Origin of the sequence: Polaribacter sargassicola, from assembly GCF_021991835.1 — a bacterium.
Lineage (GTDB): Bacteria > Bacteroidota > Bacteroidia > Flavobacteriales > Flavobacteriaceae > Polaribacter > Polaribacter sargassicola.
The window spans coordinates 461374-519044 of sequence record NZ_JAHDAU010000002.1; the positions used below are offsets into that span (position 1 = coordinate 461374).

The window sequence follows — 57671 nt, forward strand, 5'->3', positions numbered from 1 at the left end:
AACTCGCGGCTTTTTTAAGCATTTCAATTACTTCTTCTTTATTTTTATGTTTTCCATCTTGTGCTTTCATATATCCCCAACCTTTACGCTGTAAATGGTCGCAAATTTCTAAAGGTGTATCTGTACTCCCTTTTTTAAATTTACGTTCTGGAGCTAAAAAATCTTCTGTACCAATCATTCCTTGTTTATATGAAACCAAAGTTTGTGGTTGTTTTGAGTGTATTAAATCGTATAATTCTTGTAATTTAAATTTACTTCTATCTCCAGAGGCTGGTGTTGAAAATCCATCTAACCAAATTCCAGCAATTTGAGAGTAATTGGTTAATAGCTCATCAACTTGATTAGTCATAAATTCTAAATATTTTTCTAAATGATGCTCTTTTCCATACTTATAATATGGCTCCTTAGTTTCATATTTAGGTCTTGCTGCTCCTCCCCATTTATCGTTATTTGGCGCATGAGGGTGTTGCCAATCTCTTCCGTGAGAATAATATAAGAAAAAAGCCAATCCTTTTTTATTACATTGCTCAGAAAGCTCTGCTACTAAATCTCTTTTTGCAGGAGAATTTGTACTCTTAAAATCGCTATATTTTGTATCCCATAAGCAAAAACTATCATGATGACGGGTGGTTAAATTTATGTATTTCATACCAGCTTCTAACGCTAAATCTGTAATAAAATCTGCATCAAATTTTTCTGCTGTAAACTTATCTTTCAATTTTGCATACTCAGCTACATGTATTTTCTCATTATACATAACCCACTCATGTCTTCCTAAAATTGAGTATAAGCCATAGTGAATAAACATACCGTATTTAGCACTCTTAAACCAATCTATAGACGCTTTTCGTGGATTATTTGAATAACTATTTTTATAATCTGTTAAATAATTTGGCACATCTGTTCCGGTAGTATTTATTAAACCTTTACAACTTGTCATTAAAAGTGCTCCTGCGGTTCCTAAAGCAGAAAGTTGCATAAATTTTCTTCTATCTATCATAAAAATATTTTTTATTTTTTAGTGATTTGTTTTTTTAACATTACTTAAATCAACACCTTTAAAATATTTATCTAAAATATATTTTGGTTGTTTATTATCTGGTCTTTGCTTTAATTTTTTATAATCATATTCCATTGGCAAAATTTTATCAGGATTCATGTTTGCGGTATCATCTGTAGACTTATACCAACCTGCCATTAAACTAGATAACTCTTTAACTTTATCTTTATATTCTGGCTTATATGCTAAATTATTTATCTCTATAGAATCTTTTACCAAATTAAATAATTGTTGATAATTTTGTTTTGGGTATTTAATTAATTTCCACTCATTTGTTCTAACGGCTCTTACAGTGTTTCTATACACAGTATATAAAGATTTACGAGTTTCCATGTTTTTACCTTTTAATAAAGGTGTAAAAGATTTACCATCTATTGCTGTTGGTTTTGGTAACTCACATAAATCTGTAAGTGTGGGAAAAATATCGAATAAATAAAGTAAAGCATCACTTTTTTGATTTTTAGTAATACCTGGACCACTTATTATTAAAGGAACTTTTGTACTGTGTTCATACAAGTTTTGTTTACCTAATAAACCATGACTCCCTATTCCTAATCCATTATCTGAAGCAAAAACAATAATTGTATTATCAAATAAATTTTTATTTTTTAAAGTTTGAATAATGTCTCCTATACGCTTATCCATATGGCTTATTAATGCATAATAATCAGCCAGAGAAGCTCTTATCATTTCTGGTGTTCTAGGCCAAGGACCTAATGTTTCATCTCTTATATTCATATTATCAAACTTAAAAGGATGCCATCCTTTAAAATTGCCAGGTAGCGGCATTGCTTCGTCTTTATACATACCTATATAATCTTCTCGTGGAGATCTTGGATCATGAGGGGCATTAAAAGCTACATAGCAAAAAAAGGGTTTTTCTGTTCCTTCTTTTGCATAATTATTTAAATAATCAATGGCAGAATCTGCAAATATATCTGTAGAAAATCCTTTTTTAACTGGTTTTGTTAATTTTCCATTTTTGTCTAAATCTCTAACAGGCGCATTAAAATAATCTGTCATTCCCATTGTCATCACATTTTTTCCTTTATCAAAACTAGCTTCAAAAGCAGAAGGCTCGTTATGCCACTTACCTGTACCAAAAGACTCGTAACCAAATTGATTAAAATACATAGGCATAGTGGTAACTCCGTCTAATTTTTCGTACACATGAAAAAGACTTTTACCACTCATTAACATAGCTCTACTAGGTGCACATATTGCTCCTTGGTTCCCCCCCATAACATATGTATTCTTAAAACTAACACCTGTCTGTGCTAGTTTGTCTACATTAGGTGTACTTATATAACCATTGCCATTAGCCCCTAAAGCATCTGCTCTCTGATCATCAGAAAAAATAAATAATATATTGGGTTTTTTTTTATTTATTTTCTGATTTTGACTTATTACACTATAATTAAAACTAAAAATAAAGACTAGGAGTAGTGATTTTACAATATTTATTTTCATTATTTTAATGAGAGTTAAAATTTATAATTATTTATTTTTTAATATCTACTTTTCTCTTTATTAGAAAAAATATAAAACCAGAAGTAATTAATTTCATAATAATGAAATTATTACACAACTAGCATTTCCTACAAATATATATCTTACAAAAACTTGTATAGTATTTACCAATATCAATAAGGGGTAACAAATGTTGCAATTCTTTAAAAAAGAATAATCATCTGCTTTTTCTTTTTTTTATACTTTGTTGTTTAAAATATTTCACTAAAAAAAATCGTCTAAAACAAAATTAGTTTAGACGATTTCTTACTAAGAAAAAACAAATTTTCTTTAATAAATTACCACTCTTCGAATCTTAAATCATACTCAACAGCTTGTCTTAGTATTAATGTATCACTTACTTGATAATTGGTACCTCCGGCAGTGTAAGAATAATCTAGTGTAATAGATCTATCATCATTTACAATACCTGATCCTGCTAAATTTGTAATACCAGAACTTGAATTATCAATAGTAACTATATTATCTTCTTCGTTTATATTAATCACAAAGTTTTGATTATTTAAAGCACCTATTCCTGGTGTGCGAATAGAATTTCTATCTACAGTAGTCATTTCCCAAGTTTGGTTATTAATTAAATCTGATTCATTATATTCGATCTCATCTACAACTGCTCCCGAATCATCTAACTCTTTTTGAGTTCCTTTATGATAATAAACACCCGAATATTCGCTTATATATTTTACAACTAATACAGTATAATCTTTGGTATCTAAAATAGAATCTAAAGACGACTCTGTAATTCTAATTGGCAATGCATAAGTATTTTGAGTTGCTAAAGGATCACTTGTAAATAAATCTCTATTTAAAGATACAGTAACATCTCCTATAAACTCTCCTTTAGGAATATTCATTTGAGAATCATTACTTAACTGATAATATGCTTCTGGTAACAAAGTAAAACCACTAGCACCGCTTACTGTGTTTAAAAGATCTTCATCAATCTGAAAACTGGCATACTCTTCTACATCGTTTGTTCTTTTTCCACCTAAACTTACACCTACTTTAAATTCCATATTATCATAAGACACAATGGTTCTTAGAGGTTTTTGTGTAGCAAAATAGACTGTTGTGTAATCAAAATCTTCTATATAATCATCGTACTTCTCGCATGAACTAAACATAATAGTTAATGCTAATAATATTAAACTTATATTTTTTATTTTCATTTGTACTGTTTTATAAATTATTAAATATTACCAACCTAGGTTATTAATTAAATTTGGACTCTTAGACATTTCATCATAAGGAATTGGTGCGTAATAATATTTAACATCGTTAAATACTCTTTCTTCAACAACAACTTCTTGATAATCTAAAGTATCGTCAGAGTTTTTTGTTATTTCTATACCTTTAACCGTTTCGTTTAAAGGCAACAAGCATCTTCTTAAATCAAAATATCTATGATTTTCGAATGCTAATTCTAACCTTCTTTCTCTTTGAATTAATTTTCTAAATTCATCTTTTCCTAAAGCAGCAACCTCATCTACATAAGTATTATCGGTTATTCCTGCTTTTGTTCTAATTGATTTAATGATTTGTACCGCTGTCTGAGTTAGATTATCGCCTAAACCTTGAGGTCCATAAGCTTCATTAGCTGCTTCTGCTAAATTTAAAAACAATTCTGTTCTTCTAAAATAAGGGTTATAATGACGTTGACTACTTGAGTTATCTACACTTATAATACCTGGTACTAAAGATAACCATTTTCTAACATAATATCCTGTGCGTGTGTTTCTAGTATATTTTTCTCTAGAATCTAGACCACCAACATAAGTTTCTAAAGTTCTGTTATTAAAACTTCTACCATTGTATAAAACATTTAAATAAAGTCTTGGATCTCTATTTTCATAAGGGTTATCGGCATCGTATCCAGAACGAGAGTCTTCAATAGGATATCCATTTTTAGTATAAAATGCGTTCACTAAATTTTGAGAAGGTCCAGTTCTTGCCCCACCACGTTCTCCTATTGGGTAATTATTATTTTCTAAAGCAGAACTTGTAAAGAAACTTCTCCAAATAAATTCAGCAGGACTAGTATTTGAACTAAAATGCCCTTCTGTTAAACTTATAAAATCTCCTATTTCATTAATAGCTTCTTGTGCTTGAGTTGCAGCAATTTTCCATTTATTAATATAAGCTGTTTCATCTACTACATTAAATTGCCCCATACCTGTTAACTTTACTACATCATCAGATTGGTAAGCAGGGCTTGCTGCATATAATGTTACTCTAGATTTTAATGCTAATGCTACATGTTGGTCTGCTCTACCTAAATTATTGATTCCTGTTGTTGGATTAGAACCAGAATAAGTACTTGGTAAGTACACCATAGCACTATCTAAGTCTTTTATAATTTGCGCAACGCAATCACTATAACTATCTCTTTTAACAGCTTCTAAATCTAATGCTTCTTCATCTGATAGAGATCGTAAAACAATAGGGTATCCTAAAACATCTCCATCATTTGTTTTCCCTCCAAATGCTTGTAAAAGATGAAAACTCCACCATGCTCTTAAATAAAAAGCTTCTCCTTTTAAATTATTTCTTTTTAATTGATCTGCTTCTTCAGAAGTAATATCATAATAAATATTGTCTCCTAATCCGTTTTCCATGAACAAATGTACATTTCTAATTTGATTATATGCATTGTCCCATTGACCAACAATAATGTTACTTGGAGTTAACCCCCCAGATCCTAAACGATAAACACCATTTGAAAAATTATTGGTAACAGCGTTATCGGTTGCACTATCTAAAAAATCACCTCCATAACCATCTACCACTGTATTAGGTATGTTTGCATAGGCATTTAATAAGATTCCTTCTGCATAGTCTGGCTGGCTATAAACCCATTCTTCACTATAAGAATTTTCTAATTCTGCATCGAATGAACATGAAATTTGCAACAATGCAAATACCATGAATATATATTTAAATAAATTGTATTTCATAATCTAAGTTTTTTAAAATGCTAATGATAAACCTGCTGTAACAGTTCTAAACAAAGGGTAGTTTGTAACACCTGAATTTGGAACTTCTGGATCTAAATCTTTTACTCCTGACAGTACAAATAAATTTGTACCTCTAACATAAAATCTTGTGTTTTTTACAATCCATGAATCGTTAGAGAACGTATAACTTAGCTCTACATTTTTTAATCGGAAAAATGCTGCATTATCTAACCAAAAAGTAGAAGTTACATTATCATTTAAAGGAGTTAAAGTTGTTAATTTTGGTTGAGTACCATTAGGATTGTTTACTGGATGAAATCTATCTGAAGCCAAGACAGAGTATTTACCTTGACCAAAGTTTCTATAATAAACATTATTCTTTATCATATCTACTCCTGTATCTGCTACACCTAAAACAGATAAGCCAAAACCTTTATATTCTGTGTTTAAATTAATTCCAAAACTTGCTCTTGGAAAACTGTTTCCTATTACTTTTCTATCCTGCTCATTAATAATACCATCATCATTTAAATCTTGGTAAGACAGGTTACCTACCCCATAGTCTCCTAAGGCTTGAAACGGGGCTGCATCTACTTCTTCTTGAGTTTTAAAAATTCCGTTAGAAACATAACCAAAAATAACATCAGATGCTTGTCCTGTAGCATTTAAATAAGTATCCATATTATCAATAACATCTGCACTTATTACTTTGTTTTTTGATATTAGAAAATTTCCACCTATGTTAAATTTAAAATCTCCATAGTTCTTTAACCAATTTATACTTCCATCAAAACCTTGGTTTTTTAATTCTCCTAAGTTTTCTGGTATTTTTACATATCCTATAGTACCTGATGTATTAGAGCTTGGACTAGAATAAATAATATCTGTTCTTCTTTGATTAAAATAATTAAACTCAAACTGTACAGATTTGTTAAATGCTAACCCTTCTATACCTATATTATATTCTTTTGATTTTTCCCATTTTAAATCTGGATTTCCAAAATTATCAAACCCTATACGTGCAGAAGATGTACTATTTCTTTCTCCAAAAGACATAGAACCATTGTTAGAATAACGTGTTTCATATAAATAAAAATCTGTATTAGCATCATATCCTAAAACACCATAACTTGATTTTAGTTTTAAATAATCTAGATTGTTATTTTTAAAGAAATCTTCTTCACTTAAAACCCATGCAGCTCCAATAGAATGTGCTAAAAATGAACGATTTCCTTCTGCAAACTTATTACTTGTCATTAAAGCGTAACTACCCTCAACAAAAAGTTTGTTATCAAAAGCATAATTTGCTTTAAATACTGTATTAGAATTTTTAATATGCTGTGTTCTAGCATTATTCTCATTTAAGTAATAGAAATGCGATAAATCTAAAGTAACTTTATTTTTTTCTGCAAAGCTAGTTTTGTATGTAATGTTAGAAGTAGAACCTAAAGACCTTGTTGAACTACTACCACGTTCTGTTCTATTGGTTTCAATAGTACGATTGTTTAATTTTACATAGTTTATTTCTCCAGTATCACTATCTTCAACTAACTCATAACGAATAGGGTTATTAATTTGGTCTGCAGCGTGATATTGATAATTATCAAAGTTCAATTGTGTTTTAACCGTTAAACCAGGTAGAACACTATTTAAATCCCAATCTAAACCAAAGTTTGTTTGTCCATAAAAAAACATATATTCTTGAAAACCTCCATAAACTAAATCTCCATACAGACTAGTTCTATTTTGTTGAGATCCACCAAGTGGCGGAATTAATTCTTCTCCAATAGTTGCTTCTTCTCCTTCAAAATTAGGATCTTGAATTACAAGAGGAAACTCATTTGGTCTTTCTGTATTAATTTTACCAAATACTTGATCTTGACCTAATTTACCCCATTTTCTATATTCAATAATACCGTTTCCTTCAATATGTCCAACTAAGTTATCTGTAATCTTAAAATCTAAATTACTTCTTACATTTATTCTGTCTTGTGTAACATCTTCTCCAATTTTCTCAATCCCTTCTGTACCAATATAACCTAGATAAACTCCATATTGCGATTCTTCTGTTCCTCCAGAATATTCGAAATTTACTTTTTTAAGTGGTGCGCTATTATTTAGAAAATATGAATTATGATCAATATTAGGATATAATAAATCAAAAGGACCAGAACTTGCTCTATACCCAGCAATATCTTCTTCAGAATACATAGGCATTAAGCCATCATTAGCCAAAGCTTCGTTATACAAAGTTGCATAGTTAGCACTATTTAAATATTCTGCCATACGTGTGTTCATGTTTACACCATATTCTACAGAAGCTTTTACAACTTGTGTATTTTTACGTCCCTTTTTGGTAGTAACTAAAATAACTCCGTTAGCCGCTCTTGATCCGTAAAGAATTTTTGCAGACGCATCTTTTAAAACTTCTATACTTTCAATTTCTTCGGCAGTCATAAACTCTAAAGAACGTTCTATTCCATCAACAACAGTTAATGCTGTACTATTTGTTAATCTACCTAAACCTCTAACGTAAATATTAGGTTGATTATTACCTAAACCATTTGTTGTCATTTGAGTAGAAACTCCTGCTAAACGACCTTGTAAAGCATTGTGAAAAACTACATCTGGTTGAGATTCAAATTCTTTACCAGAAACCTTAGCAACAGCTCCAACAATTTCTCTTTGCGTTGTTGTTACATTTGCAGGTAATTTTAAAACATGCTCTGCGCCTGTAAATAATGGAGCTTCTTCTAGTATTATTTTACCTGATACATTTTCTTTTTCTAAAAATATGGTTTTACTTTTATAACCATTGGCACTTATTAACATTATATTGTCAATTAAAGCTGTTATAATAAAGCTTCCGTCTGACGCTGATTGCGTTTCTACCATTCCATCTCCTAATGCTATTGTTGCATTAGCAATAGGTTTATCGTTTTTATCTACTAATGTAGATTTAATATTTAAAACTACTTTTTCTTGTGCATATGTTTTGCTAAACAAAACAGTAAATAACAAAACAAAAAGTATTGGTAATATTTTAGTTTTAGATTTTTTCATTAGTCTAGTTTCTATTTGTATTTTCATATTTACCATCCTGGATTCTGTTGAAAGTTATACAAGTCTTGTACATCATCTTGATGTAAAGGATACCAATAGTTTCTTAGTTCAAATCCTCGTTGTTCCGATGTTAAATCGATATATTCATAAGTAAAGTCTAGAGTACTTTTATCTGCGATACTACTATGCCCAGCTGGTGGTATAGCTCTTACTCCTCTAATTGGCTCTTTAAAAACATCCTCTGCAATCATCCATCTTCTTAAATCATGCCATCTATGATTTTCCCACATAAGCTCTACTGCTCTTTCTTTTCTAATTCTATCTCTAAAAATACTTGCAGAAGTAGTATATTCTGACAGTACATTTGGCATACCTACTCTATTTCTAATAATATTAATAGCTTGTACCGCTGTTAAACCGTATCCTTTAGGATCTGCATTAGGTCCGTATGCCTCATTCATAGCTTCTGCATAATCTAAATACACTTGAGCTACTCTAATATAAATTGAGTTTAAAGCATAAATATCATACAACCTAGTAAAGTTATTTGCTTCTGGCCAAATGTATTTTTTACACATGTAACCAGATAACATTCTATTTCTAGTATAATTACTTGTGGTTTGTATTCTATAATCTCTTCCATCTACATATAACTCTTGATATATAGGTGATCCACTAGCATTAACACCCCACTCTTCACCTGGAACAATAACATTGTTATAAAAACGTGGATCTCTATTTGCATAAGGGTTTTGAGGGTCGTAACCAGATCTTGAATCATCAATATCATAAGCTTCATCTCCATTAATTACCTCGTACATATCTACAATGTTTTGAGTAGGATTAGAATATGCAGTGGCATCATTACCTGTTCCTCCAGAAAAATATTGTGGTAGATAATTACATCTTAACCCTCTTGATTGACTAGACCTTTTACCTGCGTCTAAACGAAACCATAAAGATTCTGGAGAAGCTTGAATACCATCAGTATAAAAAATGTTTTTATATTCATCTTTATTCATCAATCTAAAACCTGCTCCACCAGACCCTGCATCAATATATGCTATTAAATCATGAGCATATTCTGCTGCTCTTTCGCTCCACTCTTTACTATAATCTAAATATTGTGTTACTTGAATATTATTTTGCATTAAAGGACTTGCGGCATATAATGTAGCCATAGATTTTACAGCCATTGCTGCCCCTTTAGTTACTCTACCAAACTCTGCATTATCCCATCTGTCTGGTAAAATAGCAATTGCTTTGTCTAAATCTGTTAACAACCATTCTGTACTTTCTGAATAAGATACACGATAAAGATCTGTATCATCATCAGACGAATAAGCTTTATCTAAAATTGGCATTCCTCCACCTCTTTGAATCATTTGAAAATAATACCATGCTCTAAAAAAGTAAGCTTGACCTAATAATTGATTTTTTTGTTCTTCTGTTAAATTTGGAACCAAATCATTTTCTACTCTTTCTAAAACTTTATTAGTAACTCTTATTGAATATTGCGCATTAGCCAAGGCAGTACCTTGATCGTAATTAACTCCAGCTCCCCAACCGATTTCAGAAACACCTTCCCATCTATTATACCAAGATCCAGGGTTTAGAATAGTAGCAATATTACCATTAAAAGGACTTCCTCCTTCATCTGAAAGTGCATTAATAGAAGTTCTATTTAACCTTTGTGAACGCCAGTGATGTATATCTAATAATAACTCGTAGCAATTATCTAAGTAACCTCTTGTAGACTCGAACCCTGAAAAAATATCTTCTTCTGAAACTCCAAAATCAGGATTAATATCTAAATAATCTTCACATGATGAAATTGCCCCTATAAGAACAAACACCATTACTATTTTATAAAATTTTGTTTTCATATCTTAATCTGTATTAAAATGAGACTCTTAACCCTAAACTATATCTTTTTACAATCGGATAATTTCCTGTTCCACTACTTTCTGGATCCATTTGATCGCCTAGCTTAGACCATGTGAATAAGTTGTTTCCATTTGCATAAAGCTGAGCCGATTTTAACCCTAGTTGTTTAATAATTCCTTTTGTAAACCTGTAACTTATTTCTGCACTTTTTAATCTAACATAAGAACCATCTGTATATGTTAAAGTACTAGATTGCGTATTATGTGTATTGGTAGTGTGTAATGCTGGCTTGGTAGCTGTTGCCGCTGTTTCTGGTGTCCACCTATTAACTACATCTTCATTAGCTTGAATAAAACCTCCAAAATCAAAATAATAAGCATTTGGTATAATATATCCTACATTGGTAACACCATAAAAGTTAGCTGATGCAGAGAAGTTTTTATATCCTATATTTATCCCTAATGAATAAGTATTTAAAGGGAAACGAATATTTTGATCCATAGCTACCAGATCTGCATTGGTAATCTCTCCATCTCCATTATAATCAATAAACATAGCATCACCTGGTGTAATCTGAGATTGTACTGTTCCTAAATTTGGTGTTGCCCCATTGTATACATCATCTAAACTTTGGTACAATCCTCCTTCTAAATATCTACTAGTCCAACCAATAGGTTTACCTGCTTCATTTAAATAATCTAGTTGTAATCTAGGGTCATTTCTATCTAAAACTCTGTTTTCGGAAAATGCTGTATTAAAATTAATACCATAAGTTAAATCTTCTGTAATATTATCTTTCCAACCTACTTGAAACTCATAACCATGTTTTTTAACCTTTCCTAAATTACCCTGAGCGGTTCCTGTTACCCCTACGTAAGCAGGAATTCTAACGCTCATAAGAATACCTGTTCTTAATTCTCTATAAAAGTCTAAACCTAAAGTCAATTTTTTAAAGGCTTCAAATTTAAAGCTTAAATTATGTACTTCACTTTCTTCCCATGTTGAATTAGCATTGGCTAGCTGCCCTTCTGTATATCTAGGTCCGTAACCTGTAACACCATCATAACCAAAATTTACATTACTACCTGTACCAAAAGTTTGTACATATTGGAAACGATCTGTATTATCATCACCGGTAATACCATAAGAATAGTTAACTTTTAATAAGTCTAACCAACTTCCGGCAAAAGATTTAATAAAAGGCTCTTCAGAAGCTACCCAACCTACACCTAAAGAAGGAAAGAATCCAAAACGTTGACCAGGTGCAAATTTTTCTGAACCAGAATACGAACCGTTAACTTCTAATAAATATCGTTGTTTATAATAGTAATTTAATCTACCAATCCACTCTTCTCTTACAGATTTATAACCTGTTCTTCCCGTATCAGACTGTCTCCACATAATAGCATTTGCACTTACTTTATGATCTCCTAATAGTCTTTTGTAATCCATTTGAAACTTATAGTTTAATCTTCTACTATAAGAGTATAAGTTAGGTGTTGTTGCTGTTACCGTTGTTCCTTGAGACACATCTGTTGGGTAACGAATTTCGTTAATTATCGGATATGTAACACTACCGTCTGCTGCTACAATTGGATTTGAATAATCATACTCTCTATAATATCTAATAATACCAACGTTTGCAGAACCTAGATTACCTCTTAATATTCTACTCTCATAACTAGAACTAGAGGTGTAGTTTATACTTCCTTTTAAACTTAATCCCTTTGTTAAAAAATCTAATCCCTGTGTAACTTGTGCATCATAAAAACCTTGATAATATCTATACTTTCTTACCCCTCCTTCATTTAAAGCCATAATTAGGTTAGATTCTCCATTAGAACTATCACCATAACCATCTTCATATTCTATTGGAAAAACATTTCTAGGTGCTGAGTAAAGAAGGTTAAAAAATTGTGATTGTCCAAAACCATCTTCTCCATTACCATCAATACGATAACCTGGTTGTTGTCTTAATCTGTAGTTTCCAGAAAAATTTACACTTAATTTAGTAGTAGGTGTTACATCAAAATCAAAATTAGATCTCCAATTGTACTTTTTTAGATTAAAAGCTGGATCATATTCTTCTTGTGGTGTTGTTTTAAATATATCACCATCGTTTCTATATCCAAGTGAAACGAAATAACGAATAAGCTTAGAACCACCACTCATATTTAAGTTATAAGTTTGCTCTGTTCCTATTCCTAATACTTCATCTGTCCAATTAATCTCTGGAAAATAAATATTATTTGGTCCTCTTTGATCGTAATTTTGTGTCCATGCATCAATTGTTGATTGTGGAATTAATTGCTCCCACGCTCCTGTATTTATAGCTGCTTCATTATATAATTTTTGAGCAGTTATATAATCTATATAATTTGGCTCTGCTGTAGATTTTTTAAACCCAATATTAGTTGTAAAGTTAAATTTTGGTTTACCAATCTCACCTCTTTTTGTAGTAACTAGAATAACACCATTTGCCCCTCTTACACCATAAACGGCTGTTGCAGACGCATCTTTAAGTACAGAAATAGATTCAATTTCATTAGGGTCTAAATTGTTAATATCACGCTCTATACCATCTACTAATGTTAACGGCCCTCCACTTCCTTGCCAAGAAGATCTACCTCTTAAATATATACTAGCTGCATCTGAACCAGGTTTACCATTAGAGTTTATGACTGTTAAACCAGGTAATGCTCCTTGTAATGATTCTGATACTGTACTTACTGACCCTACTTGCTCTAATGCTTTACCTTTTACAGATTCTACAGCCCCAATTAATGTTTGTTTTGTTTGTTTGGCAAAACCCACAATTACAATTTCATTTAAGTTTGTTGTATCTGGATTAAGCGTAATCTTTAAATCTGCTGGAGCTGTTATGTTTGAAATAACTTTAGTTTGATAACCTATATAACTTATTTCTATATTAGAGTTATACTTTACCCTTAGACTAAACTCACCAGAGAATCCGGCTGTGGTTCCTCTAGATGTTCCTTGTTGCACAATAGAGGCTCCTATTAATGGGTTACCTAATTCATCATAAACCTCACCTTTTATAACAACATCTTCTTGTAATTCTACTTTATCTGACAAATTGTTATTTTCTGCCATTAATAAATAAGGTGCACTTATAATTACTATATATAAAAACAATTTATGTAACCTTATTGGTATTTTCATTATTTTTAATATAAAGCAATTAAATTTCATTTTATAATTCAGTTTCATATTCATTAAATGATTTAGTTTTTATTGGTGTTAATTAAATAAAATTACTGTTAATTTTTTGTAAATTTAACAAATCACATAGTTCAACACTTCTCAAATAAGGGGTAATAATGTTGCTTAAACAGTTATTTTACTGTTTTTACAGCTATCTTTAGTTACTGATGTTCGACTTTAAAAAAAATGACAACAAACTCTTTCACCCAAACAAAACAACCTAAATACCAACACTTTATATTTACAACAAATAGACTTAAAGAATTCTTAATCTACTAAAAACAGAAAATTAAATAGGTAAAATAATTCTCAAAATGAGGGTAATAATGTTACTTTAATCATTATTCTCAGCAAAATCTCATGTTTTATATATTTTTTCAAATTTTAACAGTCCAAGTCTAAAAAAATTTATAAGAGACCTATAAAAAACATCATATCCTTATAAGTTTTAATGTTTTTTTATAGTTTTTAAATCTTAGAATTAAATAATAAACTCCTTTAGAAAAATTATTTACATTTATTTGTTTATCCTTTTCTAAAAACCCTTCTTTAACAATTCTACCCCTTGAATCTGCAATTGAAAAAACTACATCTTCTTCATATAGATAAGTATCATTTATATCTATGTTTAGATAATTATTTTTTGATGGGTTTGGAAAAATATTTATTGTTTCATTCTCATTAATTTGCTTAGATGAACTTAAAGTACTTTCATCAATAGTATAAATACTAATACTTTTGGATTTTATATCTGTTTTAAATGAATTTAAATTTTCTTTAACTATACTAGTTTGCTCTCCTTCATCAGCTAAATCATTTGTCCAAGTTATTTTATTAATATTAGCATTTAACTGAAAATTATTAAGATTTATAGTTACATCACTTACATCTTGCTCTGCATCATTAACAACTACTAATGTAAATTTATCATTTAAAACAAATGCCATAGTGTATACATCTGTAAGTGATAAATGTGTTGTTTCTACATAATTTTTATTAATAGTTGCATTTGCAAAATCCTTCATAATATAATAACTACGTAAACGTTTAGCTTCTGTATTATTTTTAAAGTAAATAGTTCTTGTTTCTGAATTGACACCTCTAGAGTTTACTTCAAAAAAACACTCTCCAAACAAACCGCCTTTGTATAGCTCTGTTTTTTCTTTGTAAGCAGCTAATGCTAAACTAATATCTGGATTAACACCAGAAGTTCTAGAACCGCCTCCTGCAGAAGATTCATCATCCCAAGCTTTTTTACCAACTGAATTTGCTGCATTAAAAAAATCATCAAATAAATCGTCTTGACTGTTTAAATTATGAGAAGAAAAAGAATGATATTCATCTTTAAATCCTAAAGTTGATACATTATTAACATAACTAATGCCCTGAGATAATGACCACGATGCGGGCCCTATAATTTGAGGAAGAGGAATGTTTCTATTAGCACACTCACTCACTAATTTTTGATAAGTATCATGTGATCTTTGTGCTGTCACAACACTTGTCCATTCTTTTGCAGTAGCTAAATAAGAAATAGTTACACCATTATTATGCATCAATTCTAAATAATCTGCTAAAAAAACACCAAAAGCATCTGTATTAAAAGATTTATTTCCTAGAGTTCTAATACACTTTCCATCTTCATCTGCTTCTACACAAGAATAATTATAGATGTATTCTGGTAAATTATTTCGATTATCACTATTGTAACCGTTATAATCTGAGCGCATAGTTGCCAAAAACTTAACATCTGGATTTACATTTTTTATAGTTTGCATAGTTTTTATGGCATCATTATAAAAAGCCATATTTTCTACTACTTCATCTACATCTGTATAACGTAATCTTTTTTGAAATTTTTTATTATCAATAAAAATTTTGGTTTCTGAGGTTCCTTGTTGAGATATTGACCAAAGTGAAGCTTCATCTAAAGCATTTGCATTATTTACTTCTACTGATTTTATAAAAAGTCCAGAATTTACAGAAGGATCTGATGTACAAAAGAGATATTTATTTAAACCTACATTACGTATGTTATAAAAACCTGGGTTGGTTTCACTTTCTATCATTTTCCACTTACACCAACTTCCTGTACAAGATCTTGCTGGTCTAGAAAACACTCTATTTCCAGAACCATCTTCTAAAATTTCATTTGTAGTTTGTAAGTGTGTGTTTGAACCTACATTTTGAATATAAACAAAACCATTTTCGTCATCTAATAACTGCCACTGTACATAAGTGCCCGTAGCTGTTATATTATTTGCTTCAACTTCAAATTTATAGTTTTCTGTTTTTTGAATTTTATCATAAGCTACCCTAGCAATATTAAAGTTAATATCTTTAAATGCCCAATCTATTATTTCTTCTGGATTAGTTGCTTTTTGTACAAAATTTTGAGACCGCTCATAATCTGCACCAATAAATTCTATTTTCTGTTTTAGGTTTCCGGCATCAATAGTAATACTTTGTGCAGTTAACTTAGTAATAAATAACAAACAACAAAATTGTATCGTAATTTTTAAATTCATATTAAATCAGTTTAAATTAAGTATTGTAATTTAAACTGATTTAATATGTTAGAAATCTCATTTTATGGTTATAAATGTTAATTTGATTAAAATTTTACCATAATAAAGGATATCTTTTTTACATTAAAAATAAAACCGAATCTTGCTAAAAATTAATTTATACTAATTTCATCAATAAAAAGAGTATTATTATCTAAAGATTCTATTTTTACTGTATTTGCACCACGATCTATCTTTATGGGCAGCTTTACCGTATTCCAAATTTCTTCTACTACTTTAACATTTGGTAATAAAAGTTTCGTACTAATTATTTTACCACTAACATACACTTTTATATAAGCTCCTTTTTTGTTTTTTATATTTGTACTATAACGAATAATCAAATCTGCATTACCTGCATTTCCATCGTTTTCTTGATACCAAGCTATTGAAGCCCCTTTTTTAGACACACTTACATAACCTTTACCTTTAAAGTTTTTCCCTTTTGATAAAATTGTAGCATTATTTATAGTTGCTTCTTCTGCCTGTTCTCCTATTTTATCATTATTATCTTTCTGAGTTTCATTCCAAGTAAATCCTTCATTCTTTCCAAATTTTTCTTCTAAAATTTGAATAGCCTTTCCATCAACAACAATCAATGCTTTTACTGTAGTTTCTAAATTAACATTAAAACTTTCTTTATAAAGAGTTGATTCTTTGGTTGGATTTTCTCCGTTTGTAGTGTAATAAACTTCAATTTTAGGATTTATCTTTTCTCCTCTTAAATTAATAATTTGAGCATCTATACTTACTTTATTAGATGTTATTAATTTTTTTTCTCCTAAAATAGAACTTGCTAACAAATTAACATTGCCTGTTTTATTTGTTGTAGAAATATAGGCTCTTGTTAAACCATAAAAAGCGATTCTATGATTTGGCCCTACATGTTGCTCTACATCAACCGGACTTCCATTGTCTAAAGCTTTTATTTTTCCTGTTCCAAAAACATTAAAATAAGTTCTATTTTCTCCATATGGATAAAATTCTCCTTTATCATCTGTTGTTGTTACACGAACCTGAACAATATCATCTATCTTATTCGTTAATGATTCTCCATCAACAGATAATTTAATTTTTGAAGGTTGATTTGCTGTTCTTATCACTTCTTTAGAAACTACCTTTCCGTTTTTATATCCAACCGCTTTTAAGGTTCCTGGTTGCCATTTTACCATCCATTGGCATTGCATTTTATCCCAAGCTTTTCCTGGTCTTTGTTTCCCAAGAGAAACATCATTAAAAAACAATTCTACCTCATCTGTATTAGAGTATACCCAAACCGGAATTTCTGTATCTAAAGCAACTTTAGGATGCGTCCAATGTGGTAAAATATGTACCATTGGTTTTTCTGTCCATTGACTTTGATATAAGTAAAACAAGTCTTTTTCAAAATTTGCTAGATCAATTGCACCTCCCATAAAAGCTTTAAAAGGCCAACCACCATGTACATAACCGGCCTCACCAATATAATCATAACCTGTCCATCTAAATGAACCTGCATAAGCAGGAATATCTCTTAATTGCGCTATATTTAATCTTGATGAAACACGAACTGTTGCATTATCATAACTAGAATTAAATATTTGTTTTCTGTTTTTTCTATCAGCTTCATCAACCCAATCATGTGTAAACACTTCTTTTTCTGTTAAATCAGGAATTTCATACGTATTATTTCTATTAGGGAAACCATCTCTATACCAAGTTTTGGTTCTATAATAACCTCTTACTTGCCAAGTATGTGTGTTTTCTGTACCAATAAATACTTTACCTTTTTGATGTTCCGTTAAGTTTTGCATGTAGCCTTTCTTCTCACTCCCTCCGTTAACACCTAAAATATTCATATGTTCTGAACCTGAATGACCAGACGTTACTGGGCGTGTGGGATCTAAAAGATTACAAGTTACTACCAAATCTTTAGCAATTTTCCCTCTTGTTTCATTACCAACACTGTAAATAACAATTGAAGGATGATTTCTATCGCGCTTAATCCAATCTGTTAAATCTTGTTTCCACCATTTATTAAAGTGATGCGCACCGTAATCATTTTTTGCTTTCCTTTTCCAACCATCAAAAATTTCATCCATCACTAACATTCCTAATTCATCACAAATGTCATAAAACTCTGGTGTTTGTGGATTATGGGCGGTTCTTATAGCATTTACACCCATATCTTTTAATTGCTGAACTCTAAATTTTAATATTTTATAAGGTACAGCAGCTCCTAAAGCTCCTGCATCTTGATGATTACAAACCCCTTGTAGTTTTACATTTTTACCATTTATCCACATTCCAGTTTCTGCAATCCATTCAATATCTCTAACACCAAACTTAGTTTCTACAACATCAACAATTTTTCTACCAATAAATACCTCTGATTTTAATGTATATAAATACGGATTTTCTACAGACCATAATTCTGGATTTTTAATCTCTAAATCCGATTTTATAAATCCTTCTTTTTCTAGTTTGATTTTATCTTTTGTAGAAGCAACTACAACACCTTTTTTATCTATAATAGATGTAATTAATTTAACTTTTTTGAAATCTTCTTTGGTAAACAATTCGGTTTCTACAAAAACTTTATTGCCTTTGGTCTTTATAAAAATTCCATCTCTTTTAACGTGTGTATTGTTTTTAATATCAATCCAAGTATGTGCATAAATACCACTACCTGTATACCAACGTGCAGAAGGTTGTTTATCATTATCTACACGAACTGCAAACGTAATTGCATCTGAATTATTTGCAATTTCACTTACATCATACGCAAAAGAAACCCAACCATAGGGTCTTGTCCCTAATTTTTGACCATTTGCCCAAACTGTACTATTCATAAAAACGCCATCAAAAGCAATTTCTACGTGTTTTCCTTTCCAATCTTTAGGTACAGTAATTGTTTTTCTATACCAACCAAAACCTGCTGGTAAATATCCCGCACCTGCACCCATTGGGTTATTTTTATCATATTCTCCTTCAATACTCCAATCGTGTGGTAAATTTAAAACTCTCCAAGAAGTATCATCAAATAAAACTTTTTCTGCACCAGGTATATCTTGTTGAATAAATTTCCAATTGGCATCAAAACTAAGTCTTGTACCTGTTTCTTTCTGTTTTTTATCTATTGCAAATCCAGAAAATATGATGTTGAAAATAAAAAATAAAATTAATTTTTTGATATGCATATTTTTAAAACTTTAATATGATTAAGAATATTTATCTTTTAAAATAAAAAAAGCGCTTATTTTAAGTAAATAAGCGCTTGTCATTAAATTAATTTTATCTATTTAAAGGCTCTATTGTATAGCTATAGCTTAAATTATCTGCTTTTATTTGATATTCTTTGTGAGGCATTTTCCCCCAACTATTATCTCCACCAACACCCATTTGTCCGTAATCGATATTGATATTTACTAAATCTCTTTTTTTAATATCAGTTGTATGACGTTGTGCTTTTTCTGCTCCTGCATCAAAATCATTATTATATTGATGATGTGCGCTAAAAGAAATTAAATCTGATGCTGTTATCTTTATTCCGTTACCAGAATTGTTTGTAAAAGTAACCCAACGCGTATCTGTTTTATATCCGTTTTCTTGCGGACGAATATATTGGAAATACAAGTCTTCTACAGGTGCTTTATACAAACCAACAAGAGCTGCACTTTTTCTATCTTGATAATTTTCGAAAGGTCCTCTACCAAACCATTCTACATTATTATACTCATTTTTAATGACAAAATTATTACCAAATCTTGGTAAAACAGGAGCTTTAGCTTTAACTCCAGATACATTTGTATTTACTAAAACTTTTCCTTTTGCATCAATTGTATAATCTATTACTAACGTTGCATTTACACCACTTAAATGATAAGTTGTACTTACTAAAGTAGTATTTGCATCAATATTCTTACTTTCTATCGATTTTAATTCTTGATTATTTGTAGCCTCTTTCCAAGCACCTAATTTTTTAGACATGTTGTAACCGAAATCATTATCTGTAGTTGCTCTCCAAAAATTAGCTTTAATACCATTTAATAAAACATTTCCGTTACCATAATCTAAAGTTGTTAATTCACCATTTTTTTTACTAAAAGATAAATTAAATCCGTTACCAGTAACATCTATAGAAGTTTCTGTTACATTAGCTTTTAAAGAACCATCATTTTTAGAAAATACTGTTTTAGCTTTTGAATCTGCAACTTGAAACTGCTCAAAAGCAGCAATGTGACCTGCAGCAACTAAATCTGTAGCCGTTTTAGTTTTAGCATACACATTTAAGTGATATTCTGCTGAATTGTCTGTTAATTTAGGCAACTTAATATTTACTTTTTTAGAAGTATAAGGCGCTACATTTAAAACAGGTAAAGTTCCGTTTGCAACTTCTTCTCCATTTTTAAGTAATGTCCAAGAGAAATCTAATGTATTTAAATTTGTAAAATCATAAATATTTTTAATTTCTATTGTTCCGGATTTAATGTTAATAGCTTTAAATTTAACATACTGATATACTTTTTTAACCTCGTACAATGCAGGATGTGCTGTTCTATCAGGATTTACAATTCCGTTTAAACAGAAATTATTATCATTTTGTAAATGACCTCCGCCTAAATCTCCTCCGTAAGCCCAAAAAGGTTCTCCTTCTTCGTTTTTAGTTAAAATTCCTTGGTCTACCCAATCCCAAATAAAACCACCTTGCATAATATCATACTTTTCAATAACATCCCAATAATCCTGTAAATTACCAACACTATTACCCATTGCATGCGCATATTCGCATTGAATTAACGGACGTGTCGGATTATTTTCTGCATATTTTATCATTCTTTCTATTGGCCAGTACATAGGTGCTTGAATGTCTGAATTAGAGTACTGTGTTGCACCTTCATATTGAGTAGGTCTTGTTGTATCATTTTCTTTTAACCAATCGTATGTTGCAAAAAAGTTCTCTCCATTTCCAGCTTCATTTCCTAAAGACCAAGTTATAATTGATGGATAATTTTTATCTCTTTCAAACATTCTTACCGTTCTATCCATGTGCATTGCTTTCCATTCTGATAAATATGCTGGATGCACAGCCTGATCTTTTTTATTATTATTTAAACCTTGGTTAGTTGTACCCATACCATGCGTTTCTATATTTACCTCATCCACTACATAAAAACCATATTTATCTGCTAATCTGTAAAAATGTGGGTTTTTAGGGTAGTGACTACAACGGATTGCGTTTAAGTTATTTTCTTTCATCACCTTTAAATCTAACATTGTTAATTCTTCAGAAATAACATGTCCTTCTGTTTCACTATGATCGTGTAAATTGGCTCCTTTTAATAAAACTGGCATTCCGTTTACTAAAAACTGATTGTTTTTAATAGTTATATTTCTAAAACCAACTTTTATAGCTGTAGATTCTCCGTTTACAGTTACTAATAATGTATATAAATTAGGTGTTTCTGCGTTCCAAGTTTTTACATCTTTTATAATTTTATCAAAAGAAATAAGGTTTCTACCTGTTTTTAAAGCTACCTTTTTAGACGTTGTATATACTTCTTTATCTCCATCTAACAATTGTACTTTTACTTCTTTTTCTGTTGATGTTGTTGAATTATTATCAACTTTTAAATCTACTTTAAAAACTCCATCTTTAAAATTATTTTCTAAATCTGATGTTACTCTAAAATCTCTTAAAGTCACTTTATCTGTAGCATATACATAAACATCTCTTTCTATACCACTTAATCTCCAAAAATCTTGATCTTCCATATAACTAGCATCAGACCAACGCAATACTTGTACAGCTAAACTATTTTTCCCTTTTTTAACAAAATCGGTAATTTTGTATTCTGCAGCAGTTTTACTTCCTTCATTATACCCTAACATTTTACCATTTAACCAAACATACATGGCACCACTTACACCTTCAAAATGTAAATACATATCTTTTCCATCCCAATCATCAGAAATTTCAAACTCTTTTTTATAACTACCATTGCTGTTGATGTTATGTGGAATGTAAGGTGGATTTGCTGGAAACATATATATTCTGTTGGTGTACACAGGTATTCCATGCCCTTTTAGTTCCCAATTAGAAGGAACTTCAATATTATCCCAATTAGAAATATCAAAATCTGCTTTATAAAAATCCGTTGGTCTTGCTTGTACGCTATCTGCATAATAAAACTTCCAAGTTCCGTTTAAAGATTTATATAAAGGAGAATTTTTCCAGCTTTCGTTTTCTAGTGCAGATTTTTCATCAGCATATTTATAAAAAGAAGCTGTTGGTTCTTCTCTATTGATTTGAAAAATTTCTGGATTTTCCCATTCTGGATTTTCCCATTTATCTGCCACATAAACAGGCCTTTTGTCTTCTTGCTCTTTATTGCAAGAAGCAAAAGAGGCTAATGAGATAATAATGACTAATAAAGCTTTTTTCATTTTAATAAAATTAGTTGGGTTTTAATATCTTTTAATCTATAATTTGATTTACTACAGCGCTCTCAATCTGGGTTTTACCTTTTACAACAAAGGCTTTAATAGCATATTTAGAGTTTTCTTTTAATTTTGATAAAGGGATTAACACCTTAAATTTGTTACTTTTTTGAGTGATTTTTTCTCCTAATATTTTGGTATGTTCTACATTTAAATAAGAGATATTATTAATAATTACTCCATAAGAATTTTTAGGATTTAATGCTACTTTATGCAATTTGACCTCTACTAAATATCCGTCCTCTTGTTTTCTAATAATTTGAATATTAATTTCTGAATTATTTTCTAACGACAAGGCTGTTGCTATATTTGGATAAAAATTACTTTCGCCTACTTCTGTTTCTGCCTTAATTGTATAATAGTATTGTATTTTATCTTTAACAGTAGTATCTAAAAAAATAGTATCATTTATAGCAGTTGCTATTTTAGTAAACTCATGTAGCTTAGTACCTCTGTAAACATTATAACTTGTATTAGGTAATACATTTTTTTGAGAAATCCATTTAACCTCTATTGATGTTGATGTCTTTTTAACTGCAGACACATTTCTAGGACTGTATGGAACCCTAGAAGACACAAAAACAGTTTCTTTTTTTGATGGTTTACTTTTACCCAAACCATTGTATGCCGTTACTGTAAAATTATATTTTGTATTATCTTTTAGGTTTTCTATTCTGTAACCAAAAACATTATCTGTATCAATTTCAATGTCTTTATTATTTTCATCTTTATAATTGATCAAATAACTTTTTGCATCCGGTACACTTTGCCAAAAAAGAGTTACTGTATTGTCTCTTCTAGATACTTTAAAAATTGTTGGTTTTTCTGGTGATTGATAAGTAGCAAAAACATCGTTAGATAATTTGCTTTTTTTATCTTTATTTAAAGCTTCTACTTTAAAAAAGTACTTTGTATTTTTATCTAAATCGGTTACTAAAAAGTTATTTTGATTAGAAACTTTAATTGTTTTAGATAAATTGGTAGCATCTGTACCGTAATAAACCTTATAGGAAGTAGCCTTAGCAATACTTCCCCAATTTAATAGAATTCCGTTTTTTTCTACCGAAGCATTATAAGTAATTGGTTGCTCTAGAGTATAATTATTCGTTTTCCATTTAATTACAGATAAGCTAAAAGGTTTTATAGAAATTACTCCATTTTTAAATTCTGTTGTTTTAATATTTGGATTTCTATCAGCGATAGAATTTGCTGCTAAATAAGACACTAATAAATCGCCTTTAAATTTTTTATCATCAATATTTAATTGAAACTCTTTTTCTTGTTCGCTTCTATTGCTAATTACTAAATAATTAAAACCATTATTGCCTTTATAAGATTGAGCAAACATACCATTTACTTTGGTTTTCTTTAAGCCATCTACCAAAACCATGTTTTCTATATCGGTTTTAAAGATAAACTCAGAGTTATTAACAGCTTCATTATAAATCTTGTAAGCTTTACCTTCAATATCTCTTCTAATACCAGTAGAAATAGTATCTGTATCAATTGCAATATTATTTTTAAAAGCTTCTTCTATTAAATTGCCTTTTCCTTTAGATGGCAAATATTTATTACTTACCTCATGGGCACCAATATATTGCGTGTTTTTATGCTCTAATTGACGCATTACATATTCGATGTTATAAATTCCAGAATAAATTCCGTTTAAAGGACTATTCCAAACACCAAACTCTGTAATTACCATTGGCACATCTTGCCAAGTATAAGCTTCTATTTGAGCCATTGCAGCTTTAGATGTTGCTTCTAATAATTTTGTATTAGCACGTTTGTAAGCTTGTTCTCTTGTTTCTTTTTTACCTGTATGTGGTGCGTAAGAATGTTTTGAAAACACATTCCAATAAGCACCTTTTTCTTCTTGATACTTATTAATTTCTTTCATAAAAGTCCAAACACCATCCCAAGTATAGTTTAGTGTTAGTTGAGCTTCCGGAAAAATTTGTTGTATTGCTTCTGCATAAGGTTTCATTTTAGCAGCGTAATCATAACCATCATTCCACCAATATCTGTTTCTGTTTGGCACATAAAAATAGGGTTCGTTACAGAATTGCCAAACCTCTACTTTTATATTGTTGTTTTTACAAAATCTTGCCAATTCTAAAATCATTTCTGGCGATTCTGCAAAAGCATTTACCGTTACAATTAATTTACCATTAACTTCTCTAAGTAACTTATATAAATCTATAATTCTGTGAGGTCCTTTTACTTTGACATATCTATATCCTTTTAAAAAGGGCTTTGGATGATCGAACTTAGAAATATAATCTAAATCATATTGTCCTGTTGCACTGCTAAAAGCATCACCCATAGTTCCAGAAAAATAACGCAACCAACCTGGTTTTAATTCTTTTACAGATTTTATAAAATCTGGATGCGTATAACTCCAAGCTTTATCTGCAATTCTTACATTAAAACCACTAGATCCTTTATTTATGGCATGCCCATCTTTTGTATTGATATTGATTGTACTCAATTTTTGAGACAATACGCTATATACCTGAAAGACACAGATAAATAGAATGAAGTATGTTTTTTTTAGACGCATATACAATATGAAAAATTATTTTTTTTTAAGAGATACTTGTAATTGGCTAATTATATTTACCAATTACAAGCACCTTATATTACTGTATTTTATAACTTTTAAAAAGAAACTTGGTTAAATTTAAACACATTAGAAGGAGTTCTTGCTTCTTTAAATAATTGCTTCATTTCTTCAACTATTTCTGGATGTTTATCTGCAATATTATTAGTTTCTCCAATATCTGTAGAAAGGTCAAATAACTGCATTGTTGCATTAGGTTTCTTTTTAACATTATATTTTACTGCTTTCCAGTTTCCTTTTCTTATTGCTTGTCTACCTCCTCTTTCATGAAACTCCCAATACAAATAATCATGCTGTTTTTGTTCTTCTGGTTTATCTAATAAAGTAGGTAAAAAAGAAATTCCATCTATATTTTCAGGCGCTTCTATACCAGCAATTTCAGAAAAAGTTGGAAAAACATCCCAAAAAGCAGAAATTAAATCTGTCTTTGTTCCTGGCTTAATTTTATTTGGCCATCTAATAGTCATTGGCACTCTAATTCCACCCTCATATAAATCTCTTTTAACACCTCTTAACTGACCATTACTATTAAAATACTTTGGATCTGCACCTCCTTCTGTATGCGGTCCATTATCAGAAGTAAAAACAACAATAGTATTATCTTCTAAACCTAATTCTTTTACTTTATCCATAATCTCACCAACTTGATTATCCATTACTTCTATCATAGCAACAAATGCAGCATGAGATTCTTTTTGAGATTCGTATTTACCTAATCTATATTGTGGTCCATCATCTGTACCTTTAAATTCTTTTTCTGGTAAATATTTACCTCTATACTTATCTATTAAATTTTCTGGTGCTGCTAACTCTGCATGCGGTATAATAGTAGGCACATATAAAAAGAAAGTAGTGTCTTTATTTTTTTCTAAAAATTCTAATGCTTTATTTTGAATTAACTCCGGAGCATATTGCCCTCTACCATTCCCTTCATTTCCTTTTAAAACAATAGAATCTTTATTAGACCACAAATGATAAGGGTAGTAATTATGCCCTAAACGTTGACAATTATATCCATAAAAAACGTCGAAGCCTTGTTTTATAGGATCTCCTTCAGAACCAGGATAACCCAAACCCCATTTACCAAAAGCTCCAGTTACATAACCTCCTTTTTTTAATGCCTCTGCCATTGTATAAGTACTATCCGGAATTGGATGTTGCCCTTCTGGCTGAACTTCTCTATTACCTCTAATTGGAGTATGCCCAGTATGCATACCTGTTAATAAAGCAGAACGAGATGGAGCACAAACTGTATTACCTGCATAATGCTGCGTAAACATTAAACCTTGGGTAACTAACTTATCTATGTTTGGTGTATTAAACTTTTCTTGCCCATAACTACTTAAATCTCCATATCCCAAATCATCTGCTAAAATATAAATGATATTAGGTTTTTTTTCTGACTCAGAAGTCTTTTTTTCTATTGTTTTTTTTTGATTACAAGAAAATGCTGTTAAAACTAAAATAGATAAAGAGCATATTTTTAAAATTTTATTCATAATAAGTTTTTTTCTACAAATACATTTGATTTCTTAAAGGTTTCACTTTTTTGATACTGCTCAAAAGTATTACTAATGAGTATAAAAAAAATATAAAAAACACCCTAATAATGTTGCATTTTACTATAAAATATAAAAATAACACCTAAAAAAGGGATTTCTAATAAATATCTAGACAAAAAAATCATTTTTTTTACACCTCTAAATCACAAATAGAAAAAAACAAAAAAGAACAAGTAAAAAATCCTACAAAAAACTGTAATACAACAATTTAGAGAGAATTAAATAAAAAAATGCAACAAACAAGTACTTTTAGTCGCAACATAAATACTCTGTTAAAATAATACACTTTAAAGGTAAAATAGATAATGTTTAAAATTTTTATATACTTTTGCGGTGCAACTTCTTAAATAATAAAATATAGTTTTTAAACTAACCTAAAATAATGAAAGCTTTAAAACATATACTTTTTATCTTTATTCTAATCAATATAAAATTTGGCTATTCTCAAACCAACGAAACTTATTTTAATGATTTAATCATACAAGGAGAACCTTTTAATAAAAAAGTAAATATTTTATTTGAAGACAGTATTGGTTATTTATGGATTGGTAGCAATACAGGTTTATACAAATATGATGGTTACAATTTAGTTGCATACAAGCAAGATGTTTTTGACCCACACTCTATACCAAACAATAATATTAATTCGATAATTGAAGATAACGATAAAAATTTATGGATTGGTAGCGAAAGCTATCTTATCTATTTTAATAGAAAAGACAATAAATTTAAAAGTTTTAATAAAAACATTACTACAGAGGTTTTATATAAAAACTCTAAAGGGAAAATTTTCGCTAATTTAAAAGATGTTGATTTAATTAAAATAGACCCAAAAGAAAACATTAAAAATGGTAGAGAACTTTTTAAAATTAAAGAACCTGTAAACTCTTTAATAGAAGATGAATTTGCTAGATTTTGGATTGGATCTCAAAAAGGACTTTTTTTTCTAAATAAAGAAAATAAATTAATTACCACAGACATAAAAGAAAAAGTAATCTCTATTAAAAACTTTGGAAACAACAGCTTTGCTGTTTTAACCCAAAATAAGCTTTTAATTTTAGGTTATAATAAAACAGATTTTTCTCTAGAAACTTTAGAACATTACTCAAACATTATAGATGACTCAAAAATACAATCAACATCATTAGTTATAAATAAGAAAAATTTAGATTTATGGATTGGAACTGAAAATGGTTTATATAAAGGAATTAGAAATAACAATAGTTATACATTTTTAAAATTTACTAAAGAATCTGAAAATGGAAATTTAAAAAACAACTTTATAACATCTATTGCTTTCGACTCTTTTGAAAACCTATGGATAGGATCTTTAAAAGGCATAAACAAATACAGAGTAAGGTCTTCTATTTTTGAGTATAATAAAATAGAAACTCCATCTAAAAAAGACAATGACCTTGCAAACAGCTTACTTTTTTATACGCCTAACACTATTTTAGCTGGTATGAATAGTGGATTGTACAAGTACAATACAACAACAGGTAAATCTGTAAAAATCAACTCGAGTATTACCAACATAAACCACATCTCTAAAACCTTCGAAAAAAACAGTCTTTTTATAGCTTCTAATAACACACTTTATAAGTCTGAAATTTATAATCCTAAAAATGAGAATTTAAAATTATCAAAAATAAAATCTTATAAAAATGAAATTACAAATATTGCGGTTATCAATAAAAATGAAACTTGGGTAGGTCTTTGGAATAAAGGAGTTGATATTATTAACACTGAAAATGAAATATCTAAATTTAAAGAAAAAGTTATTGCAAAACTCTCTGAAAATCACACCTCTGTTTTTCTCCTAACAAAAGACCATAATTTATGGATTGGTACAAGAGGAGAAGGACTTTTTAAAATTGACTTAAACAACGAGACAATTAAAGAGTTTCTTCCTTCTAAAGAAAACGGATTAACATCTGATGCTATTTTAAGTTTACATGAAGATAGTAACAATAATATTTGGATTGGCACAAGAAGTGGTGGACTTAACAAATACAATAAAGAGACTAATAGTTTTAAAAACTTTAGAAAACTAAATGGAATGTCTTCTAACACCATTTCTGCTATAAAAGAAGATCATAATAACAACATTTGGCTAAGTACACAAGATGGTTTAATTCGTTTTGATGTAGAAAACGAAAAATTCATCCCCTTTAAAATTGAAGACGGTATAAAAGAGAGCCAATTCTTATTCAACTCTAGTGCCTCTAACGAAACTAATAACACACTTTTTTTTGGTTGTGCAGACGGTTTTTACACTGTATATAGTAGTAACTTTACACAAAAAAGTAAACTCCCAAAAACTGTAATTACTAGTTTTTCTACTTTAGGAGCAACAGAAAACGAAGACATTAATAGTTCTGAAAAAAAATCTTTAAACCTTATAAACAACAACTCAAATCAACCAATTATTTTACCTTATGATAAAAATAATATAGTAGTTAATTTTTCTTCTCTAGACCTTACTACACCTAATAAAAACGAATACGCATACATGTTAGAAGGTTTAACAGATTATTGGATTTACACAAATGCCTCTAACCGAAATGCTAATTACAATGACCTTGCCTCTGGCACTTATACCTTTAAAGTAAAAAGTTCTAATAGTGATGGTGTTTGGAACGAAACTCCTACCGAATTATCTTTTACTATAATGCCTCCTTTATGGAAATCTAAATGGGCAATTTTTGCATATTTTTTTAGTAGCTTAATAATAATTTTTGTCGGTATTATATTAATTAGAAGATGGTACAAACTAAAGAAAAACCTTGTTAAAGAAACAGTTAGTAGAGAAAAAGATAATGAACTTAATAAAATGAAAATGACTTTTTTTACAGACATTTCTCACGAATTAAGAACACCTTTATCACTTATATTAGGCACCATAGAAAAGGTAGTTAAAGAAAAACAATTCACTCTAAGTCCGGTTACATCTCAACGTATTTATAACAATACATTAAGAATGCACAGACTTATAAATCAAATAATGGATATCAGAAAATTTGATCAAGGTAAATTTAAATTAAACATCTCTAAAAATGATATTATAAAAGATGTTAGTATTATAAAAAGTGCTTTTGATGATTTTGCTAAAATATACGGAATAAAATATAATTATACTTCAGATGAAAAATCTTTAAAGGCTTGGTATGATGTAGATATTTTAGAAAAAATATTATTTAATTTATTATCAAACGCCTTTAAATACACTCAAGAACAAGAAGGAGAAATAAATATTTACACAAAACTAATTCAAGAAGAAAGCCAAGAACTTATAAATTTAAACCTTCCTAAAAGTGAATATATAAAATGTGTGGTAAGAGACAATGGTGTTGGAATACCAGAAAAAGATTTAAAATACATTTTTGATAGATATTATCAAGCAACTAAAACTTATACAAATCAAATCCCTGGTACAGGTATTGGTATGGAGTTGGTACAAAAACTAACCGAAAGACATCACGGAATTATACTTGCGGAAAGTGAAGAAAATAAATTTACAGAATTTACCCTTTATCTACCTATTAGTAAAAAAAGGTATCACAAGAACGAAATTATAAAAACAAACACTCCACTGCTTAAAAACTTTATAAAAAATTCAGAATTTCAAGTAATTGAAGAAGTTTCTTCTGAATTTGACATAAAAACAAATTCAAAAAATAATACAAAACCAAAAGTTTTAATTGTTGATGATAATTCTGAATTAAGATCTATGATAAAAGAAGAATTAATCAGTCATTTTAATATAATAGAAGCTTCAGACGGAAAAGAAGGTTATGAAACTATAATTAAAGAAAAACCAAAACTTATTATTAGTGACATAATGATGCCTATAGAAGATGGAATTTCTATGCTAAATAGAATGAAGGAAAACCCAGAAATAAAAAACATTCCTATTTTTATGTTAACAGCAAAAAATTCTCCAGATACCAAAATAGAATGTCTTTCTTTGGGCGCTGATGATTATATTGAAAAACCTTTTAGTATGGAGTTTGTTAAATGGAAAGTTAAAAACACTCTAATTTCTAGAAAGCAACTTAAAAACGAATATAGCAAGGTAATTACTGCTGCCCCTTCTGAAATTAACATAGAATCTAATGATGAAAAGTTTATTAAAAAACTAGTTTGTATTATAGAAAAATCTATGGGAGATCATTTGTTTAGTGTAGAATTTCTTGCTTCGGAAGTAGGTATGAGTAGAGCTAATTTATATAGAAAATTAAAAGTTATTCTTAATGAAACACCTGTTAATTTTATAAAGCAAATTAGATTAAAACGTGCAGAACAACTTTTAAAGAAAAACAGCATGTATATTTCTGAAGTTGCTTACATGACTGGTTTTAACAACCAAAAGTACTTTAGCAAATGTTTTAGTAAAGAATACGGTATTAGCCCATCTGAGTACATTAAACAGAATAAAGACTCTAAACAAGAAGAAGAAAACACTTATTCTACTTAAAAACAACACATTAAAAAAACCTCTTAAAAATTGTTTTAAGAGGTACTTTTTTTGGTAATCAATTTGCTACTTCGTTATAATCTACCTCTTTTATTTTTTATATTGCAAAAAATAAATAGGATTTGAAAAAGATTATTGTTACTGTAACAAACGATTTATCAACAGACCAAAGAGTACACAAAGTTTGTACAACATTACACAATAATGGCTTTAAAATTCTTTTAATAGGTAGAAAATTTAGCAATAGTCTTCCGCTAAGCAGAGATTATAAAACCAAAAGAATTTCGTTACTTTTTAACAAAGGGTTTTTATTTTATGCAGAATATAATTTAAGACTTTTTGGTGTTCTTTTTTTTAAGAAAAAAGACATTTTATTATCTAACGATCTAGACACACTTTTACCTAATTATTTACTTCATAAAATTCAGCAAACAAAACTTGTTTATGATAGTCATGAATTATTTCCTGAAATACCAGAACTGATAAACAAACCCTCAGTTAAAAAATTTTGGAATACAATTGAAAAATTAATTCTACCTAAAATTAAAAACAATTACACCGTTTGTAAAAGTATCGCCAATTATTATCAAGACAAATACAACTCTAATTTTAAAACAATCTTAAACTTACCAACTAAAAAAGTGATAGAAAAAAGTGAGTTTCCTTTTGATAAAAAACAGCAAAAAGTAATTTTATATCAAGGTGCAGTAAATATTGGTAGAGGTTTAGAACTTATGATAGATACCATACCTTATTTAAAAAATTGTATTCTTGTTATAATTGGTGATGGTGATGTGTTTTTAGATTTAAAAAAACTTGTTGCAATAAAAAAATTAGAAGAAAAAGTTTATTTTCTCGGCAAAATACCTTCTCAAAAATTGCATCATTTTACAACTTTAGCAGATTTAGGAATCAGTATAGAAGAAGATCTTGGCTTAAATTATAAATTTGCTTTACCTAATAAGATATTTGATTACATACAAGCAGAAATACCAATATTGGTTTCTGATTTACCTGAAATGAAAAGAATTGCAATTGATTATAATGTTGGAGAAGTTGTAAAAAGCAGAAAACCTAAAGATCTTGCAAATCAAATAGAGAAATTATTAAACAAAGATTTTTCTACACAATTAAAAAACGCAAAAGAAGAATTAATTTGGGAAAAACAAGAAGAAAAATTATTGCAAATCTTTAAAAATTAATTTTACTTCTTTTTATACTGATGTGGATTTTCTCTAACTCCTTTTTTGAATAAAACCCTTACTGCAGATCTTATTTTGTTGTCTAATTGTAAGGCAATGTCTTTCATTTTTTCTTTTGGTCTACCTCTAAATGTAGTTACATGAAAACTATCTGAAGGCAACAATGCCTTTTCTGAAAAATAATAATTAGATACACAACACCTAACATTATCTGCAGTAACTTTACTAACAGAATGCCAAGATTTTTGATGAGTCGCCATTACAACCAATCTATTAAATTTACTTTCTATTGTAGTTTGCTTTTCTTTTAAACCATTTGGCCAAATTTCTAAATTACCACCAAAATCTTGTTGCCAATTAGGAGTAACGTAATATAATAAGTTTAAAACCCTCCATTTATTTCTGTCTTTGTCATGAGAATTATCTAAATGCGGATTTAAAAAATTGTCTTTTACCATTAAAGATAATCCGCCTGCATATAAATTTTTATCAGCAGAAATTTCTTTAAAATCACATATTTTAGAAACTAAATCTACTATTTTAGGTTCTTGAAAACTATAAATAACTTCCTCTAAAATAGCGTTGTATTTATCCATCTGAAAAGCAGTAAATTTATGCTCTCTTAAACTGTTTCTTTCTACAGTTTCTTTTACATCAGGAAAACTTTTATAAATTAATAAAGCAATATCTTTAGGCAACAAATTATCTAAATAAAAAAAGCCAATTTTATTACTACTTTCAACAAATTGTTGTTTAAGTTTTTCTTTATTTTTATACAAATTATCGTATAATAAATCAGCTATTTCAATTCTATTCATTTTTATTTTTTAGTTGGCACAAGTAACAAATTTTTAAACAGTTTAAGAAAAAAACAGATCCTCTATCAATTGCTTTTTTTTCAAAAAAAAGAGTCATTTTAGCCAAAAGAAAATCAATTTTAACAACAGATAAAAAGCTCAAAAAGTTAAGTATTGATAATTCTTTTTTTTGCAACAAACCTTCTTCTGATAAAAAAATAAGGTTTTCCATAGCATTTTTAGTTTTTGCTACAAAAGCACTGTTATTATCTATTCCTAAATGAAAAACTTCATTTTCTATATGTGTAATTTTATAGTTGTTTTCTTTTAAACCAATAGAAAACAGAAAATCTTCTCTACCATATTTCAATAATTTTTCTTCAAATTTTATGACAGAAAAAGCTTTTTTTTCTATTAAAAAATTTGAGGTGAAAAAATATTTTTCAGCGTTTTTAACTCTTTCTTCAACGCTTATTTCTTCATGTTTTTTACCATATTTATATCTTAATAAACCTTTAATACTTTCTTTGTTTTGATATTTTAAACCTCCGCAAAAAACAGTATTTTTAGTATTAAAGTGTTTTATATAATTGCTTATAAAACTAGAAGAAGTTGGTAAAACATCTGCATCTAAAAATAACAACCAATTAAACTTAGCTTTTGATGCTAGTAAATTTCTAATTGCACTTCTGCCAATATTCTTTTTTAAAATAGAAAAGCTAGAAAAAAGTAGTTTATTTATTTTTTCATTTTCTAAATTTAAATCACTTTTAGATGCATCATCTAAACAAATAATTTCGAAAGAAATTGCTTCTTTTAATAATTGCTGATGTAATTCTTTAACTAAATTGTATGAGTTGTAATTGTAAATTGGTATTAGTACCGATAACATTATGCGTTTACTTTTTGGGCAACTTCAAACAATTCTCCTCCTTCACATTTTATCGTTTTTTGTTTGTACTTAACAATTAACTGATAATCATGCGTAGCCATTAAAATAGTTTTACCACTTTTATGAATGTTATTTAAAAGTTCCATTACTTCTAAAGAGGTTCTTGGGTCTAAATTACCTGTTGGCTCATCTGCTAAAATTAATTCTGGGTCATTTAACAAAGCTCTTGCAATTGCTATTCTTTGTTGTTCTCCTCCAGAAAGTTCAAAAGTATTTTTATAAGCTTTAGGTTTCATACCTACTTTGTCTAAAACCTCTTCTATTTTTGCAGTAATCTTTGTTTTATCTTTCCAGCCTGTAGCTTTTAAAACAAATTCTAAATTAGCAAAAACGTTTCTATCACTTAATAATTTAAAATCTTGAAAAACAATTCCTATTTTTCTTCTTAAAAAAGGAATATCTTTTTCTTTTATTTTTGTTAAATCAAAACTTGCAACAGAGCCTATTCCTTTTTGTAATTTTAAATCTCCATAAAGAGTTTTCATTAAACTACTTTTACCACTACCTGTCTTACCAATTAAATAACAAAAATCTCCTTTATTAATCGTTAAATTAACATTAGACAAAACTAAATTATCTCTTTGATAGATATCCGCATTTTCTAAATACAATACAGCTTTTTCCATATATCAACTACTTTCTACAAACTTAAAAGTTTCTAACGATTTTTTACTATGAATTATAAACTATTCTTATTTTTGACTATAAAGTTTTTTATACATTTTTTCTTTCTACATCAAACAAAATTAAAAATTGTACGTTATTAATCTTGAGTATCAAAATATATTGTATGAGATTTGTTTCTACTAGAAAACGTTTTACTACTTTCTTTATTTTATTAATAGGTTTTACTGGCTTTAGCCAACAATCTGTAATAAATACAAATGCCGTTTTAAAAGATTTTAATAACGGTTTAGAATTATATAACAACAAAGCATATGCTGCAGCACAAAAAGTGTTTGCTAACATCAATAATAAAACATCTACTTATCAAAATTCTAATTTAAAGTCTGATGCTTCTTATTATGATGCTATGTGTGCCATTAAATTAAAACAGCCACAGGCAGAAAAAAAAGTACTTAATTTTATTGCAGAAAACCCAAACAGCACCAAAAAAAACACCGCTTTTTTTAATGTTGCTAATTATTATTTTGCTAATAAAAAAGCTTCTTATTCTTTAAAATGGTATAAAAAAGTAGATGCTAGTGTGCTGTCTAAAGAAGAAAAAAAAGAACTTAATTTTAAAATGGGCTACGCTTATATAGCTACTAAAAACTATGCTTTAGCTCAAGAGAAATTTTTACCTTTAATTAATGATCCTAAATACGGTAATGATTCTAGATATTATTACGGCTTTGTTGCTTACAAATTAGAAGATTTTGGTATTGCAGAATCTACACTAAAAGAAATTGCAGATGATAAAACTTATAGTGCAGAAATTACCTATTATTTGTTAGATATTAGTTTTAAAGCAGGTAAATTTGATCATTGTGTAAAAGTTGGTACAGAACTTTTAAAGACTGCTAAAAGAAATGAAATCTCTGAAATTTCTAAAATTGTTGGAGAGAGTTATTTTAATTTAGAGAAATATAGCGAATCAATTCCTTATTTAAAAGCATACACGGGCAAAAAAGGAAAATGGAATAATACTGATTTTTATCAATTAGGATATGCTTATTATAAACAAAACGATTTTGAAAATGCAATTAATAATTTTAATAAAATTATTGATGAAAAAAACTTTGTTTCTCAAAACGCATATTATCATTTAGGTGAGTGTTACCTTAATCTAGATAAAAAAACAGAAGCTTTAAACGCTTTTAAAACAGCTTCTGAAATGGATTTTAATACAGACATAAAACAAGATGCTGCTTTAAATTATGCAAAATTAAGTTACGAGGCTGGTAATCCTTTTAAAAGTGTTGCAGAAGTATTACAAGATTACTTAAAAGCTTATCCTAAATCTAAAGAATATAACGAAATTAATAACTTAGTTATTTCGTCTTTTTTACATCAACAAAATTACGAAGGAGCTTTACAATATTTAAAGAAAGAAAAATCTACAAATAATGCGGCTTTTGTATCTGAAGTTTCTTTATACAGAGGAATTCAATTATTTAATGATTCTAAATTAGAAGAAGCAATTTCTTTCTTTATAGAAGGTAAAAAATCTAGTGATTCTAAAATTAAAAATAGTGCTAAATATTGGCAAGCAGAAGCTTTATTTAGATTAGAAAAATACAACGAAGCATTAGCTTTATTTACCTCTTTAAAACCCGAAGTAAATACAACTAATAATGAATTTTCTTTATTAGATTACAACATAGGTTATTGTTATTTTAAATTAAAAGAATACAGTAGCTCTATTAAATATTTCGAAAACTTTTTAATAAACAACACTATAGAAACAGAAATTAAATACGATGCATATACACGCTTAGGCGATGGTTATTATGCCGTAAGAGATTACAAAAGTGCAGTTGATGCTTATTATAGAGTTGTACAAAACGCTGGTTCAGATTCTGATTATGCACAGTATCAAATAGGTATGAGTTATGGTTTTACAGAAGATAATAAAGATAAAATAAATGCGCTTAAAAAAGTAATAAATGAGTATCATATTTCTTCATTAAAAGATGATGCTTTATATCAATTAGCAAACACTTATACATTATTAAAAGACACACAACAAGCTCACTTAGCTTATAATCGTCTTATAGAAAAACATCCAAATAGTATTTTTATCCCCAAAGCCTTAGTTCGCCAAGGATTGTTATACTACAATGATAACCAAAATGATAAAGCTTTAGAGCGCTTTAAACAAACTGCTAGTAAATTTCCTAACACAACAGATGCAATTGAGGCAGTTACAAATGCCAAAAACATTTATATAGATAACGATAATCTAGACGCATATGTTAGTTGGATTAATACTTTAAACTTTGTTAATGTTACAGATGCAGAATTAGATAATACTGCATTTACAATTGCAGAAAAAAAATATTTTGAGAACAAAAATAGTAGCGATATCATAAAAAGCCTCACAAAATATAACAATGATTTTCCTAATGGAATTCATAAACTTAAAGCCAATTATTATTTAGCAAGTACTCTTTTTAAAACAAAAGATTATAACAACGCAATTACGCATTACAACATAGTTATTGCAAAACAGAATGATTTTAGCGAAGATGCACTTAGTAAATTATCTTTAATCTATCTTGAAAAAAATGAGTACCAAAATGCAATTCCGTTATTGGTTAGATTAGAACTAGAAGCTTATTCTACAGAAAACATATTATTTGCCCAAAGTAATTTAATGAAAAGCTATTACGAAACTGCTAATTATAACCTTACTATAGATTATGCTAATAAAATTCTTAAAAAAGATAAATTAGATAGTAATTTAAAATACGATGCTCAAATTTTAATAGCTCGTTCTTCTTATAAAAATAATGATTTTGCTACTGCAGAAGAGTATTACACAAAAATTGAACAAAATGCAACAGGAGAATTAAAAACAGAAGCACTTTATTATAATGCCTTTTTTAAACACGAATTAAAAAATTACGAAGCATCTAATAAAGTTATTGAAAATTTAATAGCCAATTACTCTTCTTACAAATATTGGGGCGTAAAAAGTTATGTAATAATGGGTAAAAACTTTTATGGTTTAAATGATATTTATCAAGCAACTTTTGTGCTAGAAAACATCATTAAAAACTTCAGTCAGTTTAAAGATATTGTAGCAGATGCTAAAAAAGAATTAATGATAATTAAACAGAACGAAGCAAAAACTAATAATTCTGTAGTTCCAATTAAAGCAGATAATCAAAATTAAAAAAACTCTAAAAAAAGATAATAATTAATGAAAAAGAGTTTCTCAATATTCTTAATGTTTTTCACTTTCTTGGGTTTAAAAGCTCAACAAAAAGAACAAAAAATAGATACCGTAAAAACAGAGGTTGTAAATGTTGTTACCAAATACAACCCTAAAATTGCTGATGCAAAAAAAATAAAAAAGAACCCAACAATTTCTCTTCTAGAAAAAAATGAAAAGAAAAAACTAAAATACACCATACAATCTGCACCAGTGGCATCAACATTTATACCTAAAAGTGGTGCTGTAAAAGGTATAAAAATTGGCTCTAAAGAATTTATTTACGACAATTATGTAGCTGCTGGTTATGGTAATTACGGAACGCCTTATTTTGAAGCCTTTTTAGGTAAAATTGATCGTTATAATAACGAGTTTCAATTAAGTACAAAGTATTTATCATCTACAAACAATCTTAAAGACATTGTTTTAAATAGCAATTATACTAATTTTGACATCAATGCTTCTTATAAAAAAATAGATCATTATTTTGATTGGAAAGTTATTCTTAACTCAGAAAGAGATGTTTATAATTGGTATGGTTTGCCAGATATAACTTATACAGAAACAACTATAAATAATATAGATGAAGAGCAAATTTATAACTATTTTAATGCTAAAGGAGAGTTTACTTTTAACGATTCTTATATAGATTATATACATTTAAACACTTCTTACTTTGCAGACACTTATAAAAGTGCAGAAGTATTGATTAAATTAAATTCTAAGTTAGATTTGCCTGTATATCTTTTTAATAGAGATTTTAATGATATTGCTTTATACTCTTCTTTAGAACTTTTAAACGGAAAATTTAAAAACAGTTATAATGTTGATGATGAAATAAAATATTCCATTTTCACCATCAATTTAAACCCTAATTACAATATGGAGTATTTAGGAATCACATTTAATGCAGGTGTAAACGTTGCTGCTTCTTTTGATTCTGAAAACAGTTCTAATAACTTTTATGTGTTACCAGAGTTGATAATTCAATCGCCAATTGTAGAAGAGTATTTAAATATATATGGTGGTTTTACTAGTAATTTACATACAAATACATACAAACAATTTACAGAAGAAAATCCTTATATTTCACCAACTCAATCTATTTCTCAAACTTTAGAAACTTCTAACTTATTTGTAGGCTTTAACGGAAAAATTAGTAGAGATTTTAATTTTAACATCAAATTAAGTTCTAAAAAAGAAGAAAATAAACCTTTATTTTTAAGAAATTATTCTAAATCTAACGGAACTACTAACACTTATAATGGTATAAATTTAAATGGTTACGAATACGGTAACTCTTTTAGTGTTTATTATGATGATGTAAAAACAACCACTTTGTTTACTGAATTAGAGTATGAATATTCTGATTACTTAACTTTAGGAGTACAAGGAATATATAATAATTACAAATTAGAAAATGCTACAGAAAATTGGAATTTACCAACTGTAGAAGCTTCTTTTTCTGCCAAATACAAAGAAGACAAATGGTTTGCTTCAACTAACATTTTTTATGTAAGTGAAAGAAAAGACGCTCTTTATAGTGGTTTATTTACAGGTGAAATTAATGATGTAGAAACTGTTGATGCTTTTGTAGATGTAAACCTAAATGGTGGTTATCATTTTAATGATCAATTTTCTGCGTTCTTAAAACTTAATAACGTATTAAACACAAACTATCAAAGGTTTGCAAATTTTAACACACAAGGTTTTCAAATATTAGGTGGTGTTACTTATAAGTTTGATTTTTAATATTTTATCAAACTTTATATTTTTAATATCTTTATTGTATGATAATTTATTACCTAACTATTGCCTTACAATTATTTTGCATCTACCATGTTTATAAAAATGGCAGTAGCTATTATTGGTATTTTATTATCTTTTTTATTCCTGTTTTGGGTTCTATTATTTATTTAATTACTAATGTTATTAATAAAAAGGATGTAACCAATATTACAGATGAAATTACTACAATTATAAACCCAACCAAAAAAATTAAAGAATTAGAAAAAGAATTAGATTTTTCTAACACTTTTCAAAACAAAATAAATTTAGCAGATGCATATCTAATAAATAAAGAGTACCAAAAAGCGATATCAGTTTACAATGATGCTTTAGAATCTAATTTTAAAGGCGATCCTTACACCTTAAATAAATTGATGAAATGCTATTTTAAAATTGCAGATTTTGATAAAGTAATTGACATTGCAAATAAAATAAACTTAGACAAAGACTTTAAAGAGTCTCTTTACTTTTATGCAATAGCTTTAGAACAAAAAGGAAATTTAGACGAAGCTGAAATTCAATTTAAAAAAGTAGATGTTAGATATTCTAATTATCATGAAAGATTAGAACTCTCTAACTTTTTAACTAGAATTAATAAAAAAACAGAAGCCAAAGAGATTTTAACAGAAATTATCTCAGAAATACAATCAATGTCTAAATCAAACGCTAAAAATCATCGCTTAACTTTAAATGAAGCTGAGAAAAAGTTAAATCAATTATAACACTTTAGGTTTTCCATTTCATTTTTGTAGATTTATAAAATCAAATAATTTACTCAAAATGAAAAAAACATTACTTTCTTTATCTATTCCGTTTCTCCTTTTTGCTTGCTCACAAAAACAAGAAGTAAAAGTTGATTCTACTAAATTTTCTGCTGAAGAAAAAATAGACTCTACTCAAATTAAAACCATTTTTAACTCTGCACTTACAGAAAGTAAATCTTACGAATGGTTAAGAGATTTAACTCAGAATATTGGCGGACGATTATCTGGTTCTCCAGAAGCACAACAAGCGGTAGAATGGGGAGAGAAATTAATGAAAGAAGTTGGTTTAGATTCTGTTTGGTTACAACCGGTTATGGTACCACATTGGGTTCGTGGCGAAAAAGAAATAGCTACATACACCACAAACGGAGTTCAAAAAAACGTACCAATTTGTGCTTTAGGTTTTTCTGTTGCAACTCCTAAAACAGGTGTTTTGGCAGAAGTTATAGAGGTAAAAAGCTTAGAGGAAGCTACTGCTTTAGGTGATAAAATGAAAGGGAAAATTGTCTTTTTTAATCGCCCTTTCGATAATACATTAATCAATACTTTTAAAGCTTATGGTGGTTGTGTAGATCAACGTGTAAAAGGAGCTGCAGTTTGTGGTCAATTTGGTGCAAAAGGTGTAATTGTACGTTCTATGACCAATGCTGTAGATGATTATCCGCATACAGGAACCATGAGTTATGGAGATTTACCAGAAGAAAAACACATACCTACAGCCGCTATAAGCTCTAGAGCTGCAAATATTTTAAGTGATGATTTAAAAGCAAATCCTAATTTAAAATTCTACTTTAAACAAAGTTGTGAAAACTTACCTGATGCTCCTTCTTTTAATGTTGTTGGAGAAATTAAAGGTTCTGAAACACCAGAAAATATTTTTGTTGTTGGTGGGCATTTAGATTCTTGGGATTTAGGTGAAGGTGCACATGATGATGGTACAGGAATTGTACAATCTTTAGAAGTTGCTTACTTATTTAAAAAGAACAACATCAAACCTAAAAACACTTTAAGAGTTGTATTTTTTATGAATGAAGAAAACGGAACCAGAGGGGCTAAAAAATATGCCGAATTAGCAAAACTGAACAAAGAAAACCATATTGGAGGTATAGAATCTGATGCTGGTGGTCATACACCTAGAGGTTTTTCTATAGATGCAAATACTGTTAACACAAAACTATTGCAAAGCTGGAAAAAATTGTTATCTCCTTACGGATTACATGATTTAGACAAAGGTGGTTCTGGTGCAGATATAGGTCCTTTAAAAGGAGAAAATGTAACTTTAGTGGGTTACAGACCAGATTCTCAACGTTATTTTGATTATCACCACACGAGTACAGATACTTTTGATAAAGTTAACAAACGTGAGCTAGAATTAGGTAGTGCATCTATGACTAGTTTAATTTATTTAATGGATAAATATTTATACAGTAATACACCTGTAAAACTTTAAAATCAGTATTTTATAAAATATAAAAATGAAAAAACACTTATTAGTTTTTAGTTTATCTGTCTTATTTTTTGCATGTAGTAAAGAAAAAGTAGATACAATTGTTATCAATTCTAACACATATACAGTTAATAGTAATTTTGATAAAACAGAAGCATTTGCTATAAAAGATGGTAAGTTTATTGCCATAGGAACATCCAAAGAAATTGAAGAAAAATACGAAGCTGAAAACATTATTGATGCTAAAAACCAAACTATTCTACCTGGTTTAATAGATGCTCATTGTCATTTTTTTAGAATGGGTTTACAGCAACAAAAAGTTGCTTTAGATGGTACTAAAAGTTACGAGGAAGTTTTAGAAAGAATCGTTACTTTTCAAAAAGAAAAAAATGTAGCTTTTATTACCGGACGTGGTTGGGATCAAAATGATTGGGAAATTAAAGAATTTCCTACTAAAGATAGATTAGACGAATTATTCCCTACAACTCCTGTTGCAATTGGTAGAGTTGACGGACATGCTTTATTAGTAAATCAAGCTGCTTTAGATTTAACAGAAATAACTAAAGACACTAAAGTTTCTGGTGGTGAAATTATCAAGAAAAATGGCGAAATTACAGGTGTTTTAATTGATGCTGCTATGGATTTTATCAAATTTCCGGCAACTACAAAACAAGAAGCTATTCAAGGTTTATTAGATGCAGAAAAGATTTCTTTTTCTTACGGATTAACAACGATTGATGATGCTGGTTTAGATAGAAGTACTATTGAATTAATTGATAGTTTACAACAAGCAAATAGTTTAAAAATGCGAATTTATGCCATGATTTCTGGTGATAAACAAGATCAAATAGATTATTATATTAATAAAGGTTTTATAAAAACAGACAGACTAAATGTGCGTTCTTTTAAAGTCTATGGTGATGGAGCTTTAGGCTCTAGAGGTGCTGCTATGCGTAAACCTTATTCAGACAGAGATAATCATTTTGGTGCATTAATTTACACACCAGAAAGGTATCAAGAAATTGCAAAACAAATTGCAGATTCAGATTTTCAAATGAATACACATGCTATTGGTGACTCTGCAAATACTTGGTTAACAAAAACCTACACAGAGGTTTTAAAAGGTAAGAAAAATAGACGTTGGAGAATTGAACATGCTCAAATTATTGCTCCAGAAGATTTTGCAAAATTTAATAATATCATTCCATCTGTACAACCAACACACGCTACATCAGATATGTATTGGGCTAAAGACAGAATTGGAGAAAAAAGAATGAAAGGTGCTTATGCTTTTAAAGACTTATTAGACAGCTATGGTAAAATTGCTTTAGGTACAGATTTTCCTGTAGAACAAGTAAATCCGTTTTTAACTTTTTACGCCGCAACAATTAGAAAAGACGTTAACAATTATCCTGAAAATGGTTTTCAAATGGAAAATGCCTTAACTAGAGAAGAAACTTTAAAAGGAATGACTATTTGGGCAGCTTATTCTAATTTTGAAGAAGATGAAAAAGGTTCTATAGAAGTTGGTAAATTTGCAGATTTTGTAATTTTAAATCAAGATATTATGCAAGTAGACGGAGCTAAAATACCGAATACAAAGGCAATTACAACCTATTTAAATGGAGAAAAAGTTTTTTAAAATCAATATTTTTATCTCGTTTTCTCATAAAAAAAATTAACTTTAATCTCTTTTTAAGTTAAATCTAATCTAATCAGAAATTTATATATCATGAAAAAAATAAAACACCTATCAATATTAGTCTTTGTAACTTTTTTTGTTGTAAAAACATTTTCTCAAAATGAGAAAGAATCAAAAAACATAACTATAACTATTAAAGATCAAAAAAATAAACCAGTACCGGGTGCTGTAATTCTTTTTGATGATGTTAAACAAAAAAGATTAGCAAACTCTAAAGGCATTTTTAAAATTAAAACAACAGATACCCCTAAAATAATTAGTGCTTTTTCTCCTAGAGTTGGTATTCAAAAAGTTTCTTACAAAGGTGAGAGTAACATAACCATTATTATTAAAAAAAGAAACGATTCATATTTAGTAAATGTTCCTAAAAACAAGATTGATAATGCAATGCAATTTAATACCATTTACGACTATCTTGAAGGGAAAATACCTGGTGTTAATGTATCTGATGAAAATATTACAATAAGAGGTTATAATACTATTAACGGAAGTACAACTCCATTATTTATATTAAATGGTGCGCAAGTTGATCAATCTATTTTTGGACAAATTGTACCAACAACTATCAAATCTATTGTTGTTTTAAAAGGCCCAGAAACTGCTACTTATGGTGTTAGAGGAGCTAATGGAGTTATAAAAGTAACTACTTTGTAAAATTTTAATGTAATAAAAAAACTAAATCTTTTTTACGTTTTTAACTAAGTTTTCAGATAAGTTAAACAACCACTTTATTTGTTCAGAAACTAATTGAGTTTCGTGTAATCTAGCTCTCATTTCTTTTGTAATAGGTACACCTTCTTCAATTTCTTTATCTCTCTTGGTAGTTAAATCATTAAAATATTCTTCGTAATCTTTTGTAGCAATATCTAATTCTTTATTTTCTAAAGAAATTATAGAATCATTATTATTTAAAATATTTTTAGCTTTCTCTAAATTTGATAAAATATATTTTACATAAATTTCAAATTGTTCGGGCACTTTACTTGTTTCATTAGTTCTTATATACATACCTAAAGATGTTAGAGAAGACAAGTATGTATTAAAAATAGTCATCAATTCATAAATTGTAGAAAGATTTTGTTGTTTAGATTTTGGTTCTTGAATCAATCTTTGATAAGCTGCATTTAAATTACCAACTTGTAAAAAAGCTTCTTTTCTTGCCAAACCATAAGTAGTTGGTATTTCTCCTTTTTTATGATAAAACATATCTACTTCTTTTAAAAATACCACAAATGCTTCTATTGAATTAGAAAAAGATTCTTTGATGTTTTTAGATTCCCAAACAGGCCAAAAAAAGTAATTACCCATATATGCTAATACAGAACCTATTAAAGTGTCAAAAACTCTAAACTCTATAACTGTTAATATATTAGGATGAATTAAAGCATACATAAAAATAACATAAACAGTTATAAATGCGGCCCCGTTTCTATAATTTTGTTTTACTAAAGAAAAACCAATTATTAAAGAAAAGGCTGCTATTAAAGCATAAATAATTGTGTTTTGAGTTAAAAGTACAATAGCCGCTGCAATAACAGCCCCAATTAAAGTACCTATTACTCTACTTTTTGTTCTTTCTTTGGTTAAACCATAACTAGGCCTCATTATAACAACAATGGTTAATAAAATCCAATAAGATTGTTGCATTTCTATAAAACTACCAATAATAAAACCAATTAACATGGTTAGTGTTAGACGTAGAGAATGGCGAAACATGGGCGACTTAAAACTAAAATTAGCCTTTAACTTTTTAAAGTCGTAATCTTGTGGTGTAAGAAACTGCTCTACATCTTTTATTGCTCTAATTTTATCGTTTCTAGAATAACTATCTAATATTCTAACAATATCAACTAAATTGCTTATTTGTTTTTCTTGATATTCTTTATAATTCAGCAAAAAAATGGTTCCTTCTCTAGATTCTGGCAACCCAATACTTACTTTATAAATTTCTATATGGTTTTCTATTTTTTTAATTAAAACCTTAAAATTGTTTTCAAACGTAAGTTTTTCTTCATTTAAAATAACCTTAGAAATATGATTTAATCTTTTAGAAATTTCAAAAATTAAAAGTTTAAATTCATCTACTTTTTCTGGATGATCTTTAAACAACTCATCAAATTTATCATAATCTATTGTATTAGATATGGCCAACTCATAAATTTCTATAATCTTAGAAAAAATTAATTGCTGGCGTCTTGTTCTATTACTAAAACCAGAACTCAACCTTTTTTCTAAAATAACTTCTCTTATAGTTTCATGCAATTCATTTATTTCTACCTGAAGCTTAAAATTCTTTTCTAAAAGAGAACTCCTATCTTCATTTTCTACCAATAAATCGCCTCTTATTTTTATAAATTTTGATGTTTTTTCTATTAAATCTACAAACAAATTATCTACTTGCACACTTGGTAATGCTAATTGTGTTAAAACAGTTAAAGCTAAATACCAAATACCACCTAATAAAATATAAAGAGAATGCTCAAAAACAGAAAGCTCTGTACTTTGGTTTGCAAAAGACAAAACCAAAGCTATTAAACCTGCTAATGATACTAAAGATGCTCTAAAACCAAAAACAGAAATATAAGAAATTGAAAAAGTTAAAATGATTAATAAAAAAGTTGAAACAAAAAAATAACTACTAAAATATCCTATGATTAAAGTGATAAAAAAGGAAAGAATTATTGATGCTAAAATACCATAAAACTTATGTTTTAAACTTCCTGGCACATCAGAAGGCGCACAAAAAATTGTTCCTAAAGCAAAGCTAAATCCAATATTAAAACTATCAAAAAAATAAATTGACAACAATACAGGTATCACCATTGCTATGGCCACTAAAAAAGCTTTAAAAAACTCAATACTTTTAAAGTATCTAATTAAGTTCTTAATCATAATACTATTTATACTACAAATTTAAGAAGTATTTATAGGTAAGCTTATATTTTTAATATATTTAAACAGATAAATATTAAAAAACTCTCTACAAAATTTTACCAAAAGGTTTTTTTAAATAAATCAAAGTATATTTGTACAAATTACCAAAAAATACACTTTAAAATGAAACCATATTTATTCCTTTTTTTATCTATTATTTTTCTTACTTCTTGTGTAGGAGACAATGACTCTTCTTATAGAAATGATACAGAACAAGATATTATACAGTATATTACAGACAATAATTTAAACGCTACAAAAACTGATTCTGGTTTATATTATGTTATAAATAATGAAGGTACTGGCGATAATCCAACAGAAAGTTCTGCTGTAAATATTAATTATAAAGGATATTTTTTAGATGGAAATGTTTTTGATGAAAATGATGGAATTATCCTTGATTTATCTGGTGTTATAGAAGGGTTTAAAGAAGGGCTTCAATTATTTAATGAAGGTGGTGATGGTATATTAATTATCCCTTCTGAATTAGCTTACGGAGATTATGGAAATAGTTCTGGTACTATTCCTGGCGGATCTGCTTTAATTTTTGAGATTACACTTAATGTTGCCGATTATGCTGCAGAAAATGAGGCTGCAATCTTACAATATATTGATGATAATGATTTAGATGCTACAAGAACCGATTCTGGCTTGTATTATGTTATAAACAATGAAGGTACTGGTACAAAACCAACTAGTACTTCTTTAGTAACTGTAGCTTATAAAGGTACATTTTTAGATGGATCTGTCTTTGATGAAAGCACTGTAAGCGGAACTTCTTTTTACTTAAATCAAGTAATTGAAGGATGGACAGAAGGCATGCAACTTTTTAAAGAAGGTGGAGACGGTATTTTATTAATCCCATATCATCTAGCATATGGTACTTACGGATATGGTAGTATACCAAGTGTTTCTGTTTTAGTTTTTGACGTAACTTTAGTGAGCGTTAACGATTAAAACCTATTAAATATTAAATAAAAAAAGCGAAACTTAATAAGTTTCGCTTTTTTTATTTGTAAGAATATTTATTTTCTATTTTATATCTTTTAATAAAACCTCAACCGCTTTTTTAAGTTGATCATCTTCTCCTCTTTCTTTCCATCCTGGTTTATTTTGCACTAAATAATCTGGCACTGCAGGCCCGTTTTCCATATTCATGCCAGATTCTTTTACATACCAAGCTCTATAAGGCATTCTTATTGACCCATCTTCTAAACGATGACTCCCTGTAGATATTACTGCTCCGAATGTTGGTTGCCCTACTAATTTACCTAGCTTTAAGCTTTTAAAAGCATGTGCAAAAATTTCTGCATTAGAATAACTACTTTCATTTGTTAAAGTTACTAAAGGCTTCGTATTTACAGATAAAACAGCTCTTTCATTAAAAGGATAATTATTTTTATATTTTTTATTATCTTTTTTAAGGTTGTTTGTTGCATCTCTAGGAATTGTGTAAGCATGTTGTTGGTAAGTAAGTACCGCTAATAACCTATCGGTTGTCCAACCTCCTCCGTTATTTCTTACATCAATTACAATTCCTTTTTTACCATAACCACTTGCTTTTAATTCTCTTTCAAATCGTTCAAAACTTGGTAAGTTCATTCCTTGTATATGTATATAACCTAATTGACCATTAGAATATTCATCAATTAATTTTTTACGCGAGTTAACCCATTCTTCATACTTTAAATTACTAATTGTTCTAGTAGACGATGTTCTTACCACAACCTCTTTTTTATCTAATAAAGTCAATAAAATTTCATTTTCAGATGTATTTTTTAACAAGCTATAAAAGTTGGTGTTTTTTGCTATTTTTTGTCCGTTTACAGCTACAATAATATCTCCTTTTTTTAGAGAAACGTTTGTTTTATCTGCAACAGAATTAGGTAATACATAATCTATTTGCAACCCTTTTTTAGTATTAGAAACAGCTAAACCTAATAACCCAATATTATCTCTTGAAACTTTTTCTGGATTTGTACCTCTATATCCCATATGACTGGCATTTAATTGACCTAACATATTATTATACATAAAAGTATAATCTTGCTTTGTTGTTGCTTCTAAAACCCAAGGTCTATATCTTTTTACAATATTAGCCCAATTATAACCATGAAAATTTGGATCATAAAAACCAGCTGTAATAGCTCTTACTCCTTCTTCAAAAACCTGTTCATTAAATTTTTTAATATTCGTTGTATAAGTTACCGAATGAGAAAAAGATGCTACTTTATCTGATTTTAAGTTAAGAGAATATAATTTTCCTCTAGAAGAATAATACAACGTTTCTTTATGCAAATTATAACTTCCAACACTAGAAACACCTTTTATCTCTTTAGTTTTCCCTTTAGAAACTGGTACTTTAAAATATCCGTTTTGCCCTGTTATAGGGTTAATTGCAGTAATGTAAATACTTTTACTATCTGCACTAAAAACGCCATTTCTTTCGTTACCTGCCCAATTTGTTAATTGTACTAATCTATCATAAATATGGTCTTCATCTATAATAACTTTTACTTTACCTTCTTTAGAATCTTCTTTTTTAGATTGATAGTAATCTCCTTCTTTAAAATCTACCGTTGTTTTTTCCCAATCAGATTTTTTTAACCAAACCATCCAAGAATCATAATTTATACCTCCTCTATCTCCTGCTCTATTAGACACAAAAGAAAGTTTTTTACCATCAGGACTCCAAACAGGTGATGTATCTGATCTAGGATGCATAGAAACATTTATTTTTTTAGTTGGATTATCTACAGATTGGATGTAAATTTCACTATCAAAATTGATATCTTTTTGAGAGTACGCAATGTATTTACTATCAGGACTCCAAGAAACTCCATCCGCAGAAGACCAAGTATCAGAAAATGTTGTAATATTTGTTAATTTTGTATCTTTAATATCTGCAATTACCAACTTACCTCTACCTATTCTGTATGCAATTTTATGATTATCCGGAGAAATTACTGGATCAAAAACATCAATTTTACTTTTTGTTAATTGTGTTATTTTAGTTTTTAGACTTCTACTTAAATTAACATTTTTATCTGTAGATTCTACTTTGTACAATTCGTTTTGACCATTTCTATCAGATAAGAAACCTAAAGTATTATTATCTATCCAAAAAGGATTGTCATCTCTAAAAGAATGATTACTTACATTTGCGCCTTTTACTTTATCTTTATTATTTTCTTTTACAAAAATTTCACCATTAATACTCAACGCAATTAATTTTCCGTCAGGAGAAACACTTATATTTTTAATACCATCAGAAACTGTTTTTGTTTCTTCTAAATTAAATCTATTGTCTGATGTTACCTTTAATACTATCTTTTTAGATACTCCTTTTTCTAATTTAAAAACATCTATACCACTGTTATAAACAACAGTACCATTATTACTAACAGAAAACGATAAAACACCATCAATTTTTAAATCTGTTAATTGATTTTCTGAAACAATTTTACTTCCATTTGAATCTAAAGAAGTCTTATAGATATTATATCTACCACTTTTTGCACCTATATAATATAAGTTATTATCGGCATCCCAAAGTGGTGTATGGTCATTTTTATTACTTGTTGTAATTTGATAATATTCTTTTGTTTGTAAATTATAAACCCAAATATCTCTTTGAGCAGGACCATTATAATCTTCTCTAGATATTCTACAAGTACCTTTTACAAATGCAACTAATTTTCCGTTTGGAGAAACTGCTGCCTGACTACCAAGTGCTATCATAAACCTAGTAGGAGTTTCACCATTTTCATTTACCTGGTAAATAGATGTTTCTCTTTCTGTTCCTTTAAATATTCTATTACTAGAAAAAATAATATTACCATTTTCACCCCAATAACTAGGCGTGTCAGTAGTTGGATAATACGTTAGTTGAGTTGGTAAAACTCCGTTAATATCTGTCTTAAAAATATTAGTATAACCTTTTCTATTAGAGGTAAATAGTAGTTGGTTACTTTCGGAATTCCAAATAGGATTACTTTCGTATGCCTGATGAATTGTTAATCTTTTCGATTGGTTTGTTAACAAGCTGTATACCCAAATATCACCTTGATAACCAAATGCAATTTTAGATGCATCTGGACTTATAGTGGGTTGTCTTGTTAAGCTATTCTGAGCAATTAAAAGTGTAGAGCTACAAATAACTGCAAAAAAAAATAAAGTTTTTTTAATCATTTTACATTTAGTTTTAAATGACTAAAATAAACTTTATTAACTAGGTACTCTTTATTTACAAAGTCTTTAAGACTTTTTTAAGACTTCCTTAACTAAGGATTGGTTTAATAAAATCATTAATTTTATCAACTCCATTTTCACCTAAGTTTTTAATAAAAGCAGAACCTATAATTGCTCCGTTTGCATAATTACAAGCTGTATCAAAGGTTTCTTTATCAGAAATACCAAAACCAACAATTAAATTGCTTTTTAAATTCATACCTTTAATTCTTTCGAAGTATGCAATTTGTTGATTAGAAATATCGCCTTTTGCTCCTGTAATAGATGCAGATGCAACTACATAAATAAATGCTTTAGAATAAGAATCTATTTTTCTAATTCTTTCGTCTGATGTATGTGGCGTTATCAAAAACACATTTGTAATTCCATATTTCTCAAACAAAGGTTTGTAATAATTTTCAAACTCTACCATTGGTAAATCAGGAAGAATAACAGTATCAATTCCACAATCTACAACTTTTTGGCAAAATTTTTCTTCGCCATATTTTAACATCTGATTTAAATATCCCATTAAAACTAAAGGTGTTTTATTGGTTTCTTTAATTGTCATTAATTGATCAAAAATGATATCTAAATTAATTCCGTTTTCAAGTGCTTTTTGGCTACTATCTTGTATTGTTGGTCCGTCTGCTAACGGATCTGAATATGGCAAACCAACTTCTATAAAATCTACTCCACTTTTTTCTAATTCAGAAATTACTTTAGTTGTGTCTTCTAATTTTGGATATCCGCAAGTAAAATAAATAGATAATAAATTTTTCTTTTCTTTAAAGATTGTTTCTATTTTTTTCATACTAAAATGGGTTCTTTTTTTCTTTTTAATGCTTCTTCAATAGCAGTCCATAAATCTATTCTTACTTGTAAAGAGGTTTTGGCAACTTCTAAAACTTCTTGCCATTTTTTATCATCATTACCACATAATTCTTCAATCATTTGTAATGATAAAGGTCCATGTTCATCACCATCTAACTCTATATGTCTGTATAAATAATAAATAAAATTATCAAAACTTAAATCACTTTTTAATGTGGTTTCATCAACAATTTTTAAAAACATATCTGGTATAATATCTTCTCTACCAAATGTAAAAGCAGCTGCAATTTTATGATTCTCATTTGTATCAATTACATTAAAAGTATGTATAACAAAATCTTTAATTGCCTTATCTATTGATAGTTTTTCTATAGACTCTACAACGTCTTTTCCATTAGAAATATCTTGAATAAAATTATCGATTTTAGAGCAATCTGCACTCATTTCTTGCATTGCATCTAAATACATTTCGTAATGACTTTTTAAAACTCCGTCTTTATTAACATCACTTTCTTCTGCTAAAGTAATCTCATTTATAAAGCGCACAAGGTTTGTGTTTCTCTTTGGTATCCAAGGTATTGAAACTGTTGTTAAGTTTATTTGCAATGCTTTTAAAAGCGACATAAAATCCCAAACAGCAAAAACATGTGCTTCCATAAACGTTTTAATATCGTCTATAGAATTTAATTGTTTATATAATTCATGATTTTTTAAATCTTCTCTTAAAGAAGTCAATTCGTTTTCTATATAAGTTATCTTAGAATTCATTAATCTTCTAAATGTTTAATATAAGTTTCTAAATCTTTATCACCTCTACCCGATAAATTTACCACTACAACTTGGTCTTTTTTAAATGTAATTTTTGGTAAAACAGCCAATGCATGCGCACTTTCTAAAGCAGGAATAATTCCTTCTATTTTTGTTAATTCATACGCCGCAGTTAATGCTTCTTTATCTGTAGCATCCATAAAAACAGCTCTTTTACTTTCATATAAATAGGCATGTAAAGGACCAACACCAGGGTAATCTAAACCTGCAGAAATAGAATAAGGCTCTACAATTTGTCCGTATTCATCTTGCATTAAAATGGTTTTAGAGCCATGTATAATTCCTACTTCACCTAACTGAGAAGTTGCTGCACTTTCACCAGAATTTACACCTAAACCAGATGCTTCTACCGCAATTAACTCTACTTCTTCGTCATCCATATAATGGTAAAAAGCACCAGCTGCATTAGAACCTCCACCAACACAAGCTATAATTGTATCCGGATTTTCTTTACCTGTTTTTTCTTTTAATTGCCATTTAATTTCTTCTGAAATTACTGCTTGCAAACGTGCAACCATATCTGGATAAGGATGCGGACCAACTACAGAACCTATTAAATAAAAGGTTTCTGGATGCTGAATCCAGTATCTTATTGCTTCGTTTGTAGCGTCTTTTAATGTTTTAGAACCACTTGTTGCGGGTACAACTTTTGCTCCTAACATTTTCATTCTAGCAACATTTGGTGCTTGACGCTCAATATCTTTTTCTCCCATAAAAACAGTACAATCTAAGCCCATTAAAGCACAAACTGTGGCTGTAGCAACACCATGTTGCCCTGCGCCTGTTTCTGCTATAATTTTAGTTTTACCTAATTTTTTGGCAACTAAAATTTGACCAATTGTATTGTTTACTTTATGTGCCCCTGTATGGTTTAAATCTTCTCTTTTTAAGTAAATAAAAGCTCCATATTTCTCTGACAAACGTTTTGCTAAATATAACGGACTAGGACGGCCTACATAATCTTTTAATAACGATTTGTATTCTTCTTGAAATTCATTAGACTCAATTATTTGAATATAATTATCTTCTAATTCTTTTACATTTGGATATAACAATTCTGGTATAAATGCACCACCAAATTGCCCGTAATAACCATTTTTGTCTGGGTGAAATTTTGATTTCATATTATAATGTATTCTTGAAACTTTTTACTTCATTAATATTTTTTAATCCTGGCTTAATTTCAAATTTACTGTTTACATCTAATGCATAAATTGGTAAATTTGATTTTACTATTTTTTTAACTTCTTCTACATCTTCCAAACCAATTCCGCCACTTAAAAAGAATGGTTTATCAAAAGGATATTTCTCTAAAACAGACCAATCAAATTTTGTTCCGTTACCTCCTCGTTCTTTACCTTTTGTATCAAACAAAAAGAAGTCTACAACATCTAAATAAGGTTTTAAAACATCAAAATTAAACTCATCTTTAATGCCAAAAACTTTAATAATTTCTATTTCATTTTTAGAAATATAATGCTGATTCTTTTTCTTTTTGATACTTTTATTTTCTTCAATCTTTAGTTCTCTACTGCGCTCTAACTGATGTTTTAATTCTTTTATATACGCTACAGACTCATCTCCATGTAATTGAATAGCTTCTAATCTATACTCTTCTACTAAAGAAATTACAATCTCCTTATATTCATTAACAAAAACACCTGTTTTTTTAATTGAATTTGAAAATTCTGGAATGATTCCTTCAAAATTTCTTTTTGATTTTTCATAGAAAATAAAGCCCAAATAATCTGGTTGCAAATCTGCAACTTGTTGGATATTTTCTACATATTTCATTCCGCAAACTTTCAGCTTCATATTTTTATTTTATTGTTGTTACTTGCAGTGTTTTTCGACTTTAGAAGAAATTTTGTTCTCGATACAAATTTTTCGTTCTTCAAAATTCACTCGAACTGACATAACTATCTAATTTGATTGATAAAATCTTGACAAGCTTCTCCTGGATTGTCTGTTTTCATAAAATTTTCTCCAATTAAAAAACCTTGAAAACCAAACTCTTTTAAACCTGTAATAATTTTTGGATCAGAAATTCCGCTTTCAGAAACTTTAATACACGTATCTGGTATTTTACTTGCTAATTTTATAGAATGCTCTAAATCAACCTCAAAAGTTTTTAAATTTCTGTTATTAATTCCGATAATTTTATTGTCTAAATCGCTAATTTTATCTAAATCTTCTTGCGTATGCACTTCATATAAAACCTCTAAACCTAAATCTACTGCTAAGTTTCCGTAGTTTTTTAATTCTGTTGCTGTTAAACAAGATGCTATTAATAAAATTACATCTGCACCAATTGCTTTTGCTTCTACAATTTGAAATCCATCAACAATAAAATCTTTTCTTAAGATTGGTTTTTGTTGATTAATTACTCTCGCCTCCATTAAATCTGCCATTGTTCCTCCAAAAAATGAAGTATCGGTTAAAATAGATTGTGCCGCAACATTTGCATCTAAATATCCATTAGTTACTTCTGCTATAGTTGCTTTATCATTTATAATTCCTTTTGATGGAGATTGGCGTTTATATTCTGCTATAATTCCTGTAGAACCTACTTCTAATAAAGATTTTTTTAACGAAAATGTAGTTCTACCAAAACTAGGACTTTCTACTAATTTCTTTACAGGAACCTCTGCTTTTATCTTTGCAACTTCCTTCTTTTTAAATGCGATTATTTTATCTAAAATTGTCATATAAATAATTATGAATTCTAAATTAAGAATTAGGATTTTATGTTTCTATGCAAAATTATGGCTTTTGATTTGAATAATGTTATTCTTTTTTATCAGTCGTAATTTCTAAATCTGTAATTGTTAATTATTTTTCTTTTTTATCACTTTAAATACTTACTAATTTTTCTAATGTTTGCTTTGCTTTTAATCCAAATAATGAATCTTTTGCTTCATTAAAAGCGGTTTCAAAAGACTTATTTTCATCTACAATAGTTAATGCAAAAGCGGCATTTGTTAAAACAACATTATTTTGCGCTTCGGTTCCATTTCCTTCTAAAATAGATTTGAAAATTTTTGCTGCATCTGCTACAGAACTTCCTCCAAATATTTCTGATTGTTGAATTCTTTTTTGTCCTAAATCTTCTGGATTTATCAATTGTTCTCCGTTTTTAGTAAACAATTTAAATGCGCTTGTTAACGAAATTTCATCATATCCATCTAAAGCATGAATAATTCCGTAATTGATATTTTCTTCTTGTAAAATATAGTTGTAAAAACGTGCAACTTCTAAATTAAAAGTACCTAACATGTGGTTTTTTGGAGAACTCGGATTTACTAAAGGCCCCAACATATTAAAAAATGTTTTTAAAGCTAAAGCTTTTCTTGTTGGCCCAACAGCTTTCATTGCCGGATGAAATTTTGGTGCATGTAAAAAACAAATATTTGCTTTTTCTAAATGTTCTTTTAAAACGTTTTCATCATTTGTAAATTTATAACCAAAACTTTCTAACATGTCTGAAGAACCCGATTGAGAAGACACCGAATAGTTACCATGTTTTGCTACTTTTTGTCCTGTACCAGCAACAATAAATGATGTTAGGGTTGATATGTTAAACGTGTCTTTTCCGTCTCCGCCAGTACCAACAATATCTATAGTATTGTAATCAGATAGATCTACTTTTATTGATAGTTCTTTTAATGCATCTCTAAAACCAGCCAATTCATCTACAGTAATTGGGCGCATCATAAAAACTGTCATAAAAGATGCTAAATGAGCATCATTATATTTTTCTGAAGCAATATCTTTTAAGATTTGTGTTGCTTCTGATTTAGACAATCTTTCGTGATTATATAATTTATTTAAAATTGCTTTCATTACGAATTAGCATTGATAAAATTAGTAACTAATTGCTCTCCTACATCTGTTAAAATAGATTCTGGATGAAACTGAACTGCAGAAATTGGATAAACAGTATGTTCTATTGCTTGTATTAATCCGTCTTCATCTCTTGCAGTAACTTTTAATTCTTCTGGAAAACCTTTATCTGTTGCTGCCCAAGAATGATAACGTGCTGCTAAAAATGTTTCTGAAACATCTTTAAAAATAGTTGCATTTTTATCTGTTACTTTCATTTCTGTAGCAACTCCATGAAAAACATCGTTTAAATTGATGATTTTACCACCAAAAACTTCTGTAATTGCTTGCAAACCTAAACAAACTCCAAAAATAGGTTTTACACCTGCATAGGTTTTAATTACATCTTTTAAGATTCCTGCTTCATCTGGAATTCCTGGTCCGGGAGACAACATAATCATATCGTAATTTGCAACATCTGCAACGCTAATTTCATCATTTCTATAAACTGCAGGAAATTTTCCTGTAATTTTTTCTACCATATGAACCAAGTTATAGGTAAACGAATCGTAATTATCTAAAATTAATATTTTCATATTTCTCAATTTGCGTTAGGGATTGAAACGGCATCCTTTTTTCTTTTTCGGAAAAAAGATATAGTGGAAAGCCCGCTCGAACGCCCTAAATATTCTCTGCTAAAATCAACGCTTTTTTTAACGCTGCTAATTTATTATTTACTTCTTGTAATTCTTTTTCTTCGTCGGAATGAATTACAATTCCTGCGCCTGCTTGGTAATACAAAACGTTGTTTTTACTTACAAAACTACGAATTGCAATTGCCAAATTAACAGAACCGTCTAAACCAATAATACCTACTGCACCACCATAAAAACCTCTAGATTGATTTTCGTATGTATCTATTAATTGCATTGCTTTGTACTTTGGTGCACCACTTAACGTACCTGCCGGAAAAGTATCTCCAACAATTTCTATGGGATTTCCTTTTAATTGACCAGAAACTGTAGAAACTAAATGAATTACATGGCTAAAATACTGCACCTCT

General features: G+C 28.8%; 34 protein-coding genes (2 of these 34 only partly in view). 9 read left to right on the forward strand and 25 right to left on the reverse strand.

The features are described 5' to 3' along the window. From KI686_RS05330 to KI686_RS05385, 12 genes are all read right to left on the reverse strand, one after another. Positions 1–1000 carry the 5' portion of an alpha-L-fucosidase gene (locus KI686_RS05330; protein ID WP_237588230.1) on the reverse strand. 131 nt of this gene lie to the left of the window's left edge, so the window shows 1000 of its 1131 coding nt (coding positions 1–1000); its start codon is at positions 998–1000; its stop codon lies off the left edge, out of view. 18 nt (positions 1001–1018) lie between these two features. Further along, positions 1019–2530, reverse strand: coding sequence for a sulfatase family protein (locus tag KI686_RS05335; RefSeq protein ID WP_237588231.1), 1512 nt, complete (start codon positions 2528–2530; stop codon positions 1019–1021). A gap of 338 nt (positions 2531–2868) precedes the next feature. Next, complete coding sequence (locus KI686_RS05340) at positions 2869–3759, reverse strand: BT_3987 domain-containing protein (RefSeq protein WP_237588232.1); 891 nt, start codon at positions 3757–3759, stop codon at positions 2869–2871. 27 nt (positions 3760–3786) lie between these two features. Continuing rightward, positions 3787–5544: a RagB/SusD family nutrient uptake outer membrane protein gene (locus tag KI686_RS05345; protein ID WP_237588233.1), complete on the reverse strand. Its 1758-nt coding sequence runs from the start codon at positions 5542–5544 to the stop codon at positions 3787–3789. 12 nt (positions 5545–5556) lie between these two features. After that, positions 5557–8607, reverse strand: coding sequence for a SusC/RagA family TonB-linked outer membrane protein (locus KI686_RS05350; RefSeq protein ID WP_237588234.1), 3051 nt, complete (start codon positions 8605–8607; stop codon positions 5557–5559). Between the two features lie 29 nt (positions 8608–8636). Further along, a complete protein-coding gene (locus tag KI686_RS05355) occupies positions 8637–10493 on the reverse strand; it encodes a RagB/SusD family nutrient uptake outer membrane protein (protein WP_237588235.1) in 1857 nt (618 codons plus the stop codon). A 13-nt stretch (positions 10494–10506) separates the two neighbouring features. Continuing rightward, the gene (locus KI686_RS05360) at positions 10507–13677 is read right to left on the reverse strand and encodes a SusC/RagA family TonB-linked outer membrane protein (RefSeq protein ID WP_237588236.1); all 3171 of its coding nucleotides are present in this window, start codon (positions 13675–13677) and stop codon (positions 10507–10509) included. 473 nt (positions 13678–14150) lie between these two features. Next, positions 14151–16247, reverse strand: a complete 2097-nt coding sequence (locus tag KI686_RS05365) for a T9SS type A sorting domain-containing protein (protein WP_237588237.1) — start codon at positions 16245–16247, stop codon at positions 14151–14153. Positions 16248–16399: 152 nt separating this feature from the next. Beyond that, on the reverse strand, positions 16400–19465 hold the full coding sequence (locus KI686_RS05370) for a glycoside hydrolase family 2 TIM barrel-domain containing protein (protein ID WP_237588238.1): 3066 nt from the start codon (positions 19463–19465) through the stop codon (positions 16400–16402). 94 nt (positions 19466–19559) lie between these two features. Continuing rightward, positions 19560–22712 carry a beta-galactosidase, LacZ type gene (gene lacZ, locus KI686_RS05375; RefSeq protein WP_237588239.1) on the reverse strand — a complete coding sequence of 1051 codons (3153 nt, stop codon included), beginning with the start codon at positions 22710–22712 and terminating at the stop codon, positions 19560–19562. A gap of 31 nt (positions 22713–22743) precedes the next feature. Next, positions 22744–25257 (reverse strand): fibronectin type III domain-containing protein, encoded by a 2514-nt coding sequence (locus tag KI686_RS05380; RefSeq protein ID WP_237588240.1) that lies wholly within the window; start codon positions 25255–25257, stop codon positions 22744–22746. 170 nt (positions 25258–25427) lie between these two features. Further along, positions 25428–26888 carry an arylsulfatase gene (locus tag KI686_RS05385; protein WP_237588241.1) on the reverse strand — a complete coding sequence of 487 codons (1461 nt, stop codon included), beginning with the start codon at positions 26886–26888 and terminating at the stop codon, positions 25428–25430. Positions 26889–27333: 445 nt separating this feature from the next. On the opposite strand from KI686_RS05385, the gene KI686_RS05390 reads away from it, so the two are divergent. Both KI686_RS05390 and KI686_RS05395 read left to right on the forward strand, forming a co-directional pair. Beyond that, positions 27334–31428, forward strand: coding sequence for a hybrid sensor histidine kinase/response regulator transcription factor (locus KI686_RS05390; protein WP_237588242.1), 4095 nt, complete (start codon positions 27334–27336; stop codon positions 31426–31428). A gap of 122 nt (positions 31429–31550) precedes the next feature. Then, positions 31551–32630 carry a glycosyltransferase gene (locus tag KI686_RS05395; RefSeq protein ID WP_237588243.1) on the forward strand — a complete coding sequence of 360 codons (1080 nt, stop codon included), beginning with the start codon at positions 31551–31553 and terminating at the stop codon, positions 32628–32630. 2 nt (positions 32631–32632) lie between these two features. Here KI686_RS05395 and KI686_RS05400 read toward each other — a convergent pair whose 3' ends face one another. From KI686_RS05400 to KI686_RS05410, 3 genes are read right to left on the reverse strand one after another with little or no spacing between them, the layout of a single operon-like run. Next, on the reverse strand, positions 32633–33448 hold the full coding sequence (locus KI686_RS05400; protein WP_237588244.1) for a 2OG-Fe(II) oxygenase: 816 nt from the start codon (positions 33446–33448) through the stop codon (positions 32633–32635). Further along, complete coding sequence (locus KI686_RS05405) at positions 33441–34319, reverse strand: glycosyltransferase family A protein (RefSeq protein ID WP_237588245.1); 879 nt, start codon at positions 34317–34319, stop codon at positions 33441–33443. The genes KI686_RS05400 and KI686_RS05405 overlap by 8 nt, the downstream gene beginning before the upstream one ends. Beyond that, entirely contained in the window at positions 34319–35005 is a 687-nt protein-coding gene (locus KI686_RS05410) for a cell division ATP-binding protein FtsE (RefSeq protein WP_237588246.1), read from the reverse strand. The genes KI686_RS05405 and KI686_RS05410 overlap by 1 nt, the downstream gene beginning before the upstream one ends. A gap of 164 nt (positions 35006–35169) precedes the next feature. Here KI686_RS05410 and KI686_RS05415 point away from each other — a divergent pair, with 164 nt between their 5' ends. The 6 genes from KI686_RS05415 to KI686_RS05440 all read left to right on the forward strand — a co-directional run bounded on the left by KI686_RS05415 (position 35170) and on the right by KI686_RS05440 (position 44614). Beyond that, positions 35170–38220, forward strand: coding sequence for a tetratricopeptide repeat protein (locus KI686_RS05415; protein WP_237588247.1), 3051 nt, complete (start codon positions 35170–35172; stop codon positions 38218–38220). 27 nt (positions 38221–38247) lie between these two features. After that, positions 38248–40011, forward strand: coding sequence for a porin family protein (locus KI686_RS05420; protein ID WP_237588248.1), 1764 nt, complete (start codon positions 38248–38250; stop codon positions 40009–40011). Positions 40012–40049: 38 nt separating this feature from the next. After that, on the forward strand, positions 40050–40769 hold the full coding sequence (locus KI686_RS05425) for a hypothetical protein (RefSeq protein WP_237588249.1): 720 nt from the start codon (positions 40050–40052) through the stop codon (positions 40767–40769). Positions 40770–40827: 58 nt separating this feature from the next. Next, positions 40828–42261: a M20/M25/M40 family metallo-hydrolase gene (locus KI686_RS05430; RefSeq protein ID WP_237588250.1), complete on the forward strand. Its 1434-nt coding sequence runs from the start codon at positions 40828–40830 to the stop codon at positions 42259–42261. Between the two features lie 25 nt (positions 42262–42286). Continuing rightward, complete coding sequence (locus tag KI686_RS05435) at positions 42287–43900, forward strand: amidohydrolase (RefSeq protein ID WP_237588251.1); 1614 nt, start codon at positions 42287–42289, stop codon at positions 43898–43900. Between the two features lie 90 nt (positions 43901–43990). After that, entirely contained in the window at positions 43991–44614 is a 624-nt protein-coding gene (locus tag KI686_RS05440; protein ID WP_237588252.1) for a TonB-dependent receptor plug domain-containing protein, read from the forward strand. A 21-nt stretch (positions 44615–44635) separates the two neighbouring features. Here the strand turns inward: KI686_RS05440 and KI686_RS05445 are convergent, their stop codons facing one another. Continuing rightward, the gene (locus KI686_RS05445; protein ID WP_237588253.1) at positions 44636–46852 is read right to left on the reverse strand and encodes an FUSC family protein; all 2217 of its coding nucleotides are present in this window, start codon (positions 46850–46852) and stop codon (positions 44636–44638) included. Between the two features lie 165 nt (positions 46853–47017). Between KI686_RS05445 and KI686_RS16825 the strand changes: the two genes are divergently transcribed. Next, complete coding sequence (locus KI686_RS16825) at positions 47018–47851, forward strand: FKBP-type peptidyl-prolyl cis-trans isomerase (protein ID WP_306665743.1); 834 nt, start codon at positions 47018–47020, stop codon at positions 47849–47851. A gap of 75 nt (positions 47852–47926) precedes the next feature. Here the strand turns inward: KI686_RS16825 and KI686_RS05460 are convergent, their stop codons facing one another. From KI686_RS05460 to KI686_RS05500, 9 genes are all read right to left on the reverse strand, one after another. Next, positions 47927–51085, reverse strand: a complete 3159-nt coding sequence (locus KI686_RS05460; RefSeq protein WP_237588254.1) for a S41 family peptidase — start codon at positions 51083–51085, stop codon at positions 47927–47929. Between the two features lie 88 nt (positions 51086–51173). Then, positions 51174–51938 (reverse strand): tryptophan synthase subunit alpha, encoded by a 765-nt coding sequence (gene trpA, locus KI686_RS05465; RefSeq protein ID WP_237588255.1) that lies wholly within the window; start codon positions 51936–51938, stop codon positions 51174–51176. After that, complete coding sequence (locus KI686_RS05470) at positions 51935–52726, reverse strand: DUF3050 domain-containing protein (RefSeq protein WP_237588256.1); 792 nt, start codon at positions 52724–52726, stop codon at positions 51935–51937. The genes trpA and KI686_RS05470 overlap by 4 nt, the downstream gene beginning before the upstream one ends. After that, positions 52726–53910 carry a tryptophan synthase subunit beta gene (gene trpB / locus KI686_RS05475; protein ID WP_237588257.1) on the reverse strand — a complete coding sequence of 395 codons (1185 nt, stop codon included), beginning with the start codon at positions 53908–53910 and terminating at the stop codon, positions 52726–52728. Before trpB ends, KI686_RS05470 begins: the two co-directional genes overlap by 1 nt. A 1-nt stretch (position 53911) precedes the next feature. Next, positions 53912–54601, reverse strand: coding sequence for a phosphoribosylanthranilate isomerase (locus tag KI686_RS05480; protein WP_237588258.1), 690 nt, complete (start codon positions 54599–54601; stop codon positions 53912–53914). Between the two features lie 104 nt (positions 54602–54705). Next, a complete protein-coding gene (gene trpC, locus KI686_RS05485; protein WP_237588259.1) occupies positions 54706–55494 on the reverse strand; it encodes an indole-3-glycerol phosphate synthase TrpC in 789 nt (262 codons plus the stop codon). A 145-nt stretch (positions 55495–55639) separates the two neighbouring features. Then, positions 55640–56629 (reverse strand): anthranilate phosphoribosyltransferase, encoded by a 990-nt coding sequence (trpD, locus tag KI686_RS05490; RefSeq protein WP_237588260.1) that lies wholly within the window; start codon positions 56627–56629, stop codon positions 55640–55642. Further along, positions 56629–57204, reverse strand: a complete 576-nt coding sequence (locus tag KI686_RS05495) for an anthranilate synthase component II (protein ID WP_237588261.1) — start codon at positions 57202–57204, stop codon at positions 56629–56631. Before KI686_RS05495 ends, trpD begins: the two co-directional genes overlap by 1 nt. Positions 57205–57289: 85 nt before the next feature. After that, on the reverse strand, positions 57290–57671 hold the end of the coding sequence (locus tag KI686_RS05500) for an anthranilate synthase component I family protein (protein WP_237588262.1). The gene runs 1010 nt beyond the window's last position; only the last 382 of its 1392 coding nucleotides appear in the window; its start codon lies off the right edge, out of view — the gene reads right to left on this strand; it ends in the stop codon at positions 57290–57292.

Bases quoted from the DNA above. Each gene is read 5' to 3' on its own strand.
- KI686_RS16825 (WP_306665743.1), top strand. From the start codon at position 47,018: ATGAAACCATATTTATTCCTTTTTTTATCTATTATTTTTCTTACTTCT.
- KI686_RS05440 (WP_237588252.1), top strand. From the start codon at position 43,991: ATGAAAAAAATAAAACACCTATCAATATTAGTCTTTGTAACTTTTTTT.
- KI686_RS05370 (WP_237588238.1), bottom strand. From the start codon at position 19,465: ATGCATATCAAAAAATTAATTTTATTTTTTATTTTCAACATCATATTT.
- KI686_RS05390 (WP_237588242.1), top strand. From the start codon at position 27,334: ATGAAAGCTTTAAAACATATACTTTTTATCTTTATTCTAATCAATATA.
- KI686_RS05365 (WP_237588237.1), bottom strand. From the start codon at position 16,247: ATGAATTTAAAAATTACGATACAATTTTGTTGTTTGTTATTTATTACT.
- KI686_RS05335 (WP_237588231.1), bottom strand. From the start codon at position 2,530: ATGAAAATAAATATTGTAAAATCACTACTCCTAGTCTTTATTTTTAGT.
- trpD (WP_237588260.1), bottom strand. From the start codon at position 56,629: ATGAAAGCAATTTTAAATAAATTATATAATCACGAAAGATTGTCTAAA.
- KI686_RS05460 (WP_237588254.1), bottom strand. From the start codon at position 51,085: ATGATTAAAAAAACTTTATTTTTTTTTGCAGTTATTTGTAGCTCTACA.
- KI686_RS05400 (WP_237588244.1), bottom strand. From the start codon at position 33,448: ATGAATAGAATTGAAATAGCTGATTTATTATACGATAATTTGTATAAA.
- KI686_RS05495 (WP_237588261.1), bottom strand. From the start codon at position 57,204: ATGAAAATATTAATTTTAGATAATTACGATTCGTTTACCTATAACTTG.
- KI686_RS05480 (WP_237588258.1), bottom strand. From the start codon at position 54,601: ATGAAGCTGAAAGTTTGCGGAATGAAATATGTAGAAAATATCCAACAA.
- KI686_RS05350 (WP_237588234.1), bottom strand. From the start codon at position 8,607: ATGAAAAAATCTAAAACTAAAATATTACCAATACTTTTTGTTTTGTTA.
- KI686_RS05425 (WP_237588249.1), top strand. From the start codon at position 40,050: ATGATAATTTATTACCTAACTATTGCCTTACAATTATTTTGCATCTAC.
- KI686_RS05470 (WP_237588256.1), bottom strand. From the start codon at position 52,726: ATGAATTCTAAGATAACTTATATAGAAAACGAATTGACTTCTTTAAGA.
- KI686_RS05415 (WP_237588247.1), top strand. From the start codon at position 35,170: ATGAGATTTGTTTCTACTAGAAAACGTTTTACTACTTTCTTTATTTTA.
- KI686_RS05360 (WP_237588236.1), bottom strand. From the start codon at position 13,677: ATGAAAATACCAATAAGGTTACATAAATTGTTTTTATATATAGTAATT.
- trpA (WP_237588255.1), bottom strand. From the start codon at position 51,938: ATGAAAAAAATAGAAACAATCTTTAAAGAAAAGAAAAATTTATTATCT.
- lacZ (WP_237588239.1), bottom strand. From the start codon at position 22,712: ATGAAAAAAGCTTTATTAGTCATTATTATCTCATTAGCCTCTTTTGCT.
- trpB (WP_237588257.1), bottom strand. From the start codon at position 53,910: ATGAAATCAAAATTTCACCCAGACAAAAATGGTTATTACGGGCAATTT.
- KI686_RS05430 (WP_237588250.1), top strand. From the start codon at position 40,828: ATGAAAAAAACATTACTTTCTTTATCTATTCCGTTTCTCCTTTTTGCT.
- KI686_RS05410 (WP_237588246.1), bottom strand. From the start codon at position 35,005: ATGGAAAAAGCTGTATTGTATTTAGAAAATGCGGATATCTATCAAAGA.
- KI686_RS05445 (WP_237588253.1), bottom strand. From the start codon at position 46,852: ATGATTAAGAACTTAATTAGATACTTTAAAAGTATTGAGTTTTTTAAA.
- KI686_RS05385 (WP_237588241.1), bottom strand. From the start codon at position 26,888: ATGAATAAAATTTTAAAAATATGCTCTTTATCTATTTTAGTTTTAACA.
- KI686_RS05345 (WP_237588233.1), bottom strand. From the start codon at position 5,544: ATGAAATACAATTTATTTAAATATATATTCATGGTATTTGCATTGTTG.
- KI686_RS05420 (WP_237588248.1), top strand. From the start codon at position 38,248: ATGAAAAAGAGTTTCTCAATATTCTTAATGTTTTTCACTTTCTTGGGT.
- trpC (WP_237588259.1), bottom strand. From the start codon at position 55,494: ATGACAATTTTAGATAAAATAATCGCATTTAAAAAGAAGGAAGTTGCA.
- KI686_RS05435 (WP_237588251.1), top strand. From the start codon at position 42,287: ATGAAAAAACACTTATTAGTTTTTAGTTTATCTGTCTTATTTTTTGCA.
- KI686_RS05340 (WP_237588232.1), bottom strand. From the start codon at position 3,759: ATGAAAATAAAAAATATAAGTTTAATATTATTAGCATTAACTATTATG.
- KI686_RS05355 (WP_237588235.1), bottom strand. From the start codon at position 10,493: ATGAAAACAAAATTTTATAAAATAGTAATGGTGTTTGTTCTTATAGGG.
- KI686_RS05405 (WP_237588245.1), bottom strand. From the start codon at position 34,319: ATGTTATCGGTACTAATACCAATTTACAATTACAACTCATACAATTTA.